General features: G+C 63.6%; 59 protein-coding genes and 1 pseudogene (2 of these 60 running past the window's edge). 39 read left to right on the top strand and 21 right to left on the bottom strand.

Annotated features, from left to right (window positions below; translation table 11 throughout):
• On the top strand, window positions 1–383 hold the 3' end of the coding sequence (locus ACUXVH_RS18285; protein ID WP_047288671.1) for a carbohydrate porin. Its footprint begins 967 nt before the window's first position; 383 of the gene's 1350 nt are visible here — the last part of the coding sequence; its start codon lies beyond the left edge, outside the window; its stop codon occupies window positions 381–383.
• Window positions 384–511: 128 nt separating this feature from the next.
• Window positions 512–1366, top strand: a complete 855-nt coding sequence (locus ACUXVH_RS18280) for a D-hexose-6-phosphate mutarotase (RefSeq protein ID WP_019094568.1) — start codon at window positions 512–514, stop codon at window positions 1364–1366.
• A gap of 31 nt (window positions 1367–1397) precedes the next feature.
• Here ACUXVH_RS18280 and ACUXVH_RS18275 read toward each other — a convergent pair whose 3' ends face one another.
• On the bottom strand, window positions 1398–2258 hold the full coding sequence (locus ACUXVH_RS18275; RefSeq protein WP_169892262.1) for a MurR/RpiR family transcriptional regulator: 861 nt from the start codon (window positions 2256–2258) through the stop codon (window positions 1398–1400).
• A gap of 312 nt (window positions 2259–2570) precedes the next feature.
• On the opposite strand from ACUXVH_RS18275, the gene zwf reads away from it, so the two are divergent.
• Genes zwf through ACUXVH_RS18260 form a run of 3 tightly spaced genes read left to right on the top strand, consistent with a single transcriptional unit; the run spans window position 2571 to window position 5423 of the window.
• The gene (gene zwf, locus ACUXVH_RS18270; RefSeq protein ID WP_015636738.1) at window positions 2571–4040 is read left to right on the top strand and encodes a glucose-6-phosphate dehydrogenase; all 1470 of its coding nucleotides are present in this window, start codon (window positions 2571–2573) and stop codon (window positions 4038–4040) included.
• A complete protein-coding gene (gene pgl / locus ACUXVH_RS18265) occupies window positions 4027–4740 on the top strand; it encodes a 6-phosphogluconolactonase (protein WP_019094569.1) in 714 nt (237 codons plus the stop codon). Before zwf ends, pgl begins: the two co-directional genes overlap by 14 nt.
• Window positions 4741–4757: 17 nt before the next feature.
• Window positions 4758–5423, top strand: coding sequence for a bifunctional 4-hydroxy-2-oxoglutarate aldolase/2-dehydro-3-deoxy-phosphogluconate aldolase (locus ACUXVH_RS18260; RefSeq protein ID WP_015636736.1), 666 nt, complete (start codon window positions 4758–4760; stop codon window positions 5421–5423).
• 114 nt (window positions 5424–5537) lie between these two features.
• On the opposite strand, the gene ACUXVH_RS18255 is transcribed toward ACUXVH_RS18260, so the two are convergent.
• Together ACUXVH_RS18255 and ACUXVH_RS18250 are read right to left on the bottom strand one after the other, a co-directional pair.
• Complete coding sequence (locus tag ACUXVH_RS18255) at window positions 5538–6728, bottom strand: aminotransferase class V-fold PLP-dependent enzyme (protein WP_065365379.1); 1191 nt, start codon at window positions 6726–6728, stop codon at window positions 5538–5540.
• Between the two features lie 13 nt (window positions 6729–6741).
• Window positions 6742–6978: a DUF3820 family protein gene (locus tag ACUXVH_RS18250; RefSeq protein WP_015636734.1), complete on the bottom strand. Its 237-nt coding sequence runs from the start codon at window positions 6976–6978 to the stop codon at window positions 6742–6744.
• A 232-nt stretch (window positions 6979–7210) separates the two neighbouring features.
• Here ACUXVH_RS18250 and ACUXVH_RS18245 point away from each other — a divergent pair, with 232 nt between their 5' ends.
• The 4 genes from ACUXVH_RS18245 to ACUXVH_RS18230 all read left to right on the top strand — a co-directional run bounded on the left by ACUXVH_RS18245 (window position 7211) and on the right by ACUXVH_RS18230 (window position 10894).
• Window positions 7211–7678 carry a ferritin-like domain-containing protein gene (locus ACUXVH_RS18245; RefSeq protein WP_011062859.1) on the top strand — a complete coding sequence of 156 codons (468 nt, stop codon included), beginning with the start codon at window positions 7211–7213 and terminating at the stop codon, window positions 7676–7678.
• 157 nt (window positions 7679–7835) lie between these two features.
• Window positions 7836–9824, top strand: a complete 1989-nt coding sequence (locus tag ACUXVH_RS18240; protein WP_065365380.1) for an FUSC family protein — start codon at window positions 7836–7838, stop codon at window positions 9822–9824.
• Window positions 9811–10017 carry a DUF1656 domain-containing protein gene (locus tag ACUXVH_RS18235; protein ID WP_011062857.1) on the top strand — a complete coding sequence of 69 codons (207 nt, stop codon included), beginning with the start codon at window positions 9811–9813 and terminating at the stop codon, window positions 10015–10017. The genes ACUXVH_RS18240 and ACUXVH_RS18235 overlap by 14 nt, the downstream gene beginning before the upstream one ends.
• A gap of 10 nt (window positions 10018–10027) precedes the next feature.
• On the top strand, window positions 10028–10894 hold the full coding sequence (locus tag ACUXVH_RS18230) for an efflux RND transporter periplasmic adaptor subunit (RefSeq protein ID WP_011062856.1): 867 nt from the start codon (window positions 10028–10030) through the stop codon (window positions 10892–10894).
• A 67-nt stretch (window positions 10895–10961) separates the two neighbouring features.
• On the opposite strand, the gene ACUXVH_RS18225 is transcribed toward ACUXVH_RS18230, so the two are convergent.
• Together ACUXVH_RS18225 and ACUXVH_RS18220 are read right to left on the bottom strand one after the other, a co-directional pair.
• Window positions 10962–11432, bottom strand: a complete 471-nt coding sequence (locus ACUXVH_RS18225; protein WP_011062855.1) for a MaoC family dehydratase — start codon at window positions 11430–11432, stop codon at window positions 10962–10964.
• A gap of 49 nt (window positions 11433–11481) precedes the next feature.
• Window positions 11482–12426, bottom strand: coding sequence for an alpha/beta hydrolase (locus ACUXVH_RS18220; protein ID WP_011062854.1), 945 nt, complete (start codon window positions 12424–12426; stop codon window positions 11482–11484).
• Window positions 12427–12640: 214 nt separating this feature from the next.
• On the opposite strand from ACUXVH_RS18220, the gene fadD2 reads away from it, so the two are divergent.
• Both fadD2 and fadD1 read left to right on the top strand, forming a co-directional pair.
• The gene (gene fadD2 / locus ACUXVH_RS18215; RefSeq protein ID WP_065365381.1) at window positions 12641–14329 is read left to right on the top strand and encodes a long-chain-fatty-acid--CoA ligase FadD2; all 1689 of its coding nucleotides are present in this window, start codon (window positions 12641–12643) and stop codon (window positions 14327–14329) included.
• 340 nt (window positions 14330–14669) lie between these two features.
• Window positions 14670–16361 carry a long-chain-fatty-acid--CoA ligase FadD1 gene (gene fadD1 / locus ACUXVH_RS18210; protein ID WP_011062852.1) on the top strand — a complete coding sequence of 564 codons (1692 nt, stop codon included), beginning with the start codon at window positions 14670–14672 and terminating at the stop codon, window positions 16359–16361.
• A 61-nt stretch (window positions 16362–16422) separates the two neighbouring features.
• Here fadD1 and ACUXVH_RS18205 read toward each other — a convergent pair whose 3' ends face one another.
• Window positions 16423–16800 (bottom strand): hypothetical protein, encoded by a 378-nt coding sequence (locus tag ACUXVH_RS18205; RefSeq protein WP_015636730.1) that lies wholly within the window; start codon window positions 16798–16800, stop codon window positions 16423–16425.
• Window positions 16801–17010: 210 nt separating this feature from the next.
• Between ACUXVH_RS18205 and ACUXVH_RS18200 the strand changes: the two genes are divergently transcribed.
• From ACUXVH_RS18200 to def, 3 genes are all read left to right on the top strand, one after another.
• The gene (locus ACUXVH_RS18200; protein ID WP_011062850.1) at window positions 17011–17202 is read left to right on the top strand and encodes a CsbD family protein; all 192 of its coding nucleotides are present in this window, start codon (window positions 17011–17013) and stop codon (window positions 17200–17202) included.
• Window positions 17203–17388: 186 nt separating this feature from the next.
• Window positions 17389–18333, top strand: coding sequence for a YihY/virulence factor BrkB family protein (locus ACUXVH_RS18195; RefSeq protein ID WP_015636729.1), 945 nt, complete (start codon window positions 17389–17391; stop codon window positions 18331–18333).
• Between the two features lie 2 nt (window positions 18334–18335).
• On the top strand, window positions 18336–18875 hold the full coding sequence (def, locus tag ACUXVH_RS18190; RefSeq protein WP_011062848.1) for a peptide deformylase: 540 nt from the start codon (window positions 18336–18338) through the stop codon (window positions 18873–18875).
• Window positions 18876–18893: 18 nt separating this feature from the next.
• On the opposite strand, the gene ACUXVH_RS18185 is transcribed toward def, so the two are convergent.
• Window positions 18894–19319, bottom strand: a complete 426-nt coding sequence (locus ACUXVH_RS18185) for a GNAT family N-acetyltransferase (RefSeq protein WP_065365382.1) — start codon at window positions 19317–19319, stop codon at window positions 18894–18896.
• A gap of 265 nt (window positions 19320–19584) precedes the next feature.
• The gene (gstA, locus tag ACUXVH_RS18180) at window positions 19585–20187 is read right to left on the bottom strand and encodes a glutathione transferase GstA (RefSeq protein ID WP_123397311.1); all 603 of its coding nucleotides are present in this window, start codon (window positions 20185–20187) and stop codon (window positions 19585–19587) included.
• Between the two features lie 98 nt (window positions 20188–20285).
• On the opposite strand from gstA, the gene ACUXVH_RS18175 reads away from it, so the two are divergent.
• From ACUXVH_RS18175 to ACUXVH_RS18165, 3 genes and pseudogenes are all read left to right on the top strand, one after another.
• Window positions 20286–21146, top strand: a complete 861-nt coding sequence (locus ACUXVH_RS18175; protein WP_041774414.1) for a LysR family transcriptional regulator — start codon at window positions 20286–20288, stop codon at window positions 21144–21146.
• 537 nt (window positions 21147–21683) lie between these two features.
• A pseudogene (locus ACUXVH_RS18170) lies at window positions 21684–22457 on the top strand (PAS domain-containing protein); the annotation flags it as partial.
• A gap of 6 nt (window positions 22458–22463) precedes the next feature.
• Complete coding sequence (locus ACUXVH_RS18165) at window positions 22464–23003, top strand: methyl-accepting chemotaxis protein (protein WP_225368817.1); 540 nt, start codon at window positions 22464–22466, stop codon at window positions 23001–23003.
• A gap of 62 nt (window positions 23004–23065) precedes the next feature.
• Here ACUXVH_RS18165 and ACUXVH_RS18160 read toward each other — a convergent pair whose 3' ends face one another.
• The 5 genes from ACUXVH_RS18160 to ACUXVH_RS18140 form a co-directional block, all read right to left on the bottom strand.
• A complete protein-coding gene (locus ACUXVH_RS18160) occupies window positions 23066–23575 on the bottom strand; it encodes a hypothetical protein (RefSeq protein WP_011062843.1) in 510 nt (169 codons plus the stop codon).
• Between the two features lie 160 nt (window positions 23576–23735).
• Complete coding sequence (locus tag ACUXVH_RS18155) at window positions 23736–25151, bottom strand: MFS transporter (protein WP_019093580.1); 1416 nt, start codon at window positions 25149–25151, stop codon at window positions 23736–23738.
• A gap of 179 nt (window positions 25152–25330) precedes the next feature.
• Complete coding sequence (locus ACUXVH_RS18150) at window positions 25331–26074, bottom strand: NAD-dependent epimerase/dehydratase family protein (protein WP_011062841.1); 744 nt, start codon at window positions 26072–26074, stop codon at window positions 25331–25333.
• Between the two features lie 37 nt (window positions 26075–26111).
• A complete protein-coding gene (locus tag ACUXVH_RS18145) occupies window positions 26112–26744 on the bottom strand; it encodes a glutathione S-transferase family protein (protein WP_011062840.1) in 633 nt (210 codons plus the stop codon).
• 90 nt (window positions 26745–26834) lie between these two features.
• A complete protein-coding gene (locus ACUXVH_RS18140; RefSeq protein WP_015636721.1) occupies window positions 26835–27266 on the bottom strand; it encodes a PACE efflux transporter in 432 nt (143 codons plus the stop codon).
• Between the two features lie 123 nt (window positions 27267–27389).
• On the opposite strand from ACUXVH_RS18140, the gene ACUXVH_RS18135 reads away from it, so the two are divergent.
• Window positions 27390–28304, top strand: a complete 915-nt coding sequence (locus ACUXVH_RS18135; RefSeq protein ID WP_011062838.1) for a LysR family transcriptional regulator — start codon at window positions 27390–27392, stop codon at window positions 28302–28304.
• A gap of 4 nt (window positions 28305–28308) precedes the next feature.
• Here the strand turns inward: ACUXVH_RS18135 and ACUXVH_RS18130 are convergent, their stop codons facing one another.
• Window positions 28309–29238 (bottom strand): LysR family transcriptional regulator, encoded by a 930-nt coding sequence (locus ACUXVH_RS18130; RefSeq protein ID WP_041119577.1) that lies wholly within the window; start codon window positions 29236–29238, stop codon window positions 28309–28311.
• Between the two features lie 66 nt (window positions 29239–29304).
• Between ACUXVH_RS18130 and ACUXVH_RS18125 the strand changes: the two genes are divergently transcribed.
• Window positions 29305–29925, top strand: a complete 621-nt coding sequence (locus ACUXVH_RS18125) for a LysE family transporter (protein WP_011062836.1) — start codon at window positions 29305–29307, stop codon at window positions 29923–29925.
• A gap of 6 nt (window positions 29926–29931) precedes the next feature.
• Here ACUXVH_RS18125 and ACUXVH_RS18120 read toward each other — a convergent pair whose 3' ends face one another.
• Complete coding sequence (locus tag ACUXVH_RS18120; RefSeq protein WP_445495576.1) at window positions 29932–30963, bottom strand: LacI family DNA-binding transcriptional regulator; 1032 nt, start codon at window positions 30961–30963, stop codon at window positions 29932–29934.
• A 215-nt stretch (window positions 30964–31178) separates the two neighbouring features.
• On the opposite strand from ACUXVH_RS18120, the gene ACUXVH_RS18115 reads away from it, so the two are divergent.
• Together ACUXVH_RS18115 and ACUXVH_RS18110 are read left to right on the top strand one after the other, a co-directional pair.
• Complete coding sequence (locus ACUXVH_RS18115; protein ID WP_011062834.1) at window positions 31179–31712, top strand: gluconokinase; 534 nt, start codon at window positions 31179–31181, stop codon at window positions 31710–31712.
• Window positions 31713–31796: 84 nt separating this feature from the next.
• A complete protein-coding gene (locus ACUXVH_RS18110) occupies window positions 31797–33149 on the top strand; it encodes a GntP family permease (RefSeq protein ID WP_011062833.1) in 1353 nt (450 codons plus the stop codon).
• Window positions 33150–33251: 102 nt separating this feature from the next.
• On the opposite strand, the gene alaC is transcribed toward ACUXVH_RS18110, so the two are convergent.
• Complete coding sequence (gene alaC / locus ACUXVH_RS18105; protein WP_065365385.1) at window positions 33252–34463, bottom strand: alanine transaminase; 1212 nt, start codon at window positions 34461–34463, stop codon at window positions 33252–33254.
• A 279-nt stretch (window positions 34464–34742) separates the two neighbouring features.
• On the opposite strand from alaC, the gene ACUXVH_RS18100 reads away from it, so the two are divergent.
• From ACUXVH_RS18100 to ACUXVH_RS18060, 9 genes are all read left to right on the top strand, one after another.
• Entirely contained in the window at window positions 34743–35405 is a 663-nt protein-coding gene (locus tag ACUXVH_RS18100) for a LysE family translocator (RefSeq protein WP_011062831.1), read from the top strand.
• A 69-nt stretch (window positions 35406–35474) separates the two neighbouring features.
• Window positions 35475–35963: a GyrI-like domain-containing protein gene (locus tag ACUXVH_RS18095; protein ID WP_011062830.1), complete on the top strand. Its 489-nt coding sequence runs from the start codon at window positions 35475–35477 to the stop codon at window positions 35961–35963.
• Window positions 35964–36220: 257 nt separating this feature from the next.
• Window positions 36221–36319, top strand: a complete 99-nt coding sequence (gene kdpF / locus ACUXVH_RS18090) for a K(+)-transporting ATPase subunit F (RefSeq protein ID WP_019093583.1) — start codon at window positions 36221–36223, stop codon at window positions 36317–36319.
• Window positions 36303–36473 carry a hypothetical protein gene (locus ACUXVH_RS18085; RefSeq protein ID WP_011062828.1) on the top strand — a complete coding sequence of 57 codons (171 nt, stop codon included), beginning with the start codon at window positions 36303–36305 and terminating at the stop codon, window positions 36471–36473. The genes kdpF and ACUXVH_RS18085 overlap by 17 nt, the downstream gene beginning before the upstream one ends.
• A 13-nt stretch (window positions 36474–36486) precedes the next feature.
• Window positions 36487–38193: a potassium-transporting ATPase subunit KdpA gene (gene kdpA / locus ACUXVH_RS18080; protein WP_065365386.1), complete on the top strand. Its 1707-nt coding sequence runs from the start codon at window positions 36487–36489 to the stop codon at window positions 38191–38193.
• 9 nt (window positions 38194–38202) lie between these two features.
• Complete coding sequence (gene kdpC, locus ACUXVH_RS18075) at window positions 38203–38886, top strand: potassium-transporting ATPase subunit KdpC (protein WP_015636717.1); 684 nt, start codon at window positions 38203–38205, stop codon at window positions 38884–38886.
• Window positions 38887–38898: 12 nt separating this feature from the next.
• The gene (kdpB, locus tag ACUXVH_RS18070) at window positions 38899–40971 is read left to right on the top strand and encodes a potassium-transporting ATPase subunit KdpB (RefSeq protein WP_011062825.1); all 2073 of its coding nucleotides are present in this window, start codon (window positions 38899–38901) and stop codon (window positions 40969–40971) included.
• A gap of 78 nt (window positions 40972–41049) precedes the next feature.
• Entirely contained in the window at window positions 41050–43722 is a 2673-nt protein-coding gene (locus ACUXVH_RS18065; protein WP_065365387.1) for a sensor histidine kinase, read from the top strand.
• Window positions 43719–44411, top strand: a complete 693-nt coding sequence (locus tag ACUXVH_RS18060) for a response regulator (protein WP_011062823.1) — start codon at window positions 43719–43721, stop codon at window positions 44409–44411. The genes ACUXVH_RS18065 and ACUXVH_RS18060 overlap by 4 nt, the downstream gene beginning before the upstream one ends.
• Here the strand turns inward: ACUXVH_RS18060 and ACUXVH_RS18055 are convergent.
• The gene (locus ACUXVH_RS18055) at window positions 44390–44530 is read right to left on the bottom strand and encodes a hypothetical protein (protein ID WP_015636715.1); all 141 of its coding nucleotides are present in this window, start codon (window positions 44528–44530) and stop codon (window positions 44390–44392) included. The two genes, ACUXVH_RS18060 and ACUXVH_RS18055, sit on opposite strands and share 22 nt — an antisense overlap.
• Window positions 44531–44741: 211 nt before the next feature.
• Between ACUXVH_RS18055 and ACUXVH_RS18050 the strand changes: the two genes are divergently transcribed.
• Window positions 44742–45239, top strand: coding sequence for a GNAT family N-acetyltransferase (locus tag ACUXVH_RS18050; protein ID WP_053159844.1), 498 nt, complete (start codon window positions 44742–44744; stop codon window positions 45237–45239).
• 34 nt (window positions 45240–45273) lie between these two features.
• On the opposite strand, the gene ACUXVH_RS18045 is transcribed toward ACUXVH_RS18050, so the two are convergent.
• Window positions 45274–45759: a GNAT family N-acetyltransferase gene (locus ACUXVH_RS18045; RefSeq protein ID WP_011062821.1), complete on the bottom strand. Its 486-nt coding sequence runs from the start codon at window positions 45757–45759 to the stop codon at window positions 45274–45276.
• A 182-nt stretch (window positions 45760–45941) separates the two neighbouring features.
• Between ACUXVH_RS18045 and ACUXVH_RS18040 the strand changes: the two genes are divergently transcribed.
• The 4 genes from ACUXVH_RS18040 to ACUXVH_RS18025 all read left to right on the top strand — a co-directional run bounded on the left by ACUXVH_RS18040 (window position 45942) and on the right by ACUXVH_RS18025 (window position 48553).
• Window positions 45942–46376, top strand: a complete 435-nt coding sequence (locus tag ACUXVH_RS18040) for a YybH family protein (RefSeq protein ID WP_065365388.1) — start codon at window positions 45942–45944, stop codon at window positions 46374–46376.
• Between the two features lie 67 nt (window positions 46377–46443).
• Window positions 46444–46788: a YciI family protein gene (locus ACUXVH_RS18035; protein WP_011062819.1), complete on the top strand. Its 345-nt coding sequence runs from the start codon at window positions 46444–46446 to the stop codon at window positions 46786–46788.
• Between the two features lie 26 nt (window positions 46789–46814).
• On the top strand, window positions 46815–47306 hold the full coding sequence (locus ACUXVH_RS18030; protein WP_019093590.1) for an SRPBCC family protein: 492 nt from the start codon (window positions 46815–46817) through the stop codon (window positions 47304–47306).
• On the top strand, window positions 47306–48553 hold the full coding sequence (locus ACUXVH_RS18025; RefSeq protein WP_011062817.1) for an RNA polymerase sigma factor: 1248 nt from the start codon (window positions 47306–47308) through the stop codon (window positions 48551–48553). Before ACUXVH_RS18030 ends, ACUXVH_RS18025 begins: the two co-directional genes overlap by 1 nt.
• Before the next feature lie 52 nt (window positions 48554–48605).
• Here the strand turns inward: ACUXVH_RS18025 and ACUXVH_RS18020 are convergent, their stop codons facing one another.
• Window positions 48606–49331 (bottom strand): SDR family oxidoreductase, encoded by a 726-nt coding sequence (locus ACUXVH_RS18020; protein WP_065365389.1) that lies wholly within the window; start codon window positions 49329–49331, stop codon window positions 48606–48608.
• Window positions 49332–49442: 111 nt separating this feature from the next.
• On the opposite strand from ACUXVH_RS18020, the gene ACUXVH_RS18015 reads away from it, so the two are divergent.
• Complete coding sequence (locus ACUXVH_RS18015; RefSeq protein WP_011062815.1) at window positions 49443–50267, top strand: LysR family transcriptional regulator; 825 nt, start codon at window positions 49443–49445, stop codon at window positions 50265–50267.
• A 22-nt stretch (window positions 50268–50289) separates the two neighbouring features.
• On the opposite strand, the gene ACUXVH_RS18010 is transcribed toward ACUXVH_RS18015, so the two are convergent.
• Entirely contained in the window at window positions 50290–51144 is an 855-nt protein-coding gene (locus ACUXVH_RS18010; RefSeq protein ID WP_011062814.1) for a LysR family transcriptional regulator, read from the bottom strand.
• An 88-nt stretch (window positions 51145–51232) separates the two neighbouring features.
• On the opposite strand from ACUXVH_RS18010, the gene ACUXVH_RS18005 reads away from it, so the two are divergent.
• Window positions 51233–51667: a multidrug/biocide efflux PACE transporter gene (locus ACUXVH_RS18005; protein ID WP_011062813.1), complete on the top strand. Its 435-nt coding sequence runs from the start codon at window positions 51233–51235 to the stop codon at window positions 51665–51667.
• A gap of 6 nt (window positions 51668–51673) precedes the next feature.
• Here the strand turns inward: ACUXVH_RS18005 and ACUXVH_RS18000 are convergent, their stop codons facing one another.
• Window positions 51674–52321, bottom strand: a complete 648-nt coding sequence (locus tag ACUXVH_RS18000) for a TetR/AcrR family transcriptional regulator (protein WP_065365390.1) — start codon at window positions 52319–52321, stop codon at window positions 51674–51676.
• Window positions 52322–52472: 151 nt separating this feature from the next.
• On the opposite strand from ACUXVH_RS18000, the gene ACUXVH_RS17995 reads away from it, so the two are divergent.
• Together ACUXVH_RS17995 and ACUXVH_RS17990 are read left to right on the top strand one after the other, a co-directional pair.
• Window positions 52473–53081: a paraquat-inducible protein A gene (locus ACUXVH_RS17995; RefSeq protein ID WP_015636707.1), complete on the top strand. Its 609-nt coding sequence runs from the start codon at window positions 52473–52475 to the stop codon at window positions 53079–53081.
• A protein-coding gene (locus ACUXVH_RS17990; RefSeq protein ID WP_011062811.1) for a paraquat-inducible protein A crosses the window boundary here: on the top strand, window positions 53081–53547 show its 5' portion. 148 nt of this gene lie beyond the right edge of the window; only the first 467 of its 615 coding nucleotides appear in the window; it begins with the start codon at window positions 53081–53083; the stop codon falls past the right edge of the window. The genes ACUXVH_RS17995 and ACUXVH_RS17990 overlap by 1 nt, the downstream gene beginning before the upstream one ends.

Raw genomic sequence — 53547 nt, 5'->3', positions numbered from 1 at the left:
TGAACATCGCCGCCAACGCCACCTTCCACGACAAGGACACCAACGTCGTCGACAACTACCAGTCGCTGATGTTCGTGTACAAGGGGCCGTTCGATGCGCGTCCCAAAGATGACGTCGGCATCGGTTTTGCTCGGATCCACGTCAACGACGATGTGCGCAAGAACGCCCAGCTGATCAACGAGGACAACGGCATCAGCAACTACGACAACCCGCTGTACATGCCGCTGCGCGACACCGAATACAACTACGAGATCAACTACGGCTTCCACGTCACCAACTGGCTGACCGTGCGCCCCAACCTGCAATACATCACCCACCCGGGTGGTGTGGATGAAGTCGACAACGCGCTGGTGGCCGGCCTGAAAATTCAGTCGGTGTTCTAAGGCCGTTGCGATAAGCTCCTTCTCTCTGTGCGCATTTTGCGGATGGCCTGGGCCGTCCGCTTTTTTTTGTCGGGCCGGCGCCCCCCTCATGAGTAGCGAGACAGCATTGATTTTCAGGACTGCGGCCCATGCATGAGCATCCGCTACAACGCTTTTTCAGATCCTTGCGCGAGCGCCCGGTGTTTGCCTGGGAGCGTTATCAACTGCGTGACGTGCTGGTGATCGATCACCCGCTGTGCCAGGCCGTGTTCAGTCGTCAGGGTGCCCAGTTGCTGCACTTCCAACCGGCCGGACAAAAGCCCTGGCTGTGGTGTGCGGCGAAGTGGCCGCAGGTGGGGGCGATCCGTGGCGGAGTGCCTGTGTGCTGGCCCTGGTATGGTCGCCATCCCAGCGAAAATGCCTGGCCTTCCCATGGCTGGGCGCGGCTGCTGGACTGGAAGCTGCTGGACAGCAGCAGTGATGAAGAGGGCGTGCGCCTGCACTGGCAATTGCAGTTGTGCGACTGGAAGGTCGACCTGCATGCGCACCTGGGCCAGAGCATGGACCTGCGCCTGAGCACCGAGCACCAGGACACCGAACCCTGCCAGTTGAGCCAGGCTCTGCACGCCTACTGGCGTATTGGTGATGTCGGCGAGATAGCGCTGTCTGGGCTCGATGGCGCCCAGGGTTATGACCAGTTGAACCGTCAGGTCTGCCAGCAGCAGGGCGAGTTGCGGGTCGAGGGCGGTTGCCAGCGGGTGTTCCAGCACGAGGGTGAGTTGCAGCTCAAGGATCACGCCTGGCAGCGCGAGTTGTGCATCGATACCGGTGACCATGCCGACACCGTGGTCTGGCACCCCGGCACCCGGCCGCTGCTGGGGGTGAGCTGGAATGAGGTGTCGCGGTTCGTCTGTGTCGAAGCGGCTGTGGGTGGCACCGACAGCCTGCGCCTGGCGCCCGGGGAGCAAGCGCACCTGAGCTTGCAGGCGCGCGCTGCGGGGTAGGGAGCCGGCTGGCCGGCGAACCGGCCCGGCTTCAGTTGAACTCGTCGCCCACCGGGTAGCGGCTGGCGTTGAGGCTTTCCTTGATCTTGCGCAGGTGTGGCTGGAAATCCACGCCGCGGCGCAGGGTCATGCCGGTGGCCAGCACGTCGAGCACGGTGAGCTGGATGATCCGTGAGGTCATCGGCATGTAGATGTCGGTGTCTTCCGGTAGCGGGATGTTCAGGCTCAAGGTGCTGGCCTTGGCCAGTGGCGAGTTTTCTGCGGTCAGCCCCAGCACCGAGGCGCCGTTTTCCCGTGCGATACGCGCCACTTCCACCAGTTCGCGGGTGCGGCCGGTGTAGGAAATGATCACGAACAATTCGCCGGTATGAGCCACCGACGCGATCATCCGTTGCATCAGCACATCGGCGTGGGCGGTGACGGCGAGGTTGAAGCGGAAGAACTTGTGCTGGGCGTCCAGGGCCACCGGGGCCGAGGCGCCGAGACCGAAGAAGTGGATCTGCCGGGCCTGGATCAACAAGTCCACGGCCTTGCTGATCAGGTTCGGGTCCAGGGCCTGGCAGGCGCTGTCCAGGGAGGCGATGGCGCTGCCGAAAATCTTTTGCGTGTAGGCCTCTGGGTTGTCGTCGGCCTCCACGGCACGGCTGACATAGGCCGCACCGCTGGCCAGGCTCTGGGCCAGTTGCAGCTTGAGTTCCGGGTAGCCGCTGACGCCAAAGGAGCGGCAGAAGCGATTGACCGTCGGTTCGCTGACCGAGGCAGCCTGGGCCAGGGCGGCGATGCTGAAGCGAGTCGCCTGCTGCGGGTTGAGCAGGATGACTTCGGCGACTTTACGTTCCGCCTTGTTCAGTTCTTCAAGACGGTTCTGGATCTGCTCCAGAAGGTTTCGCACTCGGTCCATTAAGGTTTCCTAGATCGGCTAGACAGGCGCTGCGGGCAGGGCCGGGAAGCGGTCAATCGAGCAAGGCGCGCCGACGGATTGTCGGTGCAGGCCTTTTGAGCTTGCTGCGATTGCGCTGCGCACCGGGTCGCTGGCGCGCCTGCAATGCGAAGTTGAGAGGTGGCCTATCCTACTGATGGCCCGGATCGACCACCACCTGGAATCTGTATTTTGTAAAAATGTTGTGTTTATTACTACATTTTTCCTTGAGTGATGCCTTGAAAAAAGGTATTTGTAGCTTAACTTGATAAAAGAACAAACATCATGCCTTCGATAACGGTTGAACCCTGCACCTTTGCCTTGTTTGGCGCGCTGGGCGATCTGGCGCTGCGTAAGCTGTTTCCTGCCCTGTACCAACTCGATGCCGCCGGTTTGCTGCATGACGACACGCGCATCCTGGCCCTGGCCCGCGAGCCTGGCAGCGAGCAGGAACACCTGGCGAATATCGAAACCGAGCTGCACAAGTATGTCGGCGACAAGGATATCGATAGCCAGGTCCTGCAGCGTTTTCTCGCCCGCCTGAGCTACCTGCATGTGGACTTCCTCAAGGCCGAGGACTACGTCGCCCTGGCCGAACGTGTCGGCAGCGAGCAGCGCCTGATTGCCTACTTCGCCACGCCGGCGGCGGTGTATGGCGCGATCTGCGAAAACCTCTCCCGGGTCGGGCTCAACCAGCACACCCGTGTGGTCCTGGAAAAACCCATCGGCTCGGACCTGGATTCATCACGCAAGGTCAACGACGCGGTGGCGCAGTTCTTCCCGGAAACCCGCATCTACCGGATCGACCACTACCTGGGCAAGGAAACGGTGCAGAACCTGATTGCCCTGCGTTTCGCCAACAGCCTGTTCGAAACCCAGTGGAACCAGAACTACATCTCCCACGTGGAAATCACCGTGGCCGAGAAGGTCGGCATCGAAGGTCGCTGGGGCTATTTCGACAAGGCCGGCCAACTGCGGGACATGATCCAGAACCACTTGCTGCAACTGCTCTGCCTGATCGCGATGGACCCGCCGGCCGACCTTTCGGCCGACAGCATCCGCGACGAGAAGGTCAAGGTGCTCAAGGCCCTGGCGCCCATCAGCCCGGAAGGCCTGACCACCCAGGTGGTGCGCGGCCAGTACATCGCCGGCCACAGCGAAGGCCAGTCGGTGCCGGGCTACCTGGAGGAAGAAAACTCCAACACCCAGAGCGACACCGAGACCTTCGTCGCCCTGCGCGCCGATATCCGCAACTGGCGCTGGGCCGGTGTGCCGTTCTACCTGCGCACCGGCAAGCGCATGCCACAGAAGCTGTCGCAGATCGTCATCCACTTCAAGGAACCCTCGCACTACATCTTCGCCCCCGAGCAGCGCCTGCAGATCAGCAACAAGCTGATCATCCGCCTGCAGCCGGACGAAGGTATCTCGTTGCGGGTGATGACCAAGGAGCAGGGCCTGGACAAGGGCATGCAACTGCGCAGCGGTCCGTTGCAGCTGAATTTTTCCGATACCTATCGCAGTGCACGGATCCCCGATGCCTACGAGCGGTTGTTGCTGGAAGTGATGCGCGGCAATCAGAACCTGTTTGTGCGCAAAGATGAAATCGAAGCCGCGTGGAAGTGGTGTGACCAGTTGATTGCCGGGTGGAAGAAATCCGGCGATGCGCCCAAGCCGTACGCGGCCGGGTCCTGGGGGCCGATGAGCTCCATTGCACTGATCACGCGGGATGGGAGGTCTTGGTATGGCGATATCTGATTTGCAACTGCCGGCGGGCGTGCGCGCCCACGAATTCCGCAGCCCCACGCTGCTGGCTGAAGGCCAGGCGCTGAAGGTCGCCGAGCTGCTGCGCGAGGCCATTGCCGCGCGCGGCAACGCCACCCTGGTGGTGTCCGGTGGCCGTAGCCCGGTGGCGTTTTTCCAGGCCCTGGTGAAGCAGGAGCTGGATTGGTCCAAGGTGCTGATCACCCTGGCGGACGAGCGCTGGGTGCCTGTGGAGCATGCCGACAGCAATGCGGGCCTGCTCAAGCGCTACCTGCTCCAGGGGCCGGTGGCCAAGGCTCGCTTCCTCGGCCTCTACAGTGCGGCGGCCAATCTTGAAGAGGCTGCCCTGCAAGCGGACAGTCTGCTGGCCGAACTGCCGGGCATCGATGTGCTGGTGCTGGGCATGGGGGATGACGGCCACACCGCGTCGCTGTTCCCCAACAGCCCGAACCTGGCTGAAGCGCTCAAGGCCGATGGCACTCGTCGCTGCTGGCCGATGCTGGCGCCCAGCGTGCCCCATCAGCGCCTGAGCATGAGCCGGGCATTGCTGGCTTCGGCCCGCAACAGCCTGTTGTCGATTTCCGGTCAGTCCAAGCTGACCACCCTGAGCGCCGCACTGGCTGGTGACGCTGTCGCCGAAATGCCGATTCGCGCCTTCCTGCAAACCCCGTTAGAGATTTACTGGTGCCCATGAGCCAAGGATCAGCCGCTATGACAAACCTCGCCCCGACCGTTTCCATGGCGGACAAAGTTGCCCTGATCGACAGCCTCTGCGCCAAGGCGCGGATCCTGCCGGTGATCACCATTGCCCGCGAGCAGGATGTCCTGCCGCTGGCCGATGCCCTGGCGGCCGGCGGCCTGACCGCCCTGGAAGTGACCCTGCGTTCGCAGTTCGGCCTCAAGGCGATCCAGATCCTGCGCGAACAGCGCCCGGAGCTGGTGACCGGCGCCGGCACTGTGCTCGACCCGCAGATGTTGGTGGCGGCGGAGGCGGCAGGTTCGCAGTTCATTGTCACCCCGGGGATCACCCGCGACCTGCTGCAAGCCAGCGTGGCCAGCCCGATTCCCCTGCTGCCGGGGATCAGCAATGCTTCCGGGATCATGGAGGGTTATGCCCTGGGCTATCGCCGCTTCAAGCTGTTCCCGGCGGAAGTCAGTGGTGGCGTGGCGGCGATCAAGGCCCTGGGCGGGCCGTTCGGCGAGGTCAAGTTCTGCCCTACCGGCGGCGTCGGCCCGGCCAATATCAAGAGCTACATGGCGCTCAAGAATGTGATGTGTGTCGGCGGTAGCTGGATGCTCGATCCCGAGTGGATCAAGAACGGCGACTGGGCACGGATCCAGGAGTGCACGGCCGAGGCCCTGGCCCTGCTGGACTGAAGGTTCTACCCGATTCGTTGGTGTGTTCTACGGCTTTACGGTGCGCTTGGTCGGCGCACCGTTTTTTTTTGCCTGGAGAATAGCGCTGCCCGGCGCGCGACAGGTGGGCAGGGCTTACCGGCCGGCCAGGTCGGTGAGGGCTTCGATCAACTGCTGCATATGCGCAAGGGGAGTGGTCAGCCCCGGAGTGATGCGGATGCAGGTGCCGAACCCTGCGCCATTGCGGGCCACGGTAAACAGGTTGTAGTCCCGTAGCAGGCGATCCGCCAGGGCTTGCTGGTCCTGGTGGCGGGTGAAGCGCACAGCGCTGATGGCGCAGCACAGGCGCGGGTCCTGCGGGGTCATGACTTCCAGCCCGTCCATTTCGCGCACCGCTTCGCTCCAGCTATGGCGCAGGTAGTTCAGGCGCGCGCCCTTGGCCGCCGCACCACCCATCGCCCGGTGTTCCTCGAACACCCGGGGCAGGGTCATCAGCGCCGGAATGTTTGGCGTGCTGTAGGGCGTACGGGCGCGCACGTCGTCACGGGGAAAATGGAACTCGTCCATGTCCGGGTCGATGTCTTCCAGGCGTTCGGGGTGGATATACACAAAGCCCAGGCTCAGCGGTGCGCCGATCCACTTGTGCAGGTTGAAACCGGCGAAGGCGATGCCCAGGTCGCGAAGGTCGAAGTCGATCTGGCCCAGGGCGTGGGCGCCGTCGAGGATGATGTCGACCCCGTGTTCCAGAGCGGCGGCGGCAATTGCCCGGACCGGCATCACCAGCCCGCTGCGATGGGTGACATAGGTCAGGGGCATCAGCTTGAGCCGTGGGTAGCGCTCGAAAGCGTCTTTGTAGGTGCTTACAAGGCTGTCAAAACTGGCAGGATGCCGGTGGACGATCTCTATCACTTCGACGCCGCGCTGGCGGGCCAGCCAGCGCATGGCGCTCTTGACCGTGTCGTACTCCAGGTCGCTGAGCAGCACCTGGTCGCCCGGTTGCAGGCGGTTGTAGTTGCGGATCAGCGATTGCAGGGCGTCGGAGGCACAGCGGGTGAGGGCCACGGCGTTTTCCGGCGCCTGCAGCAGCGCCGCCAGTTGGCGGCGGATGTCCAGCGCGTCGATCTGCTCGAAGCGCTGGCGCACCAGCAGCGAGTTGCTGCGGTTCACCCACTGGATGTTGTGCTGGTACTCCTGGGCCACGCTGCGGGTCATGCGCCCGAAGTAGCCGTTTTCCAGGTTGATCGGCCCCGGCTCGATGTCGAACTGGCAAGCGATGCCCTGCCAATGGTCTTCGTCGTGGGCAAGTGTGGCTGCAGTCCTTGGCATGGAGGGCTCTTTTTCAGTGACGGGGTTTGGGTTTGCCGTGTTTGGCCCGCAGGGGATCGAGCAGGTCGCTAAGGCCGTTGTGGTCGATTTCCTGCATCAGGGCCAGCAGGCCGCCGAGTTCGCCCTTGGGAAAACCTTCCCGGGCGAACCAGTTCAGGTAGGGGCCGGGCAGGTCGGCCAGGATTCGGCCCTTGTATTTGCCGAAGGGCATTTCCCGGGTGACCAGCAGTTCAAGAGTTTCAGGGGTCATGGCGGGGGCTGTCGTGTCATTCAAGAGTCTTGGAAAATACAGGCATTCTGCATGGAGGCCAAATGACAGATCATGCAAATAACTCGGATACAGATTTTTGTATATTTTCTAAGTAATTGAATAGTAAGGAATAAAAATATAATCCAAGTCTGGCATGGCGGGTGCAACAGTTAACTCAACTAACTCAACTCTCGAGTTAACCCAATTCTCGCAACCCACAAGGAACCAGAAAATGACTGACTTGAACAAAGAAGCTATTTCGGTACTCAACAGCCTGATCGAGACCAGCAAGGACGGTCAGGAAGGGTTCAAGACCTGTGCCGAAGACATCAAGCACCCCGAGCTCAAGGCGCTGTTCATCAAGCGCTCCACCGATTGCGCCACGGCCGCGGCAGAACTGCAGTCGGTAGTGCGCTCCATGGGCGGGGATCCGGAAACCTCCACCAGTGTCAGCGGCGACCTGCACCGTCGCTGGGTCGACCTCAAGTCCCTGGTGACCGGCAAGGACGAGGAGGCGGTGCTCAACGAAGCCGAGCGTGGTGAAGACCATGCACTGAAGGCCTACAAGGAGGCTCTGGAGAAGATCAACAAGCACAACCTGGTGGGTATTCGTGATGTGGTAGAGCGCCAGTACCACGGCGTGCAACGCAATCACGACCAGGTCAAGGCCCTGCGCAATCAGGCACGCGCCCGTTCGTAAGGGTCAAAACCTGTCAAAAACGCCAGCCAGTCTGGCGTTTTTTTATGCCGGTAATTTAATGCTGGACGGTATTTAGTTAGCTAGCTAATAATTAGCCCAGCTTCGCTGATGTCTATCGCGACTATCGTTGTGTTTGTCCTGCCAAGAGTTGCCAGCCGTGCCCATTACCCTGCAAGCCCTGCTTGCTCCCAACCTTCCTGCATTGCAGTTCGCGATCAAGACCCTGCTCGGTGGTGGGGTAGCGCTGTGGCTGGCATTGCGCTGGGGGCTGGAGCAACCGGCCTGGGCCCTGATGACCGCATTCATCGTGGCTCAGCCGCTGTCCGGCATGGTCTTGCAAAAAGGTCTGGCGCGGCTGTTGGGGACCTTGGTGGGCACCCTTATGTCGGTGCTGTTCATGGGGCTGTTCGCCCAGACCCCCTGGCTGTTCCTCCTGGCCCTGGCGCTGTGGCTGGGGTTGTGCACGGCCAGTTCGACCCTGTTGCGCAGTGCCTGGTCCTACTCCTTCGTGCTGGCCGGCTACACCGTGGCCATCATTGCCTTGCCGGCCATCAGCCATCCCCTGGGGATCTTCGACCAGGCGGTGGCCCGCTGTACGGAGATTTCCCTGGGTATCATCTGCGCCACCGCCAGCAGCGCGCTGCTCTGGCCGCTGCGCGTCGAGCGACAGTTGGCCGATCAGGCCCGCAGCGCCTGGCACAGCGGGATGCAGGCGGCCCGTGCCACCCTGGCCGGGGATGCCCAGGCCCGCAAGGGCCTGCTGGAGATCCTCGGGCGCATCGTCGCCGTCGATGCCCAGCGCGAACATGCCTGGTTCGAAGGCCCGCTGGGCCGCCAGCGGGCCCGGGCGATCGGTGGCCTGAGCCAGAAACTGTTGATGCTGCTGCGCATCTCCCGTTCGGTGCGGCGCCAGTGGAAGCAGTTGGATAGCGTCGAAGCCGCGCGGTTACAGCCGTGGATGGATCAGGTCCTGGCGGCCCTGGACAGCGCTGAGGGTGCCAGCCTGCAAGCCTTGTCGCCACGAGTGCTGGAGGCCTCCCGCGATGGGGCGATCAGCCCGGCGCAGAGTTACTGCCTGGCGCGTTTCAGCTTGTTGCTGGACACCGCCCTGGCTGCCACCCAGGCCCTTTCAGCGGTGCAGGAGGGGCGTGGGGCAATGGTGCAGCCGGCGACGCTGACACCTCACCGCGACTTGTCGCTGGCCCTGGTATTCGGCGCCCGCAGCGCCCTGGCTTTTCTGACGGTGGCCAGCTTCTGGCTGGCCACCGCCTGGCCCGCGGCCTCCGGGGCGATGCTGCTGACCTGTGTGGTCTGCAGCCTGTTCGCCAGCCGCGAGAACGGGGCGCAGATTGGCATGAGCTTCATGCGCGGGATCTTTCTGGCGGTTCCGGCAGCCTTCGTGGTGGGGCAGATCCTGCTGCCTCAGTGGAGCGGTTTCCCGATGCTGGCGATGGCCATGGGCGTGCCGCTGTTCTTCGGCGCCCTGGGCATGGCCAAGCCGCAGATCGGCGCCACGGCCACTTCGTTCTGCCTGCACTTCATCGTGCTGATCTCGCCGATGAACCGCATGAGTTTCGATGTGGCCAGTTTCTTCAATAACGCCCAGGCCATGGTGCTGGGGGTGGGCGCTGCGGTGCTGGCCTTCCATCTGCTGATCCTGCGCAACCCGGCGTGGCACGGCCGGCGCCTGCTGGCTGCGACCCTGCACGACCTGGTGCGCCTGACCCGGCGCAACCTGCGGGGTGCGGAAAGCTGGTTTGGCGGGCGCATGGCCGACCGCCTGTTGCAACTGGCGCGGCATTATCCGGAACTGCCGGAGCCGGCCCGCAGCCGCTGGGACGATGGCCTGCTGGGCCTGGATATCGGCGACGAACTGATGCACCTGCGCCTGAGCCTGGCGGTGGCCCAGGTACCGGTCGGCGCCGCGCAGCGAGCTTATTTCGAGCACCTGCAGCGCACCCTGGAACAAGGCCCGGCGGGCAGTCGTCAGGATGCCCTGGAGCAGGCCAGCGTGGCCCTGCTGGAGGCGCTGGGGCAGCAGCCGCCCAGTGATGCGTTGAAACTGGCGCAGGGCGCCGTCGTGCAATTGCAAAGCAGCTGGCGCAGTTGGTGCCGGCAGCAGGAGGAAAGTCATGGGGCTGCGTGAGTGGTCGCTGGGCGGGGTGCTGCTCAGCCCGTTCCTGATTTATGTGGTGCTGGCGCTGGTGCTGACCGGTGCCCTGCGGATGCTGGTGCGGGTAACCGGGCTGGGCCGCTGGATCTGGCACGAAGCACTGTTCGATTGTGCCCTGTATGTCTGTGTCTTGACGGTCATTACGCTGGTCCTGGGGCCCTTATAAGGAGTTGATCATGCGTACACCCGTACGTGTCGTGTTTACCCTCTGCCTGGTGGCGGTGGCGATCTTTGCCGGTTATCACCTGTGGCAGTACTACATGCTTACGCCCTGGACCCGCGATGCGCGGATCCGCGCCGACGTGGTGATAGTCGCCCCGGATGTGTCCGGCTGGGTGCGCGAGCTCAAGGTGGCGGACAACCAGCCAGTCAAGGCCGGCGAGCTGTTGCTGAGCATCGACCGCGACCGTTTCGAGGCCGCCCTGGAAAAAGCCCAGGCGGTGGTGCAGACCCGCCAGCAGCAGTTGAGCCTGCGCGAACATGAAGCCAGCCGCCGCGCTGCTCTTGGCCCCCAGGCCATCAGCGCCGAGCTGCGCGAAAACGCCCAGATCAACGCCGGCATTGCCCGTGGCGAGCTGCGCCAGGCCCAGGCCGAGGCCAAGGTCGCCGAATTGAACCTGGCCCGTAGCCAGGTGCATGCGCCCCGTGACGGGCATATCACCAACTTGCGCCTGGCCGAGGGTAACTACGTCAATGCCGGGCAGCCGGTGATGGCGCTGATCGATGACTCGACCTTCTATGTCCAGGCCTATTTCGAGGAAACCAAGTTGCCGCGGATCCAGGTCGGCGACCCGGTGAAGGTCTGGCTGATGAGCGCCGGTGATGCCCTGCAAGGCCATGTGGAAAGCATCAGCCGGGGGATCACCGACCGTAATGCCACACCTGACGGGCAACTGCTGGCGGAAGTGGAGCCGACCTTCAACTGGGTACGCCTGGCCCAACGGATTCCGGTGCGGATCAAGCTCGACAAGGTGCCCGAAGGCATCAACCTGAGCGCCGGCATGACAGCCAGTGTGCAGGTGGAGGAGGGCGGCAAACAGTAGGAGCCGGCTTGCCGGCGAAAGCGCCGGCATAGCCTTCGCCGACAAGCCGGCTCCTGGGGAGCGAGACTCAGCCGATGGTGATGGCTGGCAGGGTCGGCAGGGTCACGGTCTGTTGCTTGCGTGGCGCGAGAATCTCGGCTTCGCCGTCCACCACCAGCTCATCGCGCTGGTTGAACACGCGGGTGGCGATGCGCACGCGGAACTTGGGCAGTTTTTCGAGGATCTCCAGGCGCACGGTCAGGGTGTCGCCAATCTTCACCGGCTTCTGGAAGCTCATCTGCTGGCCGATGTAGATGGTGCCCGGGCCTGGCAGCTCGCAGGCCACGGCGGCACTGATCAGCGCACCGCTGAACATGCCGTGGGCGATGCGCTCCTTGAACATGGTGGCGGCGGCGAACTCTGGGTCCAGGTGCACCGGGTTGTGGTCGCCGGACATGGCGGCGAACAGCTGGATGTCACGCTCCTCGACGGTCTTGCTGTACTGGGCGGTCTGGCCGACTTCCAGGGCTTCGTAAGGCGTGTTGGTTACCTGGGTCATGTTGCTGAAATCCTCTGACAGATAAATAAGCGCACTGGCTGCGCACCGGCTATTCCGACCGCGGTGGCCGGCGGTGCTGCAGGGCCTGGTCGAGCCAGGCCAGCACGTCGTGGGTCACTTGGTCACGGTTGCTTTCGTTGAACAGCTCATGACGTGCCTGGGGGTAGATATTGAGTTGCAGGCACTGGCTGCCGGCCTCGCGCAACGCGTTGGCCAGATCCTTGAGACGCTTGCCAGCGCTCACCGGATCACATTCACCACCCATTACCAGCAGCGGCAGGCCCGGATCGATCTGCTTGAGGTTGGCAATCTTGCTGATTTGCTGCAGCCCGCCCAGCAGATCGATCCACAACTGGTTGGTGCAACGAAAGCCGCACAATGGATCGGCCACGTACTTGTCGACTTCCGCCGGGTCGCGGCTGAGCCAGTCGAAGGCGGTGCGATTGGGTTTGAACGCCTTGTTGAACGAACCGAAGGACAGCCATTCGATCAGTGCGCTGCGCCCCTGGCCGCCCTGGCGCCAGCGTTCGATGCGGGCGATCAGGCTGGCGACGCGGTACAGCGCCACCGGCTGGAAATTCGAGCCGCTGAGAATCGCCCCGTGCAGGCTAGCGCTGTGATGTTGCAGATAGGCCTGGGCGATGTAGCTGCCCATGCTGTGGCCTAGAAGCACGATGGGCGTGCCGGGGTGCTGCTGGCCGATGTGCTGGTTGAGGCTGGCCAGGTCGCCGACCACCTTGCTCCAGCCGTTCTGGTCTGCGTAGTGGCCCAGCACCCCCTGTTCCGCCGTCTTGCCGTGGCCACGCTGGTCGGGGGCGTAGACGGCATAGCCTTCGGCGCACAAGGCCTGCGCCAGGCGCGCGTAGCGCCCGCTGTGCTCGGCCATGCCGTGGGACAGCAGGACTACCGCCTTGAGTGGCGGTTCGGGCAGCCACTGGTTGACGAAGAGGCGGTGGTGGTCGCTCGTGGTCAACCAGAACGTGTCATGGGTCATGGCGATTCCTTTGCTCGAAGACGCTGCACTTTATAGCGCATCGGTGCCTGGGCGTCTGATTCGCGCGCCCGTTGGAAGCAAGATTCACAAAATTAATGACACACTTGCGCATATTTGCCTGAATCGCCATAGCTGCTAACGTCCGAGGAGCCCCGCCCCTGAGAGCGTTGCAGTGGCGGCCCGGACAGCTCAGGTACAAGAGAGGACAAGAATAATGCAACCTGATTTCTGGAATGATAAGCGCCCCGCTGGCGTCCCCAACGAGATCGACCTGGGGGCCTTCAAGTCGGTGATCGAGGTGTTTGAGCGTTCCTGCAAGAAATTCGCTGATCGCCCGGCCTTCAGCAACATGGGCGTGACCCTCACCTACGCCGAGCTGGAACGCTACAGCGCGGCCTTCGCCGGTTATCTGCAAAGCCATACCGATCTGGTTCCGGGAGACCGTATTGCGGTGCAGATGCCCAACGTTTTGCAGTACCCGATCGCGGTATTCGGAGCCTTGCGCGCAGGGCTGGTGGTGGTCAATACCAACCCGCTGTACACCGCGCGGGAGATGCGCCACCAGTTCAAGGATTGCGGGGCCCGGGCCTTGGTCTACCTGAACATCTTCGGCCAGAAGGTCCAGGAAGTGCTGGGGGATACCGATATCCAGTTCCTGATCGAGGCCCGGATGGGCGACATGATGCCCAGCGCCAAGGGCTGGCTGATCAATACCGTGGTGGACAAGGTCAAGAAGATGGTGCCGGCCTACGACCTGCCCCAGGCCATTTCCTTCAAGAGTGCCCTGCGCCTGGGGCGTGGCCAGAGCATCAAGCCGCTGCAGGTGGGCCACGACGATGTTGCGGTGCTGCAGTACACCGGGGGCACCACCGGCCTGGCCAAGGGCGCGATGCTGACCCACGGCAACCTGGTGGCCAACATGCAGCAGGCGCGGGCCTGCCTCGGCCAGCATGGGCCCGACGGCCACACCCAGTGGCGTGAAGGCCAGGAGGTGATGATCGCGCCGCTGCCGCTGTACCACATCTATGCCTTCACCGCGAACTGCATGTGCATGATGGTGACCGGCAACCACAACGTGCTGATCACCAACCCGCGGGACATCGGCGGCTTCATCAAGGAGCTGAAGAAGTGGCGTTTTTCTGCGCTACTGGGGCTCAACACGCTGTTTGTGGCACTGATGGATCACCCGGATTTCAAGAACCTGGATTTTTCCAATCTGAAGCTCACCAACTCTGGCGGCACGGCCCTGATCAAGGCTACCGCCGAGCGCTGGCAGAAGCTGACCGGCTGCCGGATCACCGAAGGCTACGGGCTGACCGAAACCTCGCCGGTGGCCTGTACCAACCCCTATGGCGAGCGTTCGCGGCTGGGCACCGTCGGCCTGCCGGTACCGGGCACCACCTTGAAGATCATCGATGACCAGGGCGTCGAGCTGCCGTTGGGCGAGCGGGGCGAGCTGTGCATCAAGGGCCCGCAGATCATGAAGGGCTACTGGAACAAACCCGAGGCCACCGCCGAAGTGCTGGATGCCGAGGGCTGGTTCAAGTCCGGTGATATCGCGGTGATCGATCCGGACGGTTTCGTGCGCATCGTCGATCGCAAGAAGGACATGATCATCGTCTCGGGTTTCAACGTGTACCCGAACGAGATCGAGGATGTGGTCATGGCTCACCCGAAAGTCGCCAACTGTGCAGTCATCGGCATACCGGACGAGCGTTCCGGCGAGGCGGTGAAGCTGTTTGTGGTGCCACGTGAGGCGGGGGTCAGCCTTGAAGAGCTCAAGGCCTACTGCAAAGAGAATTTCACCGGCTACAAGGTGCCCAAGCACATTGTGCTGCGTGACTCTTTGCCGATGACCCCGGTGGGCAAGATCCTGCGCCGCGAGTTGCGCGATATCGCTTGAGCCCAGGGCTTTTACCTGGCGGGCAAGCCGGTTGGCGCAACCGGCTTGCCCGCTCTGCATTCCGAGGGGCGCAAAGCCCCGGGCCAGAGCGGAATTCAGGCGGATAGAATTTTTACTCTAAAAGTGACTATTTAAGTGTCTTGAGTCATTTTTGTGACTATTCAGGCCTTATTTGGCTCTAGTCGGCCTTTTCCAAAGCTGCTACTCTCGGCGCGCTTTGTGACTTCTCGGCCTAAGTAAAAGCCAGACTCACCAACAATAGACACCAATAAAAAACACAGACAAATAATAATCGCATCAAATGCGGTGATGAATTCGCGTTGCTGAGGAGTGGGCTTCCATGATCGAAGACTTTTGGAAGGATAAGTACCCAGCTGGGATTGCTGCCGATATCAATCCAGACGAGTATCCGAATATTCAGGCGGTGTTGAAGCAGTCCTGCCAACGTTTCGCTAACAAACCGGCCTTTAGCAACCTCGGCAAGACAATCACCTACGGTGAACTGTACGAACTGTCCGGGGCCTTTGCCGCGTACCTGCAGCAGCATACCGATTTGCAGCCCGGCGATCGAATCGCCTTGCAACTGCCCAACCTGCTGCAATACCCGATCGCGGTATTCGGCGCGATCCGCGCCGGCCTGATCGTGGTCAATACCAACCCGCTGTACACCGCGCGGGAAATGGAACACCAATTCAACGACTCCGGCGCCAAGGCCCTTGTCTGCCTGGCCAACATGGCCCACCTGGCAGAGGCCGTGGTACCCAAGACCGGGGTCAGGCATGTGATCGTCACCGAAGTGGCGGACCTGCTGCCGCCGCTCAAGCGCCTGCTGATCAACAGCGTGGTCAAGTACGTGAAGAAGATGGTGCCGGCCTATCACCTGCCCCAGGCCGTCAAGTTCAATGACGTTCTGCGCAAGGGCCATGGCCAGCCAGTGCAGGAAGCCAACCCTGCCAGCAGCGACGTGGCAGTGCTGCAATACACCGGTGGCACCACCGGGGTCGCCAAGGGCGCCATGCTGACCCACCGCAACCTGGTGGCCAACATGCTGCAGTGCAAGGCGCTGATGGGCTCCAACCTCAATGAAGGCTGCGAGATCCTCATCACCCCGCTGCCGCTGTACCACATCTATGCGTTCACCTTCCATTGCATGGCCATCATGCTCATGGGCAACCACAACATCCTGATCAGCAACCCGCGGGACTTGCCGGCGATGGTCAAGGAGCTGTCGAAGTGGAAGTTCAGCGGCTTCGTCGGCCTCAACACCCTGTTTGTCGCCCTGTGCAACAGTGAAGCGTTCCGCAAGCTGGATTTCTCGGCGCTGAAAGTCACCTTGTCCGGTGGCATGGCCCTGCAACTGGCGGCGGCCGAGCGTTGGAAGGAAGTGACCAACTGCCCGATCTGCGAAGGCTACGGCATGACCGAGACCAGCCCGGTGGCCACGGTCAACCCGATCCAGAACATCCAGATCGGCACCATCGGCATTCCGGTGCCTTCGACCCTGTGCCGGGTGGTGGACGACGCCGGGGAAGAGCTGCCCCTGGGCGAAGTCGGCGAACTGTGCGTGAAGGGCCCGCAGGTGATGAAGGGCTACTGGCAGCGCCAGGATGCCACCGATGAAGTCCTCAACAGCGAAGGCTGGCTGAAGACCGGTGATATCGCGCTGATCCAGCCCAATGGCTACATCCGCATCGTCGACCGCAAGAAGGACATGATTCTGGTCTCCGGTTTCAACGTCTATCCCAATGAGCTGGAAGACGTACTGGCCTCGCTGCCGGGCGTGCTGCAGTGCGCGGCGATCGGCGTGCCGGACGAGAAATCCGGTGAGACCATCAAGATCTTCATCGTGGTCAAGCCGGGCGTGACCCTGACCAAGGAGCAGGTGATGGCGCACATGCGTGCCAATGTCACCGGCTACAAGGTGCCCAAGGCTGTTGAGTTCCGCGATGCGTTGCCAACCACCAACGTCGGCAAGATCCTGCGCCGCGAGCTGCGTGACGAAGAGCTGAAGAAGCTCGGCGTGAAGAAGTAAGCCGCAGCGCCCACAAAAAAGCCCCGCCAGTGCGGGGCTTTTTTATTGGGCGGCGCCCGCCTTACTGCTGGAACTGGGCGAAGCTCACGCCGGTGCCGGCCGGGCGCACGTCCTTGAGGAAGGAGTCCTTGTCGGCGCTCAACTCCAGGCTCAGGGCGGCCTTGCGCTTGCCTTCGTTGCGGATCACTAGGCCTTCGAGTTTTTCCCGCAGGAACACCGTAGGCACTTTCAGGTGCAGCAGTTGATCGGTGTCCGGGGTGTGCAGCAGCAGGTGCACCCATTCGTACTGACCGATGGCCAGGCGGGTGACCAGGATATCGAACCACCAGATATTGCGGTTGCGGTTCAGCTCCGCGAAGTGGCAGTTGTTGACGCCCAGCACCGCACCGCCCAGTTCCTGGTTCCTGCGGGCGATAGCCTGCTTTTTATCGAGTTTCATAACGTTCCTACGGGGATTGGATCTTCAGTGCTTGGCCTGAACAGGGGGAGCATTCTCCCGGGTTGCCCGGCAAACATAAAGCGCTACCTGGGCGGCGCGATGAAATGCCCGGCAAAAATAATTGAAACTCTGCGCGAAAGCCGCGGGTCAACCTTGGGTAACGACGCAATCCCCTTTGTTCGATCAATGAATGTTCTACGGAGAAATACCATGGGCAGCACAGCGGATAAGGCAAAAGGTCTGGCTAACGAAGCCATCGGTAACGTCAAGCAAGGTGTCGGCAAAGCCACCGACAACACCAAGCTGCAGGCTGAAGGCAAGCTGCAGGAGAAGAAAGGCGAAGCCCAGCAAGCGGTGGGCAAAGCCAAGGATGCAGTGAAAAAGACCATCGACAAGGCCTGAAAACGGCCTGTTCGATGACCCACTGCAGCGGCCATCCACGGATGGCCGTTTTCATGTGAGGTGTGGGTGAGAGAGTGGAATCGGCCACTGGAAATGGTTGCGGTTCGCCAACTAGGCTAATTTGTTGTAGAAAACGCCCCCTGAGTCGCTATCGACTTCAACCTTTTTGCGGCGAAAGGAGACGCTATGATTTTTCCGGACCTCAAAGGTTTGCCCCTGCACCGGGTACTGATCCGCACGGTGAATGAGTTCATCGCGGACGAGATGTCCACCTACGCCTCGGCACTGGCCTACCAGATGCTGTTCTCGCTGTTCCCCTTCATTCTGTTCCTGATCGCCCTGATCGGTTTCCTCCATCTGCCGGACTTCTTCACCTGGCTGCGCCTGCAGTCGGAGCTGGTGCTGCCCCACGAGGCCCTGGAGCAGGTCAACCCGGTCATCGATCAATTGCAGCAGTCCAAGGGTGGCCTGCTGTCCATCGGTATCGTCATCGCCCTGTGGACCGCTTCGGCGGGTGTACGCCTGATGATGAGCGCGATGAACGCCGCATACGACGTGGTCGAGGGGCGGCCGATCTGGAAGCGCTTCCCGCTGTCGGTGTTCTACACCGTGGGCATTGCCGGCATGCTTCTGGCCGCCGCGGCGCTGATGGTGCTGGGGCCGCAGGTGATGGCCTGGCTGGCGGGGCAGGTGGGCCTGGAGGACTTCATCGTCACCCTGTGGACCATCCTGCGCTGGCCGGTGATCGTGCTGCTGATGATGGTGGCCGTGGCCCTGATGTACTACGTGATGCCCGATGTGCAGCAGAAATTCCGCTTCATCACCCCGGGCTCGGTGCTGGCGGTGGTGGTATGGATCGTCGCTTCCCTGGGTTTTGCCTACTACGTGAAGACGTTCGCTAACTACAACGCCATGTATGGCAGTATCGGTGCGATCATCGTGCTGTTGCTGTACTTCTATATCTCCGCCGCGGTGCTGTTGCTGGGAGCGGAGATGAACGCGGTGATCGAACACATGTCGGCCGAAGGCAAGGACCCTGGCGAAAAGGACTTTGACCAGCACGACGAAAAACAACACGTTTCGGGACTGGGCCGGGACCACTCGCTCAAGCCGACCACTGACGAAGCCTGATCATGATCCGTGAAATCCTCAAGATGGGCGATGAGCGCCTGCTGCGCATCGCCCCGCCGGTACCGCCGGAAATGTTCGACAGCCCCGAGCTCTGGGAACTGATCGACGATATGTTCCAGACCATGGAAAGCGTGGGTGGCGTCGGCCTGGCGGCGCCGCAGATCGGTGTCGACCTGCAACTGGTGATCTTCGGCTTCGAGCACAGCGAACGTTATCCGGAAGCCGAAGCGGTGCCGCAAACCATCCTCATCAATCCGCTGATCACGCCCTTGAGCCCGGTGCTGGAAGAGGGCTGGGAAGGTTGTCTCTCGGTTCCCGGCCTGCGCGGCGCGGTGCAGCGCTACCAGCACATCCGCTACGAAGGCTTCGACCCCAGGGGCGAGCCCATTGTGCGCGTGGCCTCGGGTTTCCACGCCCGGGTGGTGCAGCATGAGTGCGATCACCTGATCGGCCGGCTGTATCCCTCGCGGATCAGCGATTTCAGCAAGTTCGGCTTCACCGAAGTGCTGTTTCCCGACCTCGACCCCAACGCCGACGAATAAGCTCCGGCCCGCCCGGTGTCAGGGCCTCGACGCAGGCCGGTCGATGGCCATGGCCAGCAACGGTTTGCTGCGCTGGTAGCGGGCCAGCCGTTCGTTCAAGGCGTGTGGCAGGCAGGTCGTGCTGCAGAAGCCCATCGACCGGTACAGGGCCTGCAGGTCCGGATGGCAGAACAGCCAGACCGGGCCTTCGACGCTTTGCACGGCCTGCCCCACCAGCTGGCTGGCCAGCCCCTGGCCGCGACTGGTCGGGGCGACGAACAGGCCCGTCAGCCAATAGCCTTCAGCTGCCGGGCTCAGGCTCATGCCAGCGATGATTTCACTGCTTCTGGCAACCCAGAGCTGGCCCTCGGAAGCGGCGCGCATGGATGACCGGTGCTGGCGATAGAACTTGTTCAGCAAGGGCCGTTCAACCTCGGCAAGCAGGTTGATCTGGAGGTCGGGCATGAGGTTTCCGGATTTGGCAACAGGGGCCGGCGGATTATAAAAGAACCCTGGCCGACTATAGGTGCTATACCTGAAGCCTTTCCCGCATCAGTGGAGTGAACGTCATGTCCAAAGGTATGAACGCCAAGAAAAATGCCAAGAAAAAGCCGGCAAAGAGCGCAGACGAGAAACGCGCCGAAAAAAAGGCCAAGAAGACCGAAGTGAATATCTTCGGCCACTGATCACTTTGACGAAGCCCGCCCCGCGGGCTTCGTGCTCTCTCCCCTCAGGCCAGTTCCAGCGCCAGGGCATCGCGTACCGCCGGTCGCTGTTCGACCCGAGCCTGGAACCGCGACAGCGCCGGCCAGTTCGCCAGGTCTATGGCGAACAATGCCGTCCAGCGCAGGACGGTGAACAGGTAGGCATCGGCGATCCCGAACTGCGCGCCTTGCAGGTAGTCCTGGTGTTCCAGCGTCTGCTCGAGCAAGGCCAGGCGCTTGAACAACTTCTGCTTGAACACCTCTTTCACCCCATCATCGACCCCCGGATTGAACAGCCAGCCCATGATCCCGTGCACTTCGCTGGTAATGAAGTTCAGGGTTTCCTGCAGGCGCACCCGTTCCCAGCTGCCATTGGCCGCGGCCAGGCCGGACTCGGGCTTGAGGTCGGCGAGGTATTGCAGGATGGCCGGGCCTTCAGTCAGGACCTGGCCATCGTCCAGTTGCAGCGCGGCTACGTAGCCCTTGGGGTTGATGGCGAGGAAGTCCCGGCCGTCGGCGGTGCGCTTGCTGCGGTTGTCGACGCGGATGGCCTCGAACGGCAATTGCAGCTCGCGCAGCACGATATGGGAGGCCAGGGAGCAGGCTTGTGGGGCGTAGTAGAGTTTCATCGGCAGGTCTCTGGTGAACGTGCGAGCCAGTGTCGTGCAAGGCGGCAACATGGGTAAAATTAATCTTTCAGAACACTGCCATAAGGACAGCTACTGCCATGATGAACCTGATGCACTGGCGCCTGCTGGTGGCGATTGCCGAGTGCGCCACCATCACCCGGGCCGCCGAGCAGGTGGGCATGACCCAGTCCGGGGCCAGCCAGGCCCTCGCCCAGATGGAGGACATGCTCGGGGTGCAGCTGTTTGTCCGCGAGAGCCGCCAGGCGCTGCCCACGGCGATCGGTTTGCAGGTGCTGGCCCAGGCGCGGGTGATGCTTGAGGCCCTGGCCGAGGTCCGCCGGCAGGTGGACGCGGCGCGGGGCATTCCTCAAGGCAGTGTGCGACTGGCGGGCTTTCCCATGGTCCTGGCGACTTTCCTGCCGCCGTTGCTGCGGCGTTTCAAGCAGCTGTATCCGGGCATCGAGGTGGTGCAGCTGGAGGTCAGTGATGATGAGGTCGAAACGCTGCTAGAGGCGCAACTGGTGGACCTTGGGGTCGTGCTCAACCCGGCCCCCGAGCGCCGCTCTTGGTTGCTGGGGCGTGATTCGTGGGTCGCGGTGCTACCTGAAGATCACCCCTGGCAGGCCTCGACCATCGACCTTGAAACCTTGCTGGCGCAGCCCTTTGTCCTGGCCACCGGGGGCTGTTCGGTGAATGCCCGCAGCCTGGCCGCCGAGGCCGGGATCCCCCTGGCCGACGTCCGGGTGGAGGTGCGGGAATGGAACAGTGCCTTCAGCCTGGTGCGCGAGCGGCTGGGAGTGACTCTGGTGCCACAGAGTACGTTACCGGTGCAGCGCGAAGGGTTGCGGGTGCTGGAACTGAGCACAGGAGTGGAGCGGGAGTTCGCCCTGGTAGCGGCGCCGGGGCGGGAGTCGAGTGTTCTGGTCCAGGCGTTTCTGTCGACCCTCGAAGAGTTTTAGTGCGGGAGCTTCCCGGGCTTTGCCACAGGCTCTGTTTATGTCTTGTTTGTTACTTGTCGCGAATGCACTTCAATACCTCGAAAGTTGTGAAAACAGACTGACTAGTGGCCTTGCATAGAGACTGCGGCTGTCTATGCTCAATTGTGAAAATTCGTATCTGTTGGCCTATGAGTATCCGTCCCGAGCGGCCTGCGCCGATGTAACCGGTATGCGTGCGACCTTCATCCAGGGCGCAGTATTGAATTCATGAATAAAGGCGAGAGTGCGCAGTTAGAGGCACCGCAGTATCAGGAGTGTCGATTTAGATGGAGTTTCTTAACTTTGTTAGGTCAGGCCCGGAAATGGGGCATCAAGTAAAGGATGGCTTGATAAGAGCGTTGCAACATGGACTCTCCGATTAAACATCATTTATCACCTGACACTTCCTCTCTCATATGGAGGGAGGCGCTTGCCCTGTTTTATAGATCGTTGTGGTGGATCAGTTGAAAGACTAGAAACTTCCGTCAATCAAAAGACAGCGTTGAAGGTGATACAACCATGTTTAACCTACATCACAAGGCTGACCTGCTGGAAATCGAACGATTCAACTGTGCGCTGAGCGAGGCCAACGCCAAGTTGGCGGCGATCAGTCGTTCCATGGCGATGATCGAGTTCTCGCCCGATGGCATCGTGCTGGATGCCAATGAAAACTTCTGCCAGGTCATGGGCTACTCCGCAGAAGACATACGTGGCAAGCATCACCGGATTTTCTGTGAGGAAGAGTTCTATCGCAGCGAGGAGTACAGCAAGCTGTGGCGCGACCTGGGGCGTGGCGAACCGGTCAGCGGGACTTTTCTGCGCCTGGACAAGCGTGGCCGGGAGATCTGGCTCGAAGCCAGCTACATGCCGGTGTTCGATGCCGATCGTCAGGTGCGCAGTGTGATCAAGGTGGCGTCGGACATCTCCGAACGCATCCATGTCGAACATGAGAACCAGAGCCTGCTGAACGCTATCGGCCGTTCCATGGCCATAATCGAGTTCAGCCCGGACGGCAGGATCATCACCGCCAACGACAACTTCCTGAAGACCATGCAGTACACCCTGAATGAAATCGTTGGCCAGCATCACAGCATGTTCTGCCACCGTTCCGAGGCTGAATCCCCGGAGTACAAGCAATTCTGGGCTTCGTTGAACCGGGGCGAGTTTCACTCCCATCGTTTCGAGCGGGAAAACAAGTATGGGCAGACGGTGTTTCTCGAAGCCTCCTACAACCCGCTGTTCGATACCAAGGGCCGCCTGTACAAGGTGGTGAAGATCGCCAGCGACATCACCGATCAGATGACCACCTTGCGCTCCGCCGCCGAGTCCGCCCACAGCACCTCGGTGCAGAACGACGCCTGTGCGCAGAAGGGCTCGGAGGTGGTGCAGCAAACCGTGGAAATCATTCAGCAGATTTCCCATGACCTCAATGAAGCGGCCCACAGCATCGATGCGGTGAGCAAGCAGTCGGACATCATCGGCAGCATCGTCCAGACCATCCGCGGTATCGCCGACCAGACCAACCTGCTGGCCCTCAACGCGGCCATCGAGGCCGCCCGTGCCGGTGAGCACGGGCGCGGTTTCGCCGTGGTCGCGGACGAGGTGCGCAGCCTGGCGGCGCGCACCAGCCAGGCGACGGTGGAAATCGTCGAGGTGGTGCGCAAGAACCACGACCTGTCGACGAGCGCGGTGACCAGCATGCAGTCGAGCCTGAGCCGCACCGGGCTCGGGGTCGAACTGGCGAATGAGGCAGGGGAGGTGATCCTGGAGATCCAGCAGGGCTCGCGGCACGTCGTGGATGCCATCAGCCAGTTCAACTCGACCCTGCAGTTGCAGTAGCCGGTTTTCGCCGGGCACAAAAAAGGGTTCCCATGGGGAACCCTTTTTTGTGCCCGGCGGGGTTACAGCGCGGCGAGGAACTTCTCGTCCACCGGTTTGGCGCTGTCCTTGGCGTCTTTCTCTTCCTTGGCCAGTTGCATCTTGTCCTGCAGGCGCTGGGCAATTTCCTGGTTGATCGCCAGTTGGCGCTCTGGCGGCAGGTTCTTCAGGTCTTCCTCGGTCAGCCCCATGTCCTTGAGGATGCTGTCGCGCAGGCGCTGTTCCGGGGTCTTGCTCATGTAGTCCTTGAACTCGCTCAGCGCACCGGTTTCCGTCGCGCTGGTAGCCTGCGCGGCGCTGGCGGTCGGTGGCGTGGCCTGGAGCAGCACGCGGGTCTTGGCGAAGGCGGCGTTGACGTTGTCGTCCACGCTGTTGGCCTGCTGGCTGGAGGACTGGGACGCCGGATAGGTCACGGAGTTCTGGGCCTGTTGCAGCATGCCGCTGTACAGCGCGCTGGCGGCTGCGGTAGTCGGGTCCATATCGGTGCGCGAGGTGGGCTGCACCGAAACGGATTTCTGGGCGTTGACCAACATGATCGGGAACCTGTGTAAGAGAACTAGGCTGAGGTTTTAGCAAGTTCCATGCCGATTGATACGCCCTTGTATATCAAGGGCTTGGCTCAAGACGCCGGTCGTGGCTGCCAGCAAGCGGACAAGTCTTGCCGCTTTCAGGCAACCGCTGCCGGCGCCGTCTTCATGCGTGGGCAATGTCTTCCAGGGCCAGGTTGCGGGTGCGCGGCCCGAAGCGGCCGATGGTCAGGATCACGATCAGCATGCTGCTGACGATAAAGGCCAGGACCCCGGGCGTGCCGAAATGCTCGAGGAAAAAGCCCACCAGCAAACTGCTGAACACCGTCGACAAGCGGCTGAACGAGTAACAGAAGCCCACCGCCCGGGCGCGAATGTTGGTGGGGAACAATTCGCTCTGGTAGGAGTGGTAGCTGAAGCTCAGCCAGGCATTGCAAAAGGTGATCATCACCCCGCAGACAATCAGCCCCAGGGCGCTGCTCTGCAGGGCGAACAAGGTGCCGAAGGTCATGGCGCCCAGGGCCGAGCCGACGATCTGCCACTTGTTCTCGAAGCGGTTGGCGAAACGCACGAACAGCAGCGGCCCCAGGGGGTAGGCCAGGGTGATGATGAAGGCGTACAGCAGGCTGTGGGTGACGCTCACGCCCTGGCCCGACAGCAGCGCCGGCAGCCAGTTGCCGAAACCGAAGAAGCCGATGGCCTGGAACACGTGAAACACGATCAGCATCAGGGCCCGGCGGCGGTAGGGCGGTTGCCAGATATCGGCGAAGCGCCCACGGCCCTGGATATCCACGGCCTGGGGTTCGGGCTCATCCAGCGGCTTGGCGTAGTCCCGGGCGCAACGGGTCTCGAGGCCTTGCAGGATCCGGTCGGCTTCGTCGAATCGCCCGTGCTGGGCGAGCCAGCGTGGCGACTCTGGCAAGCGTGAGCGCAACCACCAGATGAACAGGGCGAACACCGCGCTGGCCAGCACCACCCAGCGCCAGCCGGAGATCCCCCAGGGCGCCTGGGGCACCAGCCACCAGGACATCAGCGCCACTGCCGGCACCGACAGGAACTGCACGAAAAAGGCAAAGGCGAAGGCCGAGCTGCGCATGCGCTTGGGCACCAGTTCGCTGAGGTAGGCGTCGATGGTCACCAGTTCGATGCCCAGGCCGATGCCTACCAGGAATCGCATGCAGATGATCCCCAGCGCCGTGCTCTGCAGCCCCATCAGCACCGTGGCCAGGGTGTACCAGATCAGGGCGAAGGTGAAGATCGCCCGGCGTCCGAAGCGGTCGGCTATCGGGCTCAGCAGGCTGGCGCCGAGGAACAGGCCGAGAAAGGTCGCCGAGGCGAAGGCCGCCTGGTCGGAAAAACCGAACACCCCCTGGTTGCCGCTGGCGAAGATCCCGTCGCGGATCAGCCCCGGGCTGATGTAGGCGGTCTGGAACAGGTCGTACAGCTCGAAAAAACCGCCAATGGACAGCAGCGCCACCAGGCGCCAGATCGTGGCCACGGCAGGCAGGCGGTCGATGCGCGCGCTGATGCCGGCGGCGCGTTGAGGGTCGAGGTCGCTGGTGAGCGGGGCAGAGGCGGGCATGCAGGGAATTCCACAGGACACAGAGCGGAAATCTTAGCCTGCTAACGGAAACCAAGGATTGTGAATCCACGTGCGTAAACCGGAGGATGCGCTGATTTATTGTCGTATTTCGTTACATCTGCCGGATTTATAGCGCAATGCCGGGCACCCGCGCGTGACGGCGGGTGCCCCGTGGTGGCTCAGTAGGTGATGGGAATGCCGAAATTTTCCTGGAAGGCATCGTCCACCGGTTCGTAGCCCAGCACCCGGGTGGTTTCGCTGAGGTCCAGGCGCTTGAAGCGATTGTTGGAAATGCCGTGGCCGATCAGCAGTTGCACCCCCGGGGTTTCCACTGCCCGTTGCAACAACTGCACTGCATCCCGTGGGCTGAGCCAGGCGCTCAGGTCGCGGGTGGTGGTCAGTTCGTGGTGTTTCGGGTCTTCGAACGCACCAATGCGCAGGGCAATGCAGGACAGCCCGCGCTTGGCGGCATAGAAGGCGCATAGCGCCTCGCCGTAGCACTTGCTCACGCCATACAGGTTGGCTGGCATCACCGGCATGCCCGGAGTGATCTGCCGGTCCACCGGGTAGCCCTCGATGGTCTGGGCGCTGCTGGCAAATACCAGGCGCCGGCAACCGGCCTGTACCGCGGCCTCGAACAGGTAGGTGGTGGCGAGGATGTTGTTCGGCAGCAACTCGTCGAAGCTGGCGCTGGCATGGGGAATGCCGGCCAGGTGCACGATGACGTCGATCCCCGGGAGCAGGCGGCCGATGGCTTGCGGGTCGTCGAGGTCCAGGCGCACGAAGCGGTGTGGCGCGGGGATTTCGAAGTCCGGCTCCACCCGGTCGGTGAGGGTGAAGCGGTGGCGCTCCTGGGAGCCCTGAAAAAACACCTTGCCGATCCTGCCGCAAGCGCCGGTCAGTAGTACGTTAAGTCCGTTCATTTCGAATCTCCGTTGGGCCAGAGGAGGGATGGCCAGCTCAGGCGATGCCATTGCGCCCGTGCAGCATGAAGCCCGGGTGCAGGCTGAGGCGTTCGTAGTAGGCGGCCACGGCGGGGTAGGCCGGGTGCTCCATGGGGGTCATCTTCCAGCGATTCACCGAGAGACCAAGAACGATATCCGCAAGGCTGAAATCCTCGCCCAGAACATAGGCGCCCGAGCGCTCGAGCTGGCGTTCGAGGATTTGCATCTTGGCATTCCAGGCCAGCAGGCTGGCGCCGATGCGCTGGCTGTCCTGGTAATCCGCATGCTGGCGCACCAGGCCCATGAAGGCATAGCTCCAGGACGGGTTCAGCTCGGTGGCCTGCCAGTCCATCCACTGTTCAACCAGGGCCCGGGCGCGCGGGGCCGTGGGCAGCAGGCCGCTGCCGGGGTGCAGGTTGGCCAGGTAGCGGCAGATGCTGTTGGATTCCCACAGGACCCCGGCGTCGTCGATCAGCACCGGTACCTGGGCATTGGGGTTGAGGGCGAGAAACTCAGGGGTATGGGTGGACTGAAAGCCACTACCCCAGTCTTCCTGCTGGTAGGAAAGCCCAAGCTCCTCACAGGTCCACAAGACTTTCCTGACATTGATGGACGAGGCTTTACCGAGAATTCTGCAGCGGGTTCCCATGACGCTTCCTTGTTCGTGGTACTGGATGGCCATGGGAATCTAACAGCGTGGCGTCGTCTCGGCGACGATCAATTTGCCGATACGGGTATCTCAGGCCGGATCGGGGAGGGCCGAGGCCGGCAAGCCGAAAACCCGGTCGAACAGCCAGTTGAAGGCAAAGGTGTAGCAGGGGATGAACAGGATCAGCGCCAGGTCCAGGAGAAAGGCCTGCACCAGGCTGATCGCCATCCACCAGGCGATCAGCGGGATCAGGAACACGATCAGGGTCAACTGGAAACCCACGGCATGGGCAATGCGCCGCTTGACCGTACGGGTGCGCGATGGCTGGCGGCTTTCCCAGCGCTCGAACAGGGTGGTGTAGATGAAGTTCCAGGTCACCGCGATGCTGGTGATGACCACCGCCAGTGGCCCGGTGCTGCTGGGCGAGGTGCCGGACAGCAGGGCCAGGCCCAGGGCCGAGAAGGTCATGCCGAACACTTCGAATAAAGAGACATAGACCAGTTTGCGTTTCACGCCTTGCATGCGGGTTCCTCGATTTTGAATGGGAATGGCCAGCCTGAGGGTGGCGCAGGGCGCGGAAGATAGCTTCAATCAAGGTGACAGAAAAAGTCGGAAGCTTTCAGTTTTCCTGATAGGTTGTTTCTCATGAACTTCTCCAGCGACAGCATCCAGTTGTTTCTCGCCGTGCTCGATCGCGGCTCCTTTTCTGCGGCGGCGCGTTCTTTGGGCAAGGTGCCTTCGGCCGTGAGCATGGGCATCGCCAACCTCGAGGCGGAGTTGGGGTATGCGCTGTTCGATCGCAGCCACCGCGAGCCGCTGCCCACGCCGCTGGCCTTGTCCCTGGCGCCCCATGCGCGGCTGATTGCCGACCAGCTCAAGCAATTGCAGGTGCATGCCGTCGAGCTGTCCCTGGGCCTGGAGAGCAAGCTGTCGATCGCGGTGGTGGATGACATCGACAAGCAACGGGTACTGGCCGCCATCAAGCTGATTGCCGAGCGTTATCCGCTGCTGGAAGTCGAGCTGCTCAGTGCTCCCCAGGATGACGTGCTGCACCTTTTGCACAGTGGCCGGGTCAGCGTCGGCGTGGCCTTTGCCGGGTTGAGCGTGAATGCCCTGGAGTATTTCCAGTACCTGGGCTGCGAGCGGATGATTGCCTGCATTTGTGCCGGGCACCCTGTGTTCCAGGCCAGTGACGGTTCGCTGTACCTGGAAGAGCTGATCAAGGTCCGTCAGGTGGTGGTGGCCAGCCGCGACCTGCCCCTGAGTGATACCCGGCCCCTGGTGGGCGAGTCGCTGTGGCGCACCGACAGCCTGGCCATGGCCCTGCACATGGTGGAGGCGGGGATCGGCTGGGGCAATTTCCCGCTGTCGGTGATCCAGCCGTTGCTGGCGGCGGGGCGCTTGCAACGGCTGCATTTCAAGAACATCGACAACGGCCTGGTGTTGCCGGTGCACGCGGTGTGGTTGAAGAACCAGCCTTTGCAGAAGGGGGCCCTGGCCCTGGTGCAGTTGCTCAGCGGCGAGGACCCGGCGCTGGGGGCCGTGGCCCCGCCTGCCTGAGTGCCTACGCCAGGGCTTGCCGGCGCAACCAGTGCAGCAGTTTTCCGCTGGCCGAATCCGGGTCTATGGCCTGGGGGGAAAGCAGGTAATAAGCGCTGCCATCGGCGACAAAGCCGAAGGGCGCACACAGCAGCCCGCCCTCCAGGTCGTCACGCACCAGTTGCCAGGGGGCAATGGCCAGACCCAGCCCGGCCACGGCCGCTTGCAGGCTGAAGTAGAAGTGCTCGAAGACCTGCTCCGGTGGCGTCGGGGCAACCGGTTGTTGCTGCAATTGCAGCCACTGTTGCCAGGCGTGCGGCCGGGTGGCGCTGTGCAGGCGCGGTGCCTGCGCCGCCAGTTGCGCCAGCCCGGCCGTTGCCGGGGTCCAGTCGGCCTGGCGCTCGGGGCGGCATACCGGGCCTATGGCTTCGTCGAATAGCCAGTGGGCCTGGGTGTCGCGGCTCCAGGCAAAGTCGTTGCGGCGGATCGCCAGGTCGATACCGGCACCGAACGAGAAGGGCCCGCCGCCGGCCAGCAGCTGGATCGGCACTTGCGGGTGCTCGGCATAGAACCCCGGCATGCGCGGAATCAGCCAGCGCATCAGCAGCGTCGGCTCGCAGGACAGCACCAGCGGTGCTGCGGGAGCCGGGGCTCGCAGGCGGCTGGCGGTGCTCTCGATCAGGTCCAGGGCCTGGGTCACGCTGTGCAGCAGTTCGGCTCCGGCGGCGGTGAGAAAGACCCGCTGGCTGCGGCGCTCAAAGAGAGGGGTGCCGAGGTCCTCTTCCAGGGCGCGCACCGCACGGCTGATGGCGCCGTGGGTCAGGTGCAGGGTGGCGCCGGCCTGGGTGAAGCTTTCCAGGCGTGCAGCGGCTTCGAAGCAGCGCAAGGCGCTCAGCGGGGGCAGGCGCCGTCGCGAGAGTTGTGAGTTTTTATCACCAGGAATGTCAGTTTTCATCGTTATCGGCCTGGGTCATGGTCCCAATACAGTAGTGCCTGATTCTATAGCCTAGGCGTATTCAACGTGACCGAACTGTTACTCGTAATCACCATTACCATTCTTGCTGTACTCAGCCCCGGGGCCGACTTTGCCCTGGTAACCCGCAACAGCCTGCTGCTTTCGCGCCGCCACGGCGTGTTCACGGCCCTGGGCATCGGGCTCGGGGTCATGGTGCATATCGGCTACAGCTTGCTGGGGGTGGGGGTGCTGTTGCAGCAGTCGCTGCTGTGGTTTACCGGCTTGAAGATCGCGGGTGCGCTGTACCTGATCTACCTGGGCATCAAGCTGTTGCGCAGCCCTGAGCAACGTCCGGGGGAAGAACCGGCAGAGGGGGCTCGGATGTCGACCTGGGGCGCCTTGCGCAGTGGCTTTCTGACCAATGCCCTGAACCCCAAGACGATGATTTTCGTTCTCAGTCTGTTCATGCAGGTGATTCAGCCGGGCACGGCCTTGCCGGTACAGATCGGCTACGGCGCGATCATCGTCCTGGCCCACGTGCTGTGGTTCGTGCTGGTGGCGCTGTTTTTCTCGGCACCGGCGATTGCCGGCCGGCTACTGGCCTACAAACGCCGGATCGATCAGTTGTTCGGCGCGGTGCTGGTGGGCTTCGGCCTGTTGCTCAGTGTCCTGAGCGTCAGGCCCTGAGGCGTTTCAGGTGCTTTCCCGAACCCGCAGTTCAAAGCCCATGTCCACCACCGGCTCGGCCACGCTGTTGCCGGCTAGCAGGGTCAGCATCTGTTCGGCGGCGCGGCGGCCAATGGCTTCGCGCGGAGTGCTGATGCTGCTCAGGCGCGGCACCATGTGTTCGGAGGAGGGCAGGTCGTTGAAGCCCAGCACCGCCACCTGCTCGGGCACCTTGATCCCGCAGCGCATGGCTTCCAGCAGCGCGCCCTGGGCCAGGTCGTCGTTGCCGAAGAAGATCGCGTCCACCTGGGGCTGGCTCTGCATCAGTTGCAGGAACAGCTCGGCCCCCAGGCCGACGGACGAGGGCCGTGGGGTCAGCAGTTCCAGGTCGGGGTTGTACCGCCCGGCCTGCTGCAGGGCACGGCGGAAACCTTCGCCGCGCAGCAGGGTGCGCTGGTCCAGTTGCGCACCGACGTAGGCCAGGTGCTTGCGCCCGCGGGAAATCAGATGCTGGGCCGCCGTTTCGCCGGCGTTCAATTGCGAGAAGCCCACGCAGTTGAGCCCGGCGCCGGAGTCCAGGTCCATCATGTAGACGCAGGGAATGTTGTTCGCCTCGATCATCCGTCGGGCGCTTTCGGTGCGGTCGAAACCGGTCAGCAGCAGCCCCCGGGGCTGGTAGGTCATGTAGTTGCGCAGCAGGTTCTCTTCTTCGTCCCGAGAATAGTGGCAGTTGCCGATCAGCACTTCGAAGCCTTTGGGGCGCAGTACCTGGTGGATGGCTTCCAGGGTTTCGATGAACAGCAGGTTGGACAGCGACGGCACCAGCACCACCACCGACTGGCTCTGCGCCGAAGCCAGGGCGCGGGCGGCGGAGTTGACCACGTAGTTCAGTTCCTGCGCGGCCTTCTGCACCTTTTCCACCAGTTCGGTGGCCACGCTGCTGACGCCGCGCAGGGCCCGGGAGGCGGTAATCGGGCTGACTCCGGCCAGGCGGGCGACTTCATTGAGGGTGGGACGACCCGTGGTACGGGTGTTTTTATCGTTTTTATGAGTGGTCATCAGACGGCTTGCCAAACAAAATTCAAGTCTCTAAGGTAGCGCTGTCCTGAAACAGCTGCAATGCGTGAGCGAGGTGTGCCTGACCCTCGCTCTTTGGTTTGGCGGACTATATACGCGGCAACCCACAAAAATGACAAGAAGGCGTCGGCAGACACTGTTTTTGTACTAGATTTTTTATTTGCGAAGGTAGCGCTGTCTGCGCGCTGAGGTGTTTCATGAGTCAACCCATCACCGCCCTGGTCATCATGGGTGTTGCCGGCTGCGGCAAGTCCAGTGTCAGTCAGGCCCTGTGCCAGCGCAGCGGCGCCATGGCCATTGAAGGCGATACCTTCCACCCGGCGGCGAACATCGCCAAGATGAGTGCCGGCATTCCCCTCGACGACGAAGACCGTGCCGGCTGGCTCGACAGCCTGTGCGATGAACTGCGTCGTGCCCTGGCCGCCGGCCAGCACCCGGTACTGACCTGCTCGGCGCTCAAGCGCAAGTACCGCGAGCGCCTGCGCGCCGCCACGCCCGGCCTGGGCTTTGTCTTTCTCGAACTGACTCCGGCAGTCGCCGCCGACCGTGTGGCGCACCGGCCAGGGCATTTCATGCCTTCGACCCTGATCGACAGTCAGTTCGCCACTCTCGAATCCCCGGTGGGGGAGCCGCTCACCCTGGCCCTGGATGCCAGCACCCTGAGCGTCCAGCGCCTGGCCGAACTGGCCAACCAATGGTGGCTGGAGCATGGCCTGGAACCTTCACATTAAGTGCTGGCTCGAAAAAGGTAGCGCTATCCCACTCGGCCCTTGTTTTTAACGCTTTAATAAAAACAACAAACCGGAGGCAATCCCATGTTTGGCATGTCCCAAGAGACCTATCTGCTGGTTGATGCAGTGGTCACTATCATCGGGCTGATCGTGTTGATCACCCGATTCAAGCTGCACCCCTTCATCGCTCTGATCATCGCCGCGGGTTTCCTCGGCCTGACGTCGGGCATGCCGGTGGACAAGATCATCAAGGCGTTCCAGGACGGCTTTGGTGGCGTGCTCGGTTTTGTCGGCATCATCCTGGCCCTGGGTACCATGCTCGGCAAGATGATGGCCGAGTCCGGTGGCGCCGATCAGATCGCCCAGACCCTGATCCGCTCGTTCGGCAAGGAGCGGGTGCAGTGGGCGATGATGTTTGCCGCCTTCCTGGTGGGCATCCCGCTGTTCTTCGAGATCGGCTTCGTGCTGCTGATTCCGCTGGTGTTCATCGTTGCGCGGCGTACCGGGGTGTCGCTGATCAAGATCGGCATTCCGCTGCTGGCCGGCCTGTCGGCGGTGCACGGCCTGGTGCCGCCGCACCCGGGGCCGCTGCTGGCCATCGGCGTGTTCGGCGCCGACATCGGCAAGACCATCCTGTATGGGCTGATCGTGGCGCTGCCCACGGCGATCATCGCCGGGCCGATCTACGGCACTTTCATTGCCAAGTACATTCCCGGCAATCCGTCCCAGGAACTGGTGGACCAACTGGCCCGCGAGCCCCAGGCTGCCCAGTTGCCCAGCTTCAGCGTGACCCTGGTGACCGTGCTGCTGCCGGTGTTCCTGATGCTGCTCAAGACCTTCGCCGACGTGGCGCTGCCGGACGGACACTTCTTCCGCATCTGGATGGACATGATCGGCCACCCGATCACCGCCTTGCTGCTGGCGCTGCTGCTGTCGCTGTACACCTTCGGCTACAAGCAGGGCATCGGTTCCAAGCAGATTCTCAAACTGTTGGATGCCAGCCTGGCGCCGACCGCGGCGATCATCCTGATCATCGGTGCCGGTGGCGGCTTCAAGCAGATGCTGGTGACCAGCGGCGTGGGTGACGTGATCGGCCATATGGCGGTCAATGCGCAGATCTCGCCGATCCTCCTGGCGTGGCTGGTGGCGGCGGTGATCCGTATCGCCACCGGTTCGGCCACCGTGGCCACCATCACCGGTGCCGGCATCGTGGTGCCGGTGGTAGGGATGATTCCCGGGGTCAACCGTGAGCTGCTGGTGCTGGCCACCGGCGCCGGCTCGCTGATCCTGTCCCACGTCAACGACGCCGGGTTCTGGCTGGTCAAGCAGTACTTCAACATGACCGTGGCCGAGACGTTCAAGACCTGGACGGCGATGGAAACCATCCTTTCGGTGGTGGGCCTGATCTTTATCCTGCTGCTGTCGTTGGTGGTTTAAACGGCTTCGCCGGCAAGCCGGCTCCTACAGGGAGCAGGTTGTCGGTGAAACGCGAGTACAAAAAAACCGCATCACTGCGGTTTTTTTGTGGCTGAAAGCATCTCAGCTTTTCTGCACCAGCCCGTCAGCGCGGAACATGCCGCGGATGCCGCGCACTGCCTGGCGAATCCGGTCCTGGTTTTCGATCAGGGCGAAGCGCACGTGATCGTCGCCGTATTCACCAAAACCCACCCCCGGCGAGACACAGACCTTGGCCTCGGCCAGCAGCTTCTTGGCGAACTCCAGGGAGCCCAGGTGCGCGTAGGCCTCGGGAATCTTGGCCCAGACGTACATCGAGGCCTTGGGGTTCTCCACCATCCAGCCCAGTTCGTGCAGGCCCTTGACCAGCACGTTGCGCCGCTGCCGGTACTGTTCGGCAATGTCGCGCACGCATTGCTGGTCGCCTTCCAGGGCGGCAATCGCCGCCACCTGCAACGGGGTGAAGGTGCCGTAGTCGTGGTAGCTCTTGATCCGCGCCAGGGCGCTGACCAGTTCCGGGTTGCCCACCATGAAGCCGATGCGCCAGCCGGCCATGTTGTAGCTCTTGGACAGGGTGAAGAACTCCACCGCGATGTCCTTGGCGCCCGGCACCTGCATGATCGACGGGGCTTTCCAGCCGTCGTAGACGATGTCGGCGTAGGCCAGGTCATGGATCACCAGCACGTCGTACTGCTTGGCCAGGGCGATCACCCGTTCGAAGAAATCCAGCTCCACGCACTGGGCGGTGGGGTTGGACGGGAAGCCGAGGATCATCATCTTCGGCTTGGGGATCGAACCGCGGATGGCCCGCTCCAGCTCGGTGAAGAAATCCACCCCGGGCACCAGCGGCACCGAGCGCACCTGGGCGCCGGCGATGACCGCGCCGTAGATGTGGATCGGGTAGCTGGGGTTGGGCACCAGCACCGTGTCGCCCTGGTCCAGGGTGGCCAGCATCAGGTGCGCCAGGCCTTCCTTGGAACCGATGGTGACGATGGCTTCGCTTTCCGGGTCGATATCGACCTCGTAGCGGTCCTTGTACCAGCGGGAAATCGCCCGGCGCAGCCGCGGAATGCCCTTGGAGGTGGAGTAGCCGTGGGTGTCTTCGCGCTGGGCGACGGTGACCAGTTTCTCGACGATATGCGGCGGGGTAGGGCCGTCGGGGTTACCCATGCTCAAGTCGATGATGTCTTCGCCGCGCCGACGCGCAGCCATCTTCAGCTCGGCAGTGATATTGAAAACATAGGGGGGAAGACGATCGATGCGCGCAAAGCGGCGCGGCGAACCTTGTTCGGCCATTGTTGCCTCGAAAAGACGTAAGCGCCCGGAACCGTCCGAGCGACGTTGGCCACTGCGGTGGCCTGCGGGGCAGACGATACGGGCGCCGCCGCCGGCTTGTCCAGAGGCGCGGAAAATTATTTTTGGTGCGCCGGGCGGATTTGCGAGGGTGCAGGATTTGCCGCTATAACGTGCACGCTTCTTGCCTGCAAGGGCTGTGAGCTGCCTCAGCCGGCCCGGCTTTTCCGGGCTCCTCGCACCTCGCCCCTCTTCGAACAACAGCAGCAAACGGGATGAATGATGGAGTTTACCAGCGGCTTCTTGTTGAGCCTTTCGCTGTGCCTGGACATCGGCGTGGCCAATATCGCGATGATTACCCTGGCCATGCAACGGGGTTATTTCCAGGGCTTCTGCCTGGGCCTGGGGACCTGTGTCGGCGACCTGATCTATGCGCTGCTGGCCCTGGCCGGGATGACCGTGCTGCTGCAATACCAAAGCGTGCGCTGGGTGCTGTGGATCGGCGGTTCGGCCCTGCTGGTGTACTTCGCGGCGAAGATGATCTACGCCGCCCTCCATCACAGCGCGGTGCTGGCCACCGCCGGGGAGGCGGACCAGGGCTCGCCGCGCCGGGAGTTTTTTCGCGGGATCTTCCTGGCCATGTCGTCCCCCAGTGCGATCCTCTGGTTCGCTGCCGTGGGCGGCACCCTGATTGCCCGATCCGGGGGCGGTGGGATTGCCGATTCGGGATTGTTCCTGGCCGGCTTTTTCTGTGCCGGGCTGGTCTGGACCCTGGGCCTGTGCCTGGCCGCGACCCAGGGCGGCAAGCTGCTGGGGGACAAGCTGTTGCGCTATTCCTACCTGGCATCTGCGGCGATCTTCTGCTATTTCGCGGTGTACGTGATTCTATCCGGCTACCAGGAGTTCATCCTTGGTACGGGCGCGGCAGACCTTCCGGCGCTCTGATCCTGGCCTTGGCTATTGGCTTCTATACTTCGTGCCGAACCCATCTTTTCTGCGGCAGGAGTGGCATTCATGGATGAGCAAGAACAGGGCAGAGGCCCAGAACCGCGCTTCGAGAGGGAGCGTTTTTTGCTGATCGCCGGCCTCGGCGAACGATTCACTCCTGCCACTCGCCAGGACATCGGCCTGCTGTGGCAGCGCTTTGTGCCGCACATTGGCAAGGTGCCGGGGCAGGTCGACCGCAAGACCTATGGCATCTGCTGCAACCCCGACGGCCAGGGCGGCTTCGAGTACATCGCCGGGGTCGAGATCAGCAAGCTCGACGATCTGCCCGAGCGCTATCGCTGGATCGAGGTGCAGCCGCAGCACTATGCGGTGTTCGAGCATGGCGGCGCCTTGCAGGACTTGCCCCGGACCTTCGACTACATCTGGAACACCTGGCTGCCCCAGTCGGGTCGAGAGGCCGCCGATGCCCCGGAATTCGAGCGCTACAGCGCCGACTTCAACCCCCAGGCCGGCACCGGGGTACTGGAAATCTGGCTGCCCCTGAAAAGTGAATGACCCCCTCGGGGGCGCTGGCCCGTCCCCGATTCTCCCGCCCCACACCGCCGCAATCTTTACGCCGTCTTAATGCCGCCCCCGGCAATCAGTGCCCGACCTTGATGCGCCCTCACCTAACCTGCGTGGCGCAGAGGAGAGCGGTGGACGAGGCGTTCCCGACTCCCTGCCGGCGCCCGTCGCGGGTGCCCTGACCGGCCGTGCCCGGGTTGCGCTTTGCGCTCCCGGCACCGCCTTTGAGCATTAAGGGGAGAGCTGCCTTGCTGACACTGCCATTCATCTACGGCGCCAGTGGTTTGTGCGCCGTGCTGCTGTTTGCCTACCTGGGTTATGCGCTGATCCGTGCCGAGAAATTCTGATGACCGCACGCAGCAACTGCCACCCACTTTCATTCGCCCGTCCGGGCATCTACCAGAAAGGAAACCAGCCATGTTCGACCTGATCTTCGTGGGCCTGACCCTGGGGTTCTTTGTATTGACGGCCCTGGTCATCGTCGCCATGGGCAAGATTTGAACGGAGCATCGACATGTTGAGTACTGTGCTGGAATACGCGGTGATCCTCGGCCTGATGACCGGGCTGGCCGCGCTGATGGGCCAATGGCTGGCCCGGGTCTTCAGCGGCCGTGGCCACGCCTTGCCGGAGCGTGCCACCTACCGCCTGCTGGGGATCGACCCGGCTGAAACCATGGGCTGGGCCCGCTATGGCTCGGCCCTGCTGCTGTCCAACGCGGCGATGATGCTGCTGGGCTACCTGCTGCTGCGCCTGCAAGGCAGCACGCCGCTCAACCCCCTGGGGCTGGCGGCGCAGACCCCGGACCTGGCGTTCAACACCGCCGCGTCCTTTATCACCAACACCAACTGGCAGGCGTACTCAGGTGAAAGCAGCCTGTCGAACTTCAGCCAGATGGCAGTGATCACCTTCCTGATGTTCGTCGGCGCTACCGCAGGTGTTGTCGCCGCAGCCGGCTTCATTCGCGGCCTGAGCCGTTCCAGCTCGGCGGATATCGGCAACTACTGGGTCGACTTCACCCGCACCCTGTACCGGGTGATGCTGCCGTTGTGCCTGGTCATGGCCCTGGTCTATGTCTGGCAGGGCATGCCCCAGACCCTCAACTCCCAGGCCCTGGCCACCACCCTGGAAGGCGCCCAGCAGCAACTGATCGTCGGCGCCGTGGCCAGTTTCGAGTCGATCAAGCACATCGGCACCAACGGTGGCGGCTTCTTCAGCATGAACGCGGCCCACCCGTTCGAGAATCCGACGCCGCTGACCAACGTCCTGCACATCCTCAGCATGTTGCTGATCCCTTCGGCCCTGACCTATGCCTTCGGCAGCATGCTGCTGCGTCGGCGTCAGGGCTGGGTGTTCTTCGGCACTTTCCTGGTGATGTTCGTCGGCTTCCTGGCGATTGTCTTCACCGCGGAGCAGGGCGGTAACCCGCTGCTGACCCAGGCCGGTGCCGACCAGCAGATGTCGGAGACCCAGAGCGGCGGCAACATGGAAGGCAAGGAGCTGCGCTTCGGCATTGCCGACACCGCGCTGTTCGTCACCACCACCACCGGCGCCACCACCGGTTCGGTGAATGCCATGCACGACTCGCTGACCCCCATGGGCGGCTTCGTACCCCTGGCGCAGATGATGCTCAACTGTGTGTTCGGCGGCGACGGCGTGGGCTTTATCAACCTGATCCAGTACGCCCTGCTGACGGTGTTCCTGGTGGGCATGATGATCGGTCGCAGCCCTGAGTTCCTCGGCAAGAAGATCGAGGCCCGGGAGATCAAGCTGGTGATGCTCTCGGTGCTCGCGCACCCGATCTGCATCCTCGGTTTCACCGCCCTGGCGGCACTGTGGCCGGGCACTCTCAACAGCCTCAACAATCTGGGCCCCCATGGCTTCAGTGAGGTGCTCTACGCCTACGCCTCGGGCACCGCCAACAACGGTTCGGCGTTTGCCGGCCTGAACGCCAATACACCGTTCTTCAACACCACCATTGGCCTGGCGATGCTCATGGGGCGCTTCTTCACCATGCTGCCGATGCTGGCCGTGGCCGGTTCCCTGGCGGCGAAAAAGAACATCCCGGCCGGTGCCGGCACCATTCCCACCGCCACGCCGCTGTTCATGTTGCTGGTGGTGTTCGTGGTGCTGGTGGTCGGTGGCCTGACTTTCCTGCCGGCCCTCGCGCTCGGCCCGCTGGTGGAGCAACTGCAGTTGCTCGCCGGCCAGACCTACAAGTAAGGGGTTGTGATGACTACGCAAATGCAAACCCAGGGCGCCACCGCGCTGCTGTTCAAGGGCCTGTTGCGCCCGGTGCTGGTGTCGGCGGTGTTCTTCATGCTGCTCACCGGGCTGGCCTATCCGCTGGTTACCACGGGGTTGGCCAACCTGCTGTTTCCGTTCCAGGCCCAGGGCAGTCTGGTGCAGCGTGATGGCCGGGTCGTGGGCTCGGCGCTGATCGGCCAGGCGTTCGACCGCCCGGAGTATTTCCAGGGCCGCCCGAGCATGACCCTGGGCAGCGATCCGCTGGACCCGAGCAAGAGTGTGCCCCAGCCCTACAACGCCGGGGCCAGTGGCGCCAGCAACCTGGGCCCCACCAGCCAGAAGCTGGTGGACAGCGTGGCCGCGCGGGTCAGCGCCTATCGCCAGCTCAATGGCCTGGCGGCAGACATGCCGGTGCCAGTGGACGCAGTGACCGCCTCGGCCTCCGGCCTGGACCCGCACATCTCCCTGGCCAACGCCCGGCTGCAACTGAACCGGGTGGCCCGCCAGCGGCAAATGGCCGCCGTGGACGTGCTGATGCTGCTGCAGGCGCACAGCGAAAGCCGCACCTTCGGCCTGCTGGGCGAGCCCCGGGTCAATGTGCTGCAACTCAACCTGGCGCTGGATGCCCAAGCGCCCCTGCATTCCTCGCCCGTTGCGGCCAGTGAGTAAGAGACGTCGATCATGAGTAGCAACCCTCGTATAGCGTTGTTCGACCGTGGGCTAGTGCTCACCGCGTGCCTGGATGCCGTGAAGAAACTGCTGCCCCAGGCGCAGTGGAAGAACCCGGTGATGTTCGTGGTCTACCTGGGCAGCCTTCTCACCACCCTGCTGTGGTTCCAGTCCCTGGGCGGCGAGGGTGAGGCCCCCAGCGGCTTTATCCTCAGCATCACCCTGTGGTTGTGGTTCACCGTGCTGTTTGCCAACTTTGCCGAAGCCCTGGCCGAGGGCCGCAGCCGGGCCCAGGCGGCGAGCCTCAAGGGCATGAAGCGCCAGACCCTGGCCAAGCTGCTGCAACAGCCCCGGCATGGCGCCGCCTGGTTGCCCATGGCCGCCAGCGAACTGCGCAAGGATATGGTGGTGCTGATCGAGGCCGGCGACCTGGTGCCCCTGGACGGCGAGGTCATCGAAGGCGTGGCCACGGTGGACGAAAGCGCCATCACCGGTGAATCGGCGCCGGTGATCCGCGAGGCCGGGGGCGACTTTTCCTCGGTCACCGGCGGCACCCGGGTGCTGTCGGACTGGCTGGTGGTGCGCATCAGCGTCAACCCAGGCGAGTCGTTCCTGGACCGCATGATCTCCATGGTGGAGTCGGCCAAGCGCCAGAAGACTCCCAACGAGGTGGCCCTGACCATTCTCCTGGTGGGCCTGACCCTGCTGTTCCTGCTGGTGATCGTGACCCTGAGCCCGTACTCGATCTTCGCCGTGGCCATGAGCGGCACCGGCAGTGTGATCAGCGCCACGGTGATGGTGGCGCTGCTGGTGTGCCTGATCCCCACCACCATCGGTGGCCTGCTCTCGGCCATCGGTGTGGCGGGCATGAGCCGGATGATGTCGGCCAATGTCATTGCCACCTCCGGCCGCGCCGTGGAAGCGGCGGGGGACGTGGACGTGCTGCTGCTGGACAAGACCGGCACCATCACCCTGGGCAACCGCCAGGCCAGCGCCTTCCTGCCGGCGCCGGGGATCAAGGACAGCGAACTGGCGCAAGCCGCGCAACTGGCTTCCCTGGCGGACGAGACCCCGGAAGGCCGGAGCATCGTGGTGCTGGCCAAGCAACTGTTCGACATCCGTGGGCGTGACCTTCACGCCCTGGGCGCCAGCTTCGTGCAGTTCACCGCCCAGACCCGCATGAGCGGGGTCGACCTGCCCGAGGGCCGGAGCATCCGCAAGGGCGCGGCCGATGCCATCCGCCGGCATATCGAGGCCCAGGGCGGCAGCTTCCCGCCGGCCTTGCAGGCCAAGGTCGATGAAGTCTCGCGCCGTGGCAGCACCCCGCTGGTGGTCAGCGAAGGCGCCCAGGCCCTGGGCGTGGTGGAGCTCAAGGACGTGGTCAAGGGCGGGATCAAGGAGCGCTTCGCCGAGCTGCGGCGCATGGGCATCAAGACCGTGATGATCACCGGCGACAACCGCCTGACCGCGGCGGCCATTGCCGTGGAAGCCGGGGTCGACGATTTCCTCGCCGAAGCGCGGCCCGAGGACAAGCTGCAACTGATCCGCGACTACCAGGCCAAGGGCAAGCTGGTGGCCATGACCGGCGACGGTACCAACGACGCCCCGGCCCTGGCACAGGCCGACGTGGCGGTGGCCATGAACAGCGGCACCCAGGCGGCCAAGGAAGCCGGCAACATGGTGGACCTGGACAGCAACCCGACCAAGCTGATCGAAGTGGTGGAAGTGGGCAAGCAGATGCTCATGACCCGCGGCGCCCTGACCACCTTCAGCGTGGCCAACGACGTGGCCAAGTATTTTGCTATCGTACCGGCCGCCTTCGTCGCCACTTACCCGCAACTGGCGGCGCTGAACGTGATGCACCTGAACAGCCCGAACTCGGCGATTCTCAGTGCGGTGATCTTCAACGCGCTGATCATCGTGTTCCTCATCCCCCTGGCGCTCAAGGGGGTGAAGTACCGGGCCATTGGCGCCGCGGCGCTGCTCAACCGCAACCTGCTGATCTACGGCCTGGGCGGGGTGCTGGTACCCTTCGCCGGGATCAAGCTGATCGACATGCTGCTGGCCGGCCTCGGCCTGGTCTGACAGGGACTTGCAAGGCGGCGCTCTTTCGAGTGCCGCCTTGTCCATTTAAGGATGCACATGGCTGTTCTCGATGCTGACATGCCGCCCCGCGACGGTCGCCCCGATCCCGATGCGCTGCTGGAAAAACTGCAGCAGGACGAGCAAGCGGCCCAACGGGGCAAACTGCGGATCTATTTCGGTTCCAACGCCGGAGTCGGCAAGACCTGCGCCATGCTCACCGCGGCGCGCAACGAAGTGGCCCAGGGCCGCGACGTGGTGGCCGGGGTGGTGGAAACCCATGGCCGGCGAGAAACCGCCGAGCTGCTGCAAGGGCTGCAAGTGTTGGAGCGCCACCGCCTGATGCACCGCGACTACGCCTTGCCGGAGTTCGACCTGGATGCCGCCCTGGCGCGCCACCCGGCGGTGCTGCTGGTGGACGAGCTGGCCCACAGCAACGTGCCCGGCTCGCGCCATCCCAAGCGCTGGCAGGACGTGGAGGAATTGCTGCGGGCCGGGATCGATGTCTGGACCACCCTCAACGTCCAGCACCTGGAAAGCCTCAACGACATCGTCAGCGGGATCATCGGCATCCGGGTGCGCGAAACGGTGCCCGACCACCTGTTCGACGAAGCCCACGAAGTGCTGGTGATCGACCTGCCGCCGGATGACCTGCTGCGCCGCCTCAAGGACGGCAAGGTCTACCTCGGGCCCCAGGCCGAACGCGCTTCACGGCATTTCTTTCGCAAGGGCAACCTGCTGGCCCTGCGTGAACTGACCCTGCGCCGCACCGCCGACCGGGTCGATGCACAGATGCGCGACTATCGCCGCGAGCGTTCGATCAATGCCTTGTGGCCGGCTCGCGAGCGCTTGCTGGTGGGGATCGCCGGCGACCCGGCGGATGAGCGCCTGGTGCGCGAAGCCGCGCGCCTGGCGCAAAAGCTCGAAGCCGACTGGATGGTGGTGCACGTGGCTTCGGCCCAGCGCCGTGGCGCCGGCGCCGCCCGTTATGCGGCGGCCATGAAGACCCTGGCCCTGGCCGCCGAGTTTGGCGCCGAGACCGCCACTTTGCCCGGCATGGATGTCGCCGAAGCCCTGGTGGCCTGCGCTCGCGAGCACAACGCCAATCGCCTGGTGCTGGGCCATTACCCGCGCAAGGTCTGGCAGTTCTGGCACCAGTCGGTGAGCGACCGCATCAGCCGCCAGCACCCGGAAATCGACCAGATCGTGATCGCCAACGGGCCCTTGAGCCGGCGCCCTGCGCCAGTGGACAAGCCCGAGGCCGGCCTGCCGCCCAGCCGCGCGCCGGCCTACCTGTGGGCGAGCCTGGCGTGCTTTGCCGCCACCGCGGTGGCGGCGCTGCTGCTCAAAGTGTTCGACCCGGCCAACGTGGTCATGCTGTTCCTGCTGACCGTGGTCCTGGTGGCGCTGCGCTACGGGCGGGGCCCCGGCGTCTGGGCGGCGATGCTGGCGGTGCTGTGCTTCGATTTCTTCTTCGTCCAGCCGGTGTGGTCGTTCACGGTCAACGACACCCAGTACTTCTTCACCTTCGCCCTGATGCTGGGGATTGCCCTGATCACCGGCCAGCTCACCGCGCGCCTGCGCCATGAAGCGCGTACCGCGGCCGCGGGCGAGCGCCGTGCCACCTCCCTGGCCGGGCTGGCCCGTGAGCTGTCGGCGGCGTTGACCGAGGAGCAGATCTGCGCCGTGGCCTTGCGTACCTTCAGTGGGGTGTTCGAGGCCCGGGTCGGGCTGGCGTTGCCGGATGCCGAGAACCGGGTGCGGGCGCTGAGCGCCAATACCCTGGCCATTGACGAGAGCATCGCCCAGTGGGCCTATGACCACGACCAACCGGCCGGGCGCGGCACCGATACCCTGGCGGCGGCCAAGGGCTGCTATCTGCCGCTCAAGGCGCCGATGCGGGTGCGTGGCGTGCTGGTGCTTGAAGCCGAGGATGCCGAGCGCCTCAAGGAGCCGGAAGAACAGCGCCTGCTGGAGGCCTGCATGAGCCAGCTGGCGATTGCCCTGGAGCGCGTGCATTACGTCGAGGTGGCCCAGAGCACTGTGCTGCAGATGGAGGGCGAGCGCATGCGCAACACCCTGCTGGCGGCCATTTCCCATGACCTGCGCACGCCCTTGACCACCATCATCGGCGCCGCCGACGCCGCCTTGCCCCACGCTGCGCAGGGCCCGCTCAAGCACCTGCTGGCAGGGATTCACGATCAGGCTTCGTCCATGCAGCGGCTGATCGAGAACCTGCTGGACATGGCGCGCATGCAGGAGCGCGGGGTACGCCTGAATCGCCAGTGGAACTCCCTGGAGGAGATTGTCGGCAGTGCCTTGCGCCAGCTGCGCGAGCCCCTGGCCGGGCATCAAATGCGAGTGGCCATGGCGCCGCAGCTGCCCTTGGTGGAAGTGGACGCGCTGTTGCTGGAGCGGGTGCTGGTGAACCTTCTGGACAACGCCGCCAAGTACACCCCGGCCGGGACCCTGGTGCAGATCAGCGCCCGCCAGGTCGACCAGCAGATCATCCTGCAGGTCAGCGACAGCGGCCCGGGCTGCCCAAAGGGCAGTTCCCCGGCCAGCCTGTTCGAAGCCTTCAGTCGCGGTCAGCAGGAATCCGCCGTGGCCGGCATCGGCCTGGGCCTGGCCCTGGCCAAACGTATCGTCGAGGCCCATGGCGGGCGCATCGAGGCCCAGCCTCATGCCGATGCCGGGCTGAGTTTTGTCATCACCTTGCCGGCGGTTCAGCCGCCTTCCATGGAAACCCTATGAGCAGCGCACGCATCCTGATCGTCGAGGACGAAGCCAATATCCGCCGTTTCGTCGGTATCGCCCTGGAGGACGAAGGTTTCCAGGTGTTCGAGGCCGACAGCGTCAAGCGCGCCCTGATCCATGCCGCCAGCCGCCAGCCGGACCTGGTGATCGTCGACCTGGGCCTGCCGGACGGCGACGGCAAGCAGTTGATCAGCGAGCTGCGCGGCTGGCTGGCAGTGCCGATCCTGGTGCTGTCGGCCCGGGATCGGGAGGACGAGAAAGTCGCCGCCCTGGATGCCGGCGCCGACGACTATCTGGTCAAGCCGTTCGGCGTGCCGGAACTGCTGGCGCGGATTCGCGCGCAACTGCGCCGTCATGGCCAGAGCGGTACGGCGGCCGCCACCAGCAAGGTGGCCTTTGGTGCCATCGAGGTCGACCTGGCCACCCATGAGGTGCGCCGCGAAGGGCTGCCTGTGCACCTCACGCCGATCGAGTACCGCCTGCTCTGCGCGCTGATCCGTGGCCAGAGCCGGGTGCTGACCCATCGCCAGTTGCTGCTGGAGGTCTGGGGCCTGGACTACGTCGACCGCGCCCATTACCTGCGGGTGCACATGGCCCATCTGCGGCAGAAGCTGGAGGCCGATCCGGCCCAGCCCCAGCATCTGATCACCGAGTTGCAGGTGGGTTACCGCCTGGTGGGGCTGTGATCCCGGCCCAGGGATTTTTCGCCGCGGCGCCGTTCGTGGACAAAGTCGATGTACAGGGTGATGCAGCCGAAGGCGGCAATGCCGAACAGCAGTAGAAGGCCGATCTGGATATTGCTCATGGGAAAGCTCCTGGGGGCAGGACGGGGCGGTTCCGGCCCGCTCGGGCCGGCCACCCTGACGTCGGGGAGCTGATAGATAAGCCCTTGGCGCAGGCGTTGCCAGGGCTTATATGAAAGCTTTACGGCGGTCCCTTCGATCCCTATGCAATGCATACGCAGGCTGCACTGTTGGTAGAATCGGCGGCCCTTCTCCGACCCCAGGTTGCCGCCCATGACCGCTTCGACTCCGCTGATCCGCACCGTCCTGCCCACCGACCTGGACCGCTGCTTTGCCATCGAGACCCTGGCCTACGAAGGCGACGAGGCCGCGACCCGGGACAAGATCGCCACCCGCATCGCCACCTGGCCCGAAGGTTTCATCGTTGCCGAAGTGCAGGGTGTGGTGGCCGGCTTCATCAACTCCGGCGCCACCTTCGACGTGCAGATGGCCGACGAGGCCTTCAAGGAACTGATCGGCCACGACCCGGCGGGCCCGGAAGTGGTGATCATGTCGGTGGTGGTGCACCCGGACTTCCAGGGCCTGGGCCTGTCCCGGCACCTGCTGCAAGCCTTCATCGCGCGCATGCGCGAACTGGGCAAGGCGCGCATCCACCTGATGTGCAAGGAACGCCATGTACCGCTGTACCAGCGCTTTGGTTTTGTCTACATCAAGGCGTCGGAGTCGGACCACGGCGGCATGGCCTGGCACGAGATGGTGCAGCCGCTGTAGAACGGATATCGGGTTTGCAGCCGAGGGCCCGGGGTCAGAACGCCAGCGCCATCCGCCGTTCATAGCCGATCCGGCCCTTGCAGGCTTCGCCGTTTTCCACCCAGCCCAGCTTGCGGTACAGCCTGAGGGCCGGCTGGTTGTCGCTGTCCACCGCCAGGGTCAGGCCCTTGAGTTCGGGCCAGGCCTGGCGGGCGGCCTCAGGCACCGCTTGCAGGCAGGCCTGGCCGAAGCCCCGGCCCTGGTGCCGCCGGTCCACTTGCAGGGCGTGCAGGCTGGCGCTGTCGGCATCGGCCCAGGCCGGCAGGCAGGGCGGGCGCTTGAGCAGCAGGAAGGCCACCGGCCACTCCTCGCTGAGCAGGGCAAAGCCCCTGATCGCTCCCCGCGGCGCGTTGTCGAGGGTGTACAGCGCGCCATGAATGTCCCCGCTAAACGCCTTCTGTCCGGGCAGCACCTCAAGCTCCAGCAAGCGGGCATGCTGGTGGCTGTCGAGCTGTTCGTAAGGCACCAGGCGAGTGGTCACGGGCACTTAGATCCGGTGGGGGGAGGGTGCGGATTCTAGCGATTTTGCCCCGCCGGTAAATTTTTTTATGCGCAGTGTCGATTGCGCGAATGGCCAGACGACTAAGGGTGAACTGAACATTCAACGGCGTGGGTGCAGGGGGTGTTCAGCAGCGGTTCATTCCATTCATGAGGAGTTTCGCCATGCACAATCCATCCAACGAAGCGCAGATCCGCAGCCTGATCGACCACTGGCAACAGGCTGTGATAGCCCGGGATATCCAGCGTATTGTCAGCTACTACGCCGACGACATCACTTCTTTCGACGCGGTCGGTGCCTTGCAATTCAAGGGCAAGGCCGCCTATCGCGAACACTGGGAAGCGTGCATGCAGGTCTGCCCCGGCCCGGGCATTTTCGAGTTCCATCAGTTGCAGGTGCTGGCCGACGAAGAGCTGGCCTTCGCCCACTGGCTGGCCCATTGCGGTGGCACCGATGCCGAGGGCGTGACCAAGGCCTGCTGGATGCGGGTGAGTGCCGCTTACCAGCGCCGTGCGGGCCAATGGCTGGTGGTGCACGAGCACTGGTCGGCGCCGTTCGACATGCTCACCGGGACCACCCAGTTCGACCTGCAACCCTGAGCAACCAGCGGTTCGCCAAAGCGGCGAACAGCGACCATAGTTGCTCAGCCCGAATCCGGAGGTGCCCATGAAATACCTATGCCTGGTCTACAGCGACGAACAGTTGCTGCACAGCCTGCCCGACAGCCCCGAGGATGCCGAGTGCCTGGCCTATGCCGAGTCGGTCCAGGGCAGCGGGCGGATGCTTGCCGCCGAGGCGCTGCAATCGGTGCACACCGCCACCACGGTGCGCATGCGCGGTGGCAAGCTGTCGATCACCGATGGTCCGTTCGCCGAAACCAAGGAACAGTTGGCCGGTTTCTACCTGATCCAGGCCAAGGACTTGAACGAAGCGATCCAGGTGGCCGGGCAGATACCGGCGGCCCGGGTCGGCAGTGTCGAAGTGCGTCCAGTACGTGAATTGAATCCCTGAAAACAACGATAAACAGGAGTTTCGCGATGACTTTCCAGACTGCGGGCCGCAAGCCCGCCGAGCATGAACTGTCCATCAGCCGCCTGATCGACGCGCCGCGCAACAAGGTCTTTCGCGCCTGGACCGAGCCGGCCTTGCTGGCGCAATGGTGGGGGCCCCACGGCATGATCACTCCGGAGTGTGAAATGGACCTGTGGGTCGGCGGCCAGTTTCGTACCCTGATGCGCGCCCCGGACGGCAGCGAGTACCCGACCATGGGGGTGTTCCTGGAGATCGCCGCGCCGTCGCGGCTGGTGTTTACCGACGCCTACCTACCGGGCTGGATCCCCTCGGGCAAGCCGTTCATGACCGCTGAAGTGACCTTCGAGGAGCAGGGCGACCAGACCCTCTACACTGCCCGCGCCATGCACTGGACCGAGGCCGATCGCAAGGCCCATGAGGCCATGGGCTTTCACGAGGGCTGGGGGCAGAGCCTGGAGCGCCTGGTGGCCCTGGTCACCCGGGACCTGCCGGACTGATGAGCGACCAGCCTCGGGAAGTCATCGCGGCAACGGTGGCGCAGGTCTACCGCGAGCAGTCGCGGCGGATCCTCGCCACCCTGATCCGCCTGCTGGGGGATTTCGACCTGGCCGAGGAGGCGCTGCATGAAGCCTTCTTCGTGGCGGTGGAGCGCTGGCGCAGCGATGGCGTGCCGGACAACCCGCGGGCCTGGCTGGTGTCCGTCGGCCGCTTCAAGGCCATCGACGCCCTGCGTCGCCGGGCGCGCTTCGCGGCGTCACAGGCGGCGCTGCTCAGCCAGCTCGAGCAACTGGAACAGGACGACTGGAGCGCCGAGGACGTGCAAGACGATCGCCTGCGCCTGATCTTCACCTGCTGCCACCCGGCGCTGGCGGCGGATGCCCAGGTACCCCTGACCCTGCGGGAGATCTGCGACCTGAGCACCGAGGAAATCGCCCGGGCCTTTCTGGCCACGCCGGCCACCATCGCCCAGCGCATCGTGCGTGCCAAGGCGAAGATCCGCGATGCGCGGATTCCCTACCAGGTGCCGGCGTTGAGCGAGCTGCCCGAGCGCCTGGAGAGCGTGCTGCGGGTGATCTACCTGGTGTTCAACGAAGGGTATTCGGCCTCCATGGGCGCCGAGCTGACCCGGGAGGACCTGACCCGCGAAGCCATCCGCCTGGGCTACCTGCTGCTGGAACTGTTGCCGGAAGCGGAGGTGATGGGCCTGCTGGCGCTGATGCTGTTGCACGAGTCACGGCGTGGCGCGCGCCTTTCCAGCGACGGCGAGCTGGTCCTGCTGGACGAGCAGGATCGCGGGTTGTGGCAGCAGGATTTGATCGAGCAGGGCTGTGCCCTGGTAGAGCGCGGCCTGCGCAGCGGCCAGGCCGGGCCCTATTGCCTGCAGGCGGCGATTGCCGCGGTGCATGCCGAAGCGCCGAGTGCAGCACAGACCGACTGGCCGCAGATCGTCGGTTTGTATGACGTGCTGCTGCGCCTGCAGCCTTCGCCGGTGATCGAGCTCAACCGTGCCGTGGCCCTGGCCCAGCGCGACGGGCCCGGTGCCGGGCTGGCGCAAGTGGAAGCGATCCTGCTGCGCGGCGACTTGCAGGATTACCACCTGGCCCATGCCGCTCGTGCCGACTTCTGCCGGCAACTGGGGCATATCGCCGCGGCGCGCCAGTCCTACCAGCGGGCCCTGGCCCTGGTCCGGCAAGCCCCCGAGCGGCGCTTCCTCGAACAGCGCCTGGCCCAGCTCCCCCAGTAGCCGCTGCCGAAGGCTGCGACCGAACCCGCCGGGGCGCCAACCGCGCCCCGGCTCAAGCCTGCTGACGGGTCGCCGCCAGGACGATCTCGCGGATACACACTTGCTGCGGCTGCTGGTAGGCAAAGGCAATGGCCCCGGCCACGTCGTCTGCACTCAGCACCGTACCGCCCATGTCCTGTTTCCAGGCCTGGTAACCGGCCTTGATGGCCTCGTCGGTGGTGTGGCTCAGCAGTTCGGTTTCTACCGCACCGGGGGCGATGGTGATGACCCGCACATTGTGTGGCGCCAGCTCTTCGCGCAGGTTTTCCGAGAGCCCGTGGACCGCGAACTTGGTGCCGACATAGGCCACGTGGTTGGCAAAGGTCTTGCGTCCGGCCACCGAACTGACGTTGATCAGGGTGCCCTGGCGGCGCTCGATCATCCCGGACACCACGGCGTGTACGCCATTGAGCAGCCCCTTGACGTTGACGTCGAGCATGCGCTCCCACTGCTGCGGGTCCTGCCGGCTGATTCCCCCCAGGAGCATGACCCCGGCGTTGTTGATCAGGGCGTCCGCCGGGCCGAACCGCGCTTCGGCCTCCGCCACGGCGGCCAGCAGTGCGGCGCGGTCGGTGATGTCCACCGCGCGGCTCAGGCTGTCGGGCAATTCCAGGGCGTGCAGGCGCTCGACGCGCCGGGCCAGCAGCAGGAGGGGATGGCCGGCCGCCGACAGCAGGCGGGCGGTGGCCTCGCCGATGCCCGAACTGGCGCCGGTGATGATGACGAGAGGCTTGCTCATGGGAGGACTCCAGGAATAAGAAAAATGCATGGCTTTACGGGGCGGGCAGTATATTTAGCCCTCTTGAGGCTGAAAAATGCCTTATTCCTCTGTCTGTAATCGGTATTTTCTATGGATGTCCGCCATCTCAAAGCCTTCCTTGCGGTGTTCGAGGAGCGCAACATCACCGCTGCCGCCCAGCGCTTGTGCATCAGCCAGCCGACCTTGTCGGTGACCATCAAACAGCTTGAGGACGAGTTGGGGGCGCAGTTGTTCCTGCGCCAGCCACGGGGTGTTGAAGTCAGCGAGCAGGCGCGGGTGCTGTATCCCCAGGCCCGACGCATGGTGGCCGAGGCCGAGAGCTTGAGCCGTCTGTTTCGCCAGGACGAAAGCCGTTTGGCGCTGGAGCTGGGAGTAGAAGGTGATATTGCCGACAGCCAGGTCTCCGCTTTCGTACGAATGGCCCAGCAGGCGTTGCCCAACCTATTGCTGACCTTGCAGGAAGGCTGTGTCGGCGACGCGCGCCTGGCGGTGGAAGAGCTGTGCTGCGAGGACGAATTGTTCCTTCCGTTATGGGAGGAGCCTTATGTGCTGGCGGTGCCGGTGGGGCACAGGCTGCTGGAGCAAGAGCAGCCCCAGCCCCGGGTGGAGGACTGGGTCACTTGCCCGGAGCACGCCTCGCACCAGCGCCTGATGGCGCTCTATGGCGGTGCTGTGCAAGCCCAGGCCGGGCATGCCGGGAGCTTGAAGCAGGCGCTGAACATGGTGGCGGCGGGCCTTGGGGTGGCGATGCTGCCGCTGTCGCTGGTGCAGGGCCGCGAGGGGGTAGAAAGCCGGGCCTTGCACCTGCCGGCGCCCAGCCGGCGGATCGGCTTGTGCTACGCCGTGCAGGCGCTGGAGTCGGCGACCTTGCGCACGCTGCATGACTACTTGCGCACCCTGCGGCCAATCGGCTAGCGGGCGGCGCTGACGAGCGCGGTCATTGCAGCATCTGCGCCAGCAACCAGCTGCCCGCCGGCCCTGGCGGGTGCAGGCGCGACCAGAGCGCGTCCACCGCCACGGTGCGCGGCCAGCCACGCACGTTCAGCTCCTGCAACTTGCCCGCGCCAAAACCTTCCACCAGCCAGCGCGGCAGGGGCGCCCAGCCAAAGCCGCCCTGGGCCATCTCCAGCAGCATCAGGTAGCTGGGGGCCGACCAGACCCGGCCCTGGCAGCGGCTGTCGTAGGGGTTGAGCACGGTGGCCAGACGCAATTCACGGTGCTGGCGCAGGCTTTCCTCATCGACCCGGGCCTGCTGCGCCAAGGGATGCTTGCAGGCCACGTAGAGGGAAATCTCACTGCGCTCCTCCATGGTCTTGTGCTCCAGGTCCGCCGGGTAGTCGGCCTGCATCTCGGCAAAGGCGATCTGCGCCCGGCCGCTCTGCACCAGGGCGATCAGGTCTTCGCACTCGGCAATCAGGCATTCCAGCTCGAGGTCCGGGTAACGCTGCTCGAAGGCGCTCAGGCTGCTTTCGAAGCGATCCGACTGGTAGGTGTCCGACAGCGCCACCGTGAGTTTCGCCTCAATGCCCTGGGACAGCTGGCTGGCGGCCATTTCCAGGCGGCTGGTGGCAGCCAGGATTGCTTCGGCACGCTGCAGCAGCACATGCCCGGCCGGGGTGAGGCCGGGCTTGCGGCTGGAACGGTCGAAAAGCTGCACGTCGAGGTCGATCTCCAGGCTGGCCACCGCCGCGCTGATGGTGGACTGGCTCTTGCCCAGCTTGCGCGCGGCAGCGGAAAAGGAACCTTGGGTGGCTGCCTGGACAAACGCCAGCAGCACTTCATGTGAGGCCATGAACTATCGCCCTGCTCGATGGTTATTGATTATGAAGTATCGGCCTTGTCCTGGAAGATCGGCAACACATTCATTCAAGGAGCCGACCATGAGCCTTCAGAAATCCCTTAACGAACGCATCTTCCAGGCGGTAGGTTTTGAACTGCTGGCGGTGCTGATCTGCACCCCGCTGCTGTCCTGGATCATGGACAAGCCCATGGCCGACATGGGCCTGGTGACCATCGGCATCGGCCTGTTGGCCCTGGCCTGGAACGTGGTGTTCAACGGCCTGTTCGACCGGTTGCTCAAGCGCTTGCAGTGGGTCCACAACGGCTGGACCCGGGTCCTGCATGCGTTGATGTTCGAAGGCGGGCTGGTGGCAGTGGGCGTACCGATGATTGCCTGGTGGCTGAATATCAGCCTGCTGCAGGCGTTCATCCTGGACATCGGCGTGTTGCTGTTCTTCCTGCCGTACACCTATGTCTATCACTGGGTCTACGACGTGCTGCGGGACAAGTGGCTGCAACAGCGCCTGGCTCACTGAGCCGGTTCAGGGCGCCGGGTGCCGCCCTTCGATGGCAGCCAGATAGGCTTCCAGCGCCCGCGGCACTTCTTCGAGCAGCAGCTGGCTCTTGAACTCGGGGTGTTCCAGGGCCAGCTGGAACAGGCCGATGGGCAGGCCGAGCATGGCCATGGCGTAGGCCTCGCGCTCGGCGGCACTGGCCCGGGGAAGGCGCAGCGCCAGGACCTGGCGATAGACGCTCTTGATCTGCAGGCGCAGGTCCGGGGCCTGCAACTGGCCCATGGCAAACCCCGGGTTGATCATCAGCAGCAGGTCGGGGTGCTGCTCCAGGTATTCGAGGATCGGCAGCACCATGCGCTCTATCACTTGCCGGCCACTGGACCCCGTCCAGACCTGCGGAGCAACCGCCAGCAGGTCGCTGGTGATGGTGCTCATGGCTTCGATGTGGCGCTGGCCCAGGGCTTCGAGCACTTGCTGCTTGTCACTGAAAAAATGATAGAGCGAACCGATGGAGGTACCGGCCAGCCGGGCGATGCCGTGCATGGTCAGGTTCGCCGCCCCCTGGCTGGGCAGTAGCCGGGCACAAGCGTCGAGGATCGCCATCACCCGTTCGTGGCCACGGGACTGTTTGGGGGCTCGGTGGGGAGCGGCGGGGGAGGGAATGGATTCGGTCATGGTCAGCGAAATGTCCGGGGGCGCCTATTATGGCGTAGAGCGTGGGGTGCAGTCCTAGAGAAAACTAGACACCATCCTCTACTTTTTCAGAAAATACCCGGCTTCGGGTTCCGTTCAGTGAACCTGCTGTCCTCCTGACTATCTGAAGGCCATGACTATTTCCCGCAACTGGATCATCTGCGAACACTGCGATTCGTTGTACGAGTCCGTGCCGCTCGGCAAAGGCCAGACGGCCCAGTGCTCGCGCTGTGGCGCGGTACTGGCCCGTGCCCGTTGGCTGAGTGTGCAGCAGCTGTTGGCCCTGTCGATCACCGCCGGGTTGTTGTTCGTCTTCGCCAATCTGTTTCCGGTGATCAAGATCAGCCTCGAAGGCCTGAGCAACGAGGCAACCCTCTGGCAATCGGTGGAGGCCCTGGCCCAGGGCCGCATCAGCCTGATTGCCGCGATCACCGGCCTGACCATCATTCTTGCGCCGTGCCTGCAGATCATCCTGCTGTGCTGGGTGCTGGGGTTTGCCAATGTGGGGCGCGCCGCACCCGGCTTCAAGGCCAGCATGCGCGCTCTGGAGCACCTGCGGCCCTGGAGCATGCTGGAGGTGTGCCTGCTGGGGATCCTGGTGGCCATCGTCAAGCTGGCGGGGATGCTCGATGTGCACCCGGGGCTGGGGCTGTGGGCCCTGGCGATGCTCACGGTGCTGATCATCCTGATTTCCGGCAAGGACATCCGCTACCTCTGGGATGACCTGGAGGGCCGCTACTGATGAGCGCTCCGCCCTACGCCCGGGACCACCAATTGATGCTGTGCCACACCTGCGGCCAGGTCTGCCAGGCGTCCGAGCATCAATGCCCGCGCTGCGATGCGCCGGTGCATGCGCGCAAGCCCAACAGCCTGGCGCGCACCTGGGCCTTTCTCCTGGCCAGCCTGATCTTCTACATTCCGGCCAACCTGCTGCCGGTGATGCACACCAGCATCTTTGGCAGCGCCAGTGAAAACACCATCATGAGCGGCGTGGTGGAGTTCTGGAAACACGGTTCCTGGGACATCGCCCTGCTGATCTTCATCGCCAGCGTGGTGGTGCCCTGCAGCAAGTTCTTTGTCCTCGGCACCCTGCTGGTGACCTGCCAGCGCCGCAGCCTCTGGGCCCAGCGCGAGCGGGCCAAGCTCTATCGTTTCATCGAGCTGATCGGCTACTGGTCGATGCTCGACGTGCTGGTGGTGGCCCTGGT

It is taken from the genome of Pseudomonas sp. 8(2025) (assembly GCF_052665325.1).
Note: the sequence above shows the minus strand (reverse complement) of the source record. Positions and strands in the feature narration are given on the sequence as shown.

What these genes read in the sequence shown, in the direction of transcription:
- ACUXVH_RS18280 (WP_019094568.1), top strand. Translation starts at nt 512, where the DNA reads ATGCATGAGCATCCGCTACAACGCTTTTTCAGATCCTTGCGCGAGCGC.
- zwf (WP_015636738.1), top strand. Translation starts at nt 2,571, where the DNA reads ATGCCTTCGATAACGGTTGAACCCTGCACCTTTGCCTTGTTTGGCGCG.
- pgl (WP_019094569.1), top strand. Translation starts at nt 4,027, where the DNA reads ATGGCGATATCTGATTTGCAACTGCCGGCGGGCGTGCGCGCCCACGAA.
- ACUXVH_RS18260 (WP_015636736.1), top strand. Translation starts at nt 4,758, where the DNA reads ATGACAAACCTCGCCCCGACCGTTTCCATGGCGGACAAAGTTGCCCTG.
- ACUXVH_RS18255 (WP_065365379.1), bottom strand. Translation starts at nt 6,728, where the DNA reads ATGCCAAGGACTGCAGCCACACTTGCCCACGACGAAGACCATTGGCAG.
- ACUXVH_RS18250 (WP_015636734.1), bottom strand. Translation starts at nt 6,978, where the DNA reads ATGACCCCTGAAACTCTTGAACTGCTGGTCACCCGGGAAATGCCCTTC.
- ACUXVH_RS18245 (WP_011062859.1), top strand. Translation starts at nt 7,211, where the DNA reads ATGACTGACTTGAACAAAGAAGCTATTTCGGTACTCAACAGCCTGATC.
- ACUXVH_RS18235 (WP_011062857.1), top strand. Translation starts at nt 9,811, where the DNA reads ATGGGGCTGCGTGAGTGGTCGCTGGGCGGGGTGCTGCTCAGCCCGTTC.
- ACUXVH_RS18230 (WP_011062856.1), top strand. Translation starts at nt 10,028, where the DNA reads ATGCGTACACCCGTACGTGTCGTGTTTACCCTCTGCCTGGTGGCGGTG.
- ACUXVH_RS18225 (WP_011062855.1), bottom strand. Translation starts at nt 11,432, where the DNA reads ATGACCCAGGTAACCAACACGCCTTACGAAGCCCTGGAAGTCGGCCAG.
- ACUXVH_RS18220 (WP_011062854.1), bottom strand. Translation starts at nt 12,426, where the DNA reads ATGACCCATGACACGTTCTGGTTGACCACGAGCGACCACCACCGCCTC.
- fadD2 (WP_065365381.1), top strand. Translation starts at nt 12,641, where the DNA reads ATGCAACCTGATTTCTGGAATGATAAGCGCCCCGCTGGCGTCCCCAAC.
- fadD1 (WP_011062852.1), top strand. Translation starts at nt 14,670, where the DNA reads ATGATCGAAGACTTTTGGAAGGATAAGTACCCAGCTGGGATTGCTGCC.
- ACUXVH_RS18205 (WP_015636730.1), bottom strand. Translation starts at nt 16,800, where the DNA reads ATGAAACTCGATAAAAAGCAGGCTATCGCCCGCAGGAACCAGGAACTG.
- ACUXVH_RS18200 (WP_011062850.1), top strand. Translation starts at nt 17,011, where the DNA reads ATGGGCAGCACAGCGGATAAGGCAAAAGGTCTGGCTAACGAAGCCATC.
- ACUXVH_RS18195 (WP_015636729.1), top strand. Translation starts at nt 17,389, where the DNA reads ATGATTTTTCCGGACCTCAAAGGTTTGCCCCTGCACCGGGTACTGATC.
- def (WP_011062848.1), top strand. Translation starts at nt 18,336, where the DNA reads ATGATCCGTGAAATCCTCAAGATGGGCGATGAGCGCCTGCTGCGCATC.
- ACUXVH_RS18185 (WP_065365382.1), bottom strand. Translation starts at nt 19,319, where the DNA reads ATGCCCGACCTCCAGATCAACCTGCTTGCCGAGGTTGAACGGCCCTTG.
- gstA (WP_123397311.1), bottom strand. Translation starts at nt 20,187, where the DNA reads ATGAAACTCTACTACGCCCCACAAGCCTGCTCCCTGGCCTCCCATATC.
- ACUXVH_RS18175 (WP_041774414.1), top strand. Translation starts at nt 20,286, where the DNA reads ATGATGAACCTGATGCACTGGCGCCTGCTGGTGGCGATTGCCGAGTGC.
- ACUXVH_RS18165 (WP_225368817.1), top strand. Translation starts at nt 22,464, where the DNA reads ATGACCACCTTGCGCTCCGCCGCCGAGTCCGCCCACAGCACCTCGGTG.
- ACUXVH_RS18160 (WP_011062843.1), bottom strand. Translation starts at nt 23,575, where the DNA reads ATGTTGGTCAACGCCCAGAAATCCGTTTCGGTGCAGCCCACCTCGCGC.
- ACUXVH_RS18155 (WP_019093580.1), bottom strand. Translation starts at nt 25,151, where the DNA reads ATGCCCGCCTCTGCCCCGCTCACCAGCGACCTCGACCCTCAACGCGCC.
- ACUXVH_RS18150 (WP_011062841.1), bottom strand. Translation starts at nt 26,074, where the DNA reads ATGAACGGACTTAACGTACTACTGACCGGCGCTTGCGGCAGGATCGGC.
- ACUXVH_RS18145 (WP_011062840.1), bottom strand. Translation starts at nt 26,744, where the DNA reads ATGGGAACCCGCTGCAGAATTCTCGGTAAAGCCTCGTCCATCAATGTC.
- ACUXVH_RS18140 (WP_015636721.1), bottom strand. Translation starts at nt 27,266, where the DNA reads ATGCAAGGCGTGAAACGCAAACTGGTCTATGTCTCTTTATTCGAAGTG.
- ACUXVH_RS18135 (WP_011062838.1), top strand. Translation starts at nt 27,390, where the DNA reads ATGAACTTCTCCAGCGACAGCATCCAGTTGTTTCTCGCCGTGCTCGAT.
- ACUXVH_RS18130 (WP_041119577.1), bottom strand. Translation starts at nt 29,238, where the DNA reads ATGAAAACTGACATTCCTGGTGATAAAAACTCACAACTCTCGCGACGG.
- ACUXVH_RS18120 (WP_445495576.1), bottom strand. Translation starts at nt 30,963, where the DNA reads ATGACCACTCATAAAAACGATAAAAACACCCGTACCACGGGTCGTCCC.
- ACUXVH_RS18115 (WP_011062834.1), top strand. Translation starts at nt 31,179, where the DNA reads ATGAGTCAACCCATCACCGCCCTGGTCATCATGGGTGTTGCCGGCTGC.
- ACUXVH_RS18110 (WP_011062833.1), top strand. Translation starts at nt 31,797, where the DNA reads ATGTTTGGCATGTCCCAAGAGACCTATCTGCTGGTTGATGCAGTGGTC.
- alaC (WP_065365385.1), bottom strand. Translation starts at nt 34,463, where the DNA reads ATGGCCGAACAAGGTTCGCCGCGCCGCTTTGCGCGCATCGATCGTCTT.
- ACUXVH_RS18100 (WP_011062831.1), top strand. Translation starts at nt 34,743, where the DNA reads ATGGAGTTTACCAGCGGCTTCTTGTTGAGCCTTTCGCTGTGCCTGGAC.
- ACUXVH_RS18095 (WP_011062830.1), top strand. Translation starts at nt 35,475, where the DNA reads ATGGATGAGCAAGAACAGGGCAGAGGCCCAGAACCGCGCTTCGAGAGG.
- kdpA (WP_065365386.1), top strand. Translation starts at nt 36,487, where the DNA reads ATGTTGAGTACTGTGCTGGAATACGCGGTGATCCTCGGCCTGATGACC.
- kdpC (WP_015636717.1), top strand. Translation starts at nt 38,203, where the DNA reads ATGACTACGCAAATGCAAACCCAGGGCGCCACCGCGCTGCTGTTCAAG.
- kdpB (WP_011062825.1), top strand. Translation starts at nt 38,899, where the DNA reads ATGAGTAGCAACCCTCGTATAGCGTTGTTCGACCGTGGGCTAGTGCTC.
- ACUXVH_RS18065 (WP_065365387.1), top strand. Translation starts at nt 41,050, where the DNA reads ATGCCGCCCCGCGACGGTCGCCCCGATCCCGATGCGCTGCTGGAAAAA.
- ACUXVH_RS18060 (WP_011062823.1), top strand. Translation starts at nt 43,719, where the DNA reads ATGAGCAGCGCACGCATCCTGATCGTCGAGGACGAAGCCAATATCCGC.
- ACUXVH_RS18055 (WP_015636715.1), bottom strand. Translation starts at nt 44,530, where the DNA reads ATGAGCAATATCCAGATCGGCCTTCTACTGCTGTTCGGCATTGCCGCC.
- ACUXVH_RS18050 (WP_053159844.1), top strand. Translation starts at nt 44,742, where the DNA reads ATGACCGCTTCGACTCCGCTGATCCGCACCGTCCTGCCCACCGACCTG.
- ACUXVH_RS18040 (WP_065365388.1), top strand. Translation starts at nt 45,942, where the DNA reads ATGCACAATCCATCCAACGAAGCGCAGATCCGCAGCCTGATCGACCAC.
- ACUXVH_RS18035 (WP_011062819.1), top strand. Translation starts at nt 46,444, where the DNA reads ATGAAATACCTATGCCTGGTCTACAGCGACGAACAGTTGCTGCACAGC.
- ACUXVH_RS18030 (WP_019093590.1), top strand. Translation starts at nt 46,815, where the DNA reads ATGACTTTCCAGACTGCGGGCCGCAAGCCCGCCGAGCATGAACTGTCC.
- ACUXVH_RS18025 (WP_011062817.1), top strand. Translation starts at nt 47,306, where the DNA reads ATGAGCGACCAGCCTCGGGAAGTCATCGCGGCAACGGTGGCGCAGGTC.
- ACUXVH_RS18020 (WP_065365389.1), bottom strand. Translation starts at nt 49,331, where the DNA reads ATGAGCAAGCCTCTCGTCATCATCACCGGCGCCAGTTCGGGCATCGGC.
- ACUXVH_RS18015 (WP_011062815.1), top strand. Translation starts at nt 49,443, where the DNA reads ATGGATGTCCGCCATCTCAAAGCCTTCCTTGCGGTGTTCGAGGAGCGC.
- ACUXVH_RS18010 (WP_011062814.1), bottom strand. Translation starts at nt 51,144, where the DNA reads ATGGCCTCACATGAAGTGCTGCTGGCGTTTGTCCAGGCAGCCACCCAA.
- ACUXVH_RS18005 (WP_011062813.1), top strand. Translation starts at nt 51,233, where the DNA reads ATGAGCCTTCAGAAATCCCTTAACGAACGCATCTTCCAGGCGGTAGGT.
- ACUXVH_RS18000 (WP_065365390.1), bottom strand. Translation starts at nt 52,321, where the DNA reads ATGACCGAATCCATTCCCTCCCCCGCCGCTCCCCACCGAGCCCCCAAA.
- ACUXVH_RS17995 (WP_015636707.1), top strand. Translation starts at nt 52,473, where the DNA reads ATGACTATTTCCCGCAACTGGATCATCTGCGAACACTGCGATTCGTTG.